The organism is Kitasatospora sp. NPDC059146, assembly GCF_042786665.1.
GTDB lineage: Bacteria > Actinomycetota > Actinomycetes > Streptomycetales > Streptomycetaceae > Kitasatospora.
Genome location: NZ_JBHZCY010000014.1, coordinates 73,857 through 117,784 on the forward strand (window position 1 = coordinate 73,857; position 43,928 = coordinate 117,784).

A 43,928-nucleotide genomic window follows, 5' to 3' on the forward strand; every position below is an offset into this window, starting at 1 on the left:
CACGGGTGGACCTGAACGGTGAACCCGTCCTCGTTCGGTGGTTGGCGGGTCATGGTTCCGGGCTCCTTCCGTTGTGGGTGGTGTCCGGAGGGCGGATTCACCCGCTGCGGTACTCGGCGGCTCGGGCGCCGGTGGCCCGCCTCGTCGGCCGGACGGGATGTCGTGCGTCGAGCTGCGGCTCCCGGTCTTCGACTCCCGTGTCGGGCACGTTCCTTGTCAACCGTGTGGCCGCGGTCTCCTCGGCCTGTTCCTCGTCCACCTGTGGTCGAGCAGGCTCTCCTTGGTGTGCTCGCAATGGCGCCCCCGCTCGGGGCTGGACCCTCGCCCCTGCGGATGGCCACCGGGCCCGCTACCCGGCCCAGCGCGTCTGCGCCTGGCCCGGTCCGACGGGGTAACCGGGTTACGGGGCAGAGCCGGACCTGATACGGCGTCCGGATCGGTCCGTCACACCGGCGCGGTTCGTCCGGGACGGCGCGGGCCCCGCCCGGCATCAGGCGTGCATGGTCACGGTCCGGAGGACTCCGGCGTGGTCGGCGCCTGGCCCCGATGGCCGTCCGTTTCCTGCTGGCCGTCGGCAGGTCGGTGCAGCAGGGCGGCGAGGAGTTCGGCGACAGTCGGGCCGGCGTCGGCGGGGTGCCGCAGCTGTTTGGCGGCGATCACGCGGTAGTGGTTGGCGCGGCCGCGGCGTTCGTGGCTGAGGTATCCGGCCTGTTCGAGGTCGCTGATGATGCGTTGGACGGCTCGTTCGGTGAGCAGGCAGCAGGTGGCGATGTCGCGCACCCGGATGCCCGGGTCGCGGGCGATCTGCACGAGGACGCGGGCGTGGTTGGTCAGGAACGTCCACTGCCGGTCGGTCGTCCTGCCGCTGTCCATGCCTCCACGATAGGACCCGTCTTTCACCATTGCCGACGCACGAGAAAGGATTCGTGCATCGTTCGACGTGTCCGGCCCGGGGTGAGCGCACCGCTGTGGCGGCCGACCTGGGGTGCCGGCCGCCACAGCGGGTGACGATGGCCGTCCCGGTGGTCACTCCGGAGCCGGGACGTACCGTGCGCCTGCCCGGGAAGGGCCGCGGTAAACCGCGCGGTCCGTGCGGATCCACCTGTGGTGGCTCCGCCGACGGCCCGCGTTTGGTGCCGCCCTGCCAGGGGACACGCCCGGTTCACACAGGGGGCCGAGGACGAAGGAGCCCTGCGATGTCGAACGATGCGATCGTCCTGCTGCGGGAGGACCACAAGGAGGTCCGCAGTCTGTTCCGCGAATACCGGGGGCTGGCCCAGGACGGCGAAGACCGGGCACGGACCGATGCGGTCCGGCGGATCATCGAGGCGCTGACCGTGCACACCTATCTGGAGGACGAACTGGTCTACCCCCGGATCCGCCAGGAGGTACCCGGGCTCGCCGAGGACATGGACCGGGCCAAGGAGGAACACCACGTCGCCGACGTGCTCTGCGAGGAGCTGAGCCGGATGTCGCCCGGCGACGAGGGCTACGACGCCAAGACCGCCGTCCTGATCGACGCCGTCGAACGGCACATCGAGCAGGAAGAGGCATCGTGGTTCCCGATGGTCCGGGCCGCCCTCGGCCGCAAGGAGCTCCAGGAGATCGGCGAGCGGATGCAGGCCGTACGCGAGACCGCGCCGCGCCGCCCGTCCGCCGGCGGCGTGCTGCACCGCATAGCCGACGCCCTGGAGGGCTGAGCCGCGCACTCCGACGAAGACCTGCTGGACCAGCTCACCGCCGACCACCGGGCCGTCCAGATGGGCGACGACGAAATAGCTGTCGGTCACGTGGAAGTCGATGGGCGGCGGGGCCAGCAGCACCCCGGTCAGGCCGCCGAGTAGGAAGGTCGCCAGGAAGCCCAGGGAGAACAGCATCGGGGTCTCGAAGGACAGCGAGCCGTTCCACATGGTGCCGACCCAGTTCAAGAACTTCACCCCGGTCGGCACGGCGATCAGCAGCGAGGCCAGGGAGATGAACGGCAGCGCCACGATGTAGACCTCGGGATGGCCGAAGAACCCCGCCGAGCATCTCGAACAGCAGCCGGGCCCGTCCGCGGGTGGAGTGCTCCTCCTCCAGGGTCGCGCGGTACGAGGGGCACATCACCCCGCCCCGGTGGGTGCGGCAGTTGCCGATGCCGACGCACCGCAGGACGGCCTGCCCGAAGTCGCCGTCGTCGTCGGGGTACGCGAACTGCGTCGCGCGGTGCGGTTCAGGGCGCCAGCGGGTGCCGAGGCGCAGGTTGTCGTCGACGCGGTACGGGCGGACGACCTTGCCCGGGTTCATCCGGTCGCCCGGGTCGAAGAGGGACTTGAGCTCGCCCATCGCCTCGACCAGCGGCGCGCCGAACATCCGGGGCAGCAGTTCGCCGCGGGCCTGGCCGTCACCGTGTTCCCCGGACAGCGAACCGCCGTAGGAGGCGACCAGGTCGGCCGCGTCGAACAGGAAGGCCCGGAACGCCTCGACCCCGCGGCCCTCGCGCAGTTCGAACGGGATCCGGGTGTGGACGCAGCCCTGCCCGAAGTGTCCGTACAGGGAGGCCTGCTGGTAGCCGTAGCGGTCGAAGAGCCGTTCCAGGTCGCGCAGGTAGTCGCCCAGTTTCTCGGGCGCGACGGCGGAGTCCTCCCAACCCTCCCAGGTCTCGGCGCCGTCCGGGGGCCGGGCGGTCACGCCCAGCCCGGCCTCCCGGGCCCTGAGCATCTCCTGCTCGCGCGGCGGGTCGTCCGAGAGTGCCACGGACGGGTCGTCCTCGGAGCGGCCGAGGGCGCGCAGCAGGTCCCGGGCCTTGCCGTCGGCCTCCGCCTCGGTGTCGCCGGTGAACTGGAGCAGCAGCCAGCTGTCGCCCTCGGGCAGCCGCTCCAGGGAGTCGAGGTAGGCGCGCTCCTCGCGCATGAGCTGGGCCATCCGCCCGTCGACGGCCTCCAGCTGGCTGGGCCGGCTGTGGGCGAGCAGTTCGGGGACGGCGTCGGCCGTCCGGTAGATGTCGTCGAACCCGAGCACCAGCAGGGCTTCGGCGGCCGGCACCGGGACCAGTTCGAGTTCGGCCCGCAGGACGGCCACCAGGGTGCCCTCGCTGCCGACCAGGGCCCTGGCCACGTCGAAGCCGTTCTCCGGCAGCAGTGAGTCCAGGTCGTAGCCGGAGACCCGGCGGGGGATCTTGGGGTAGCCGCGCCGGATGGCGGCCAGGTTGCGGTCGACGAGGTCCTTCATGCCTCGGTAGAGCCGGGCCCGCGGACCGCCGGCGCCCACGATCCGCCGGTACTCCTGGTCGTCGGTGGGGCCGGCCCAGAAGCGGACGCCGTCGTAGGTGAGCACTTCCAGGCGCCGGACGTTGTCGACGGTCTTGCCGTAGGCCTGGGCGGAGGCGCCGCAGCTGTTGTTGCCGATCATCCCGCCCAGCGCGCAGTGCGCGTGGGTGGACGGCTTGGGACCGAACATGAGCCCGTGCGGGGCGAGTTGCCGGTTCAGTTCGTCCAGCACGATGCCGGGCTCCACGACGCAGGTCCGTGCGGGCGGATCCACCGACAGCAGGCGGTTGCAGTACTTCGTCCAGTCGATGACGACGGCGGTGTTGGTGCACTGTCCGCCCAGGCTGGTGCCGCTGCCGCGGGACAGCACCGGCGCGGCGAAGCGCGAGCACACCGCGAGCGCCGTCGCGCCCGCCTCGACCGTCCGGGGCACCACCACGGCGAGCGGCACCTGCCGGTAGTTGGAGCCGTCGGTCGCGTACGCGCCGCGGCTGCCCGGGTCGAAGCGGACCTCGCCGTCCACCTCCTCCCGCAGCGCCCGTTCCAGGGCCGCCAGGTCCACGTCCACCTTCCGCGCGTCGGCCATGGTCAGCTCCGGCCGCCGGGCAGGAACTCCTGGACCTTGGCCTTGACCCCCTGGCGGACGACGGCGGCCCGGTCGCTGTCGCCGTGCAGCACGGCGGAGGCGGCGGCCTTGACCTGGTCCCAGGTCGCGTGCGGCGGGATCGGCGGCACCGCCGGGTCGGTGCGGAAGTCGATGACGAACGGTCGGTCCGCCGCCAGCGCCCGGCTCCAGGCGGGCCCCACGTCCTCGGGCCGCTCGACCCGTACGCCGTCGAGGCCGAACGACCGGGCGACGTCGGCGTAGCGGACGTCGGGCAGATGCTGGGAGGGCTCGAACTGCGGGGCGCCCTGCATGGCGCGCATCTCCCAGGTGACCTGGTTCAGGTCCTGGTTGTTCAGCACCGCCACGACCAGACGCGGATCCGTCCACTCGTGGTAGTACTTGGCGGCGGTGATCAGCTCGGCCAGGCCGTTCATCTGCATGGCGCCGTCGCCGACGACGGCGATGGCCGGCCGATCGGGGTGGGCGAACTTGGCGCCGATCGCGTACGGCACGCCGGGGCCCATCGTGGCCAGCGTGCCGGAGAGCGAGCCGCGCATGCTGCCGCGCATCCGCAGGTGGCGGGCGTACCAGTTGGCGGCCGACCCGGAGTCGGAGGACAGCATGACGTCCTCGGGCAGCAACGCGTCCAGGGTGTGCAGCACGTACTCCGGGTTGACCGGGTCCGCGGTCACCTCGGCTCGGCGCTGCATGACCTCCCACCAGCGCTCGGTGTTCTCCTCGACCGTCTTGCGCCAGGTGCGGTCCTCCTTGCGCTCCAGCAGCGGGAGCAGCCGGCGCAGCGTCTCGGCGGCGTCGCCGACGACGTTCACCTCGAACGGGTAGCGCAGGCCGACCATGGACGGGTCCAGGTCGATCTGCACCGCCCTGGCCTGGTCGAAGGCGGGCAGGAACTGGCTGTAGGGGAAGCTCGATCCGACCACGAGCAGGGTGTCGCAGTCGCGCATCATCTCGTAGGAGGGCCGGGTGCCGAGCAGGCCGATCGAGCCGGTGACGTACGGCAGCGTGTCGGGGAGGACGTCCTTGCCGAGCAGGGCCTTGGCGACGCCGGCACCGAGGAGTTCCGCGACCTGCTCGACCTCGGCGCGGGCCCGGCGCGCGCCCTGGCCTACGAGCACGGCGACCTTCTCGCCCGCGTTCAGGACCTCTGCGGCCCGGGCCAGGTCGTCGTCCCCCGGCACCGGCGCGTAGTGGGGGACCCCGAGACTGGAGGGGACCTGCTTGAAGACGTGGGCGGGCGGCTCGTAGTCGAGTTCCTGCACGTCGGCGGGGACGATCAGCGCGGTCACGGTGCGGCGGGTGGTGGCGATGCGGATCGCCCGGTCCAGGACGTTGGGCAGCTGTGCGGGGACGGTGACCATCTCGCAGAACTCCGAGGCCACGTCCTTGTAGAGCGACAGCAGGTCCACCTCCTGCTGGTAGGAGCCGCCCATGGCGCTGCGGTCGGTCTGCCCCACGATCGCCACCACCGGGACGTGGTCGAGCTTCGCGTCGTACAGCCCGTTGAGCAGGTGGATCGCGCCGGGACCGGAGGTGGCCGCGCACACCCCGGTACGGCCGGAGAACTTGGTGTACCCCACGGCCTGGAAGGCGGCCATCTCCTCGTGACGGGCCTGGATGAACCGCGGCCGGTCCTCGGCCCGGCCCCACGCGGCGAGCAGTCCGTTGATGCCGTCGCCGGGGTAGGCGAAGACGTGCTCGGCCTCCCACTCGCGCAGCCGTCGCAACAGGTAGTCGGCAACCTTCATGATCTTTCCTCCGTGGTCCCCGCAGCTGGTCCCGGCGGCGGTCGTCGGGCGTGGCGGGAGCACCCACCAAGTGCGGGTAACCGTCAGAAGAGGGACAAAACGTGGCGGCCCGGAGACGTCGGCACAGCTGCCTGCCCCGCGTCCGGGCACACGCTGTTGCGAAACGCGGTTCGGCCCCGGCCGTCCGAACCGGGCGCTGCCCCGGGTCGTCCGGAGCCCGGGGCAGCGGCTGGGGGGCCGGCTACGCACTACCGGCCGGTTTCGTCCTGCTCGCGATCCGGGCCCGCCCCGGACCCCGCTGGGCGGGCCGCGCGGCGGTCGTCGAGCTGTCGAGCGGGTGTGTCAGTGTCCGAGTGCGTCGGCGAGTTCCTCCTTGTTCATCTTCGAGCGGCCGTGGATGTTGCGCTGCTTGGCCTCGTTGTAGAGCTGCTCCTTGGTCGGTCCTTGGGAACCCGAGTGGGACCGCAGGCCGCCGCGCCGGGCGGACGAGATGTCGTGGATCGAGGAGCGGCCGGCCGTCCTGGACTCGCCGTGCCGCGCCCGTTCCTTGTTCACCGTGCGGGCGGCGATCTCCTTGGCCCGCTTCTCGCTCTCCCCCCGGTCCAGGGCGCTCTCCTTGATGTGCTCGTACTGGCGCTCACGCTTCCTGCTCGAACCGGCCGGCATGGTCTCCTCCTTCGTCGGCAAGGACGCCTCGGCGACGGTGTCAGGGCTGGAACAGCACCTTGACCATGCCGTCGTCCTTGTGTTGGAACATCTCGTAGGCGCTGGGGGCCTCACTCAGCGGCAGGTGGTGGGTGGCGAAGTCCTCGACGCCGAGCGGATCGCCGTCGTTGACGAGCGGCAGCAGGTCGTCCATCCAGCGCAGGACGTTCGCCTGGCCCATCCGCAGCTGCAACTGCTTGTCGAACATGGTCAGCAGCGGCAGCGGATCGGTCATGCCGCCGTAGACGCCGGAGAGCGAGACCGTGCCGCCGCGCCGGACCAGGTCCACCGCGAGGTGGAGCGCGTGGAGCCGGTCGAGGCCGACCCGGGCCATCAGCCGGGAGGCCAGGGCGCCCGGCAGCAGGGACGTCATGCGCTGCGCGGCCGTCGCGGCGGGCGAGCCGTGGGCCTCCATGCCCACCGCGTCGATCACGGCGTGCGGGCCCCGGCCGCCGGTGCGCTCCCGGACGGCGTCGACGACCCGGGCGCCGAGCCGGGCCAGGTCGAGCACGTCGACGCCGCGCTCCCGGGCGCGCTCCAGCCGTTCGGGCACCAGGTCCACCCCGATCACGGTGCCTGCGCCGCGGTGGCGCGCGATGCGCGTGCACATGTCCCCGATCGGGCCGAGGCCGAGCACCGCGACGCTGCCGCCGGGCGGGATCGCCGCGTACTCCACGGCCTGCCAGGCGGTGGGCAGCACGTCGGACAGCAGCACGTAGCGGTCGTCCGGCGGCCCGTGCGGGACGACGACGGGCAGCGTGTTGCCGAACGGCACGCGCAGGTACTGCGCCTGGCCGCCGGGCACCTGTCCGTAGAGCTTGGTGTAGCCGAACAGCGCCGCTCCGGTGCCGTACTCGTGCACCTGGGTGGTCTCGCACTGCGAGTGCAGGCCCTGGACGCACATGTAGCAGGTGCCGCAGGAGATGTTGAACGGCACCACCACGCGGTCTCCCGCCGACACCGCGTGGACGGCGGGTCCCACGTCGAGGACGACGCCCATCGCCTCGTGGCCGAGGATGTCGCCCACGTCGAGGAAGGCGCCCAGGACCTCGTAGAGGTGCAGGTCCGATCCGCACAGCCCGGTGGTGGTGACCTCGACCAGGACGTCCGTCGGCTTCTCGATCACCGGGTCGGGGACGGATTCGACGCGGACGTCACGGCGTCCGTGCCATGTCACGGCCTTCATGGCGACTCCCTCAGGACGTGGTCGGCTGGTTGTCGGCCCGTCCGGCCCGGCGTCCGAGCACGGTGAGCCGGTGCACCGGGCCGCCCGGTCGGTGCCGGGCGGCGGCGCGCACGCCCGGCACCCCGTGCTCGGGGGCGCCGCCGGCCGGCGGCAGCAGCCGGGACGCCAGTGCGAGCAGGCGGCCGGTGGTGGCCGGCGCGACGCCGTGGGCGAGCACGCCGGCCTTGGCGAGGGGGGTCAGGACCAGCTCGCGCCGGCCGCCCTCGACGGCGCGGACGATCCGCCGGGCGGCCCGCTCGGCGTCCATCGACACCAGGGGCAGCGACGCGGCGGCGGCGAACCAGGCGTACTCCTGCCCGGCCTGCCCGGCGAACTCGGCGGCGGTGTGCGAACCCGTGCGCATCAGGCCCGGGAGGACCGTGGTGACCCGGATCCCGTGCGGCGAGAGCTCCGCCGCGAGCCCCTCGGACAGGCCGGTGAGCGCGAACTTGGCCGCCACGTACGGCAGCAGGTGCGGCGCCGGGACACGCCCGGCGAGCGAGGAGACCATGACGATCGAGCCCGTGCCACGGGCCCGCATCGACGGGAGCACCGCCTGGACCAGCCGCAGCGGTGCCATCGTCATCAGCTCGTGGGCCCGCCGGAAGTCCTGCTCCTGCATCGCGGAGACCGGGCCGACCTGGATCAGGCCGGCGTTGTTGACCAGCAGGTCCACGTCGGCGCCGAAGCGTTCGCGGACCGCGCGGACCAGTCGGAGCGGCGCCTGCGCGTCCACGAGGTCGCAAGCGGTGGCGGCGACCTCGCCGGGGCGGCCGTTCAGCCGTCGTACGGCCCGCTCCAGCGCGAACTCGTCGCGGCCGCACAGCATCACCCGGCACCCGCGGTCCGCGAGTTCACCCGCGATCAGCAGGCCGAGGCCCCGGGAGGAGCCGGTCACCAGGGCGGTTCGCCCGGTCATGGTGCCGTTGCCACGGTGCATCGGCCGTACCTCCTCGGTCGGTGACGGTTCGATGCTCCGGCGTCTGTCCGACTACCGGCGGCGCAAACCCGTGCGATCCGCGCCCGCCCGGATCCGGGTGCTTCTGGTGAGCCGGGTAGGCACAGCAGGCGGTCAGGCGGGGCGCAGTTCGAGTACGCAGCACTTCGGGCCGCCGCCGCCTTTGAGGAGTTCGGGCATGCGGACCGGGACGGGGACGTACCCCTCGGCATGCAGGCGGCCCGCCAGTCCGCGGGCGGCGGCGGGCAGGACGACGTGGCGGCCGTCGCTGACGGCGTTGAGCCCGAACGCCACCGCGTCCGCCTCGGAGGCGAGGATCGCCCGCGGGTAGAGCACGTGCAGCAGGCGCCTGCTGGCCGGGGCGAACGCGGGCGGGTAGTACATGATCCGGTCGTCGTCGAGGACGGCGAGCGCGGTGTCGAGGTGGTAGAACCGCGGGTCGACCAGGGTCAGCGTGACCACCGGACGGTCCAGCAGCCGGCGGGCCTCGCGGTGTGCCGCCCGACTCGTGCGGAAGCCGGTGGCAGCCAGGATCCGCGGCCCCGCGAGCAGGAAGTCGCCCTCGCCCTCGTTGACCGGCCCCGCCGTGTGGACCGGCCGGTAGCCCGCCGCGACGAACCAGCGTCGGTGCGCGTCGGCCTCCGCTGCGCGCTGGTGGTGCCGAAAGCGGGCGACCAGGACCCGGCCGTCGACCACCGTGGCGCCGTTCGCGGTGAACACCATGTCCGGCAACCCTCGTACGGGGGTGAGGAGTTCGACCCGGTGTCCGAGGTCGAGCAGGACGGCGCGCAGCCCGTTCCACTGCTGGAGCGCGGCAGCCGGCTCGACCGGCCGGGCCGGGTCCATCCACGGGTTGATGGCGTACTCGACGGCGAAGTGGCGTGGTGGGCAGAGCAGGTAGCGGCGGCGCCTGGCCGCCCGAGCAGAGCTGGACGTCTTCATGCGGCGCGCGTGCCCGGTGCGGTGGGCGGGAAACCGGAGGGTGGCGGGAGCCGAGGGCGTCGTTGCTTGCGGCGGGGGACGACGGGCAGCGCGCAGGCGGGCCGTCCGCGTCTGCTCCGGCGGGTCGTCAGGTGATCGGATCGGGCGGGGGAACCGGCGCGGGCTGTGGGTCGGGCTCCGGCCGGGGCGGCGCGGGCGGGACCGGGTCCGGGCCGCCTGGCCCGGGGACCGGCCCGGGCAACGGACCCGGCTGCGGGCCTGGCCCGGGGAGCGGGGTGGGGCTGGGCGGCACCGGATCGTTCGGCGGGGTTCCCATGATCGCTACTCCAGTTCTGCGTCGCCGGTTCGTGCCGACGGCACGCGAGCGGTCCGGGCGGCTGGTCGGACCGCTCGGACCGGTTTCCTTGTCGGGCCTCGTCCGGGGACGGGCTCGACCCGCGTCTGCCCCCGGGGGAGGAGGTCAAACGGCACTGGAGCAGTCGGGACCCGTGCGGAGTGAACGGGGGCCGGCTGGGTACCCGCCGGAGCGTTCCGGCCGGAGCACTCCGGCCGGAGGCACCGACGACAGCCCGGGAGGCGTGGTGGACCAGCGCACCGAACACCCCGAACCGACCCTGGTCCTGAGCCGGGAGGCGGACGACGGGCCTTCGCGGTCCACCGCTTGCACGGCGCGGAACACCGACCGAACCGCGCCGGGCGGGTGAGGGGACCATGACGCTCGACCACCCGGCCGAGCGCGGCCGGGGGCGGTTCGCGCGGCTGGCGGAGCGCGCGTCCAACCTGACCAGTTCCCCGCTGTTCTACGCGCTGTGCGTCCTGCTCGTGGCGGGCTTCGTCGCGGTGCACGCCGCGGGACTCTCGACCTCGTGGCAGCTCCTCGTCGGCGACATGATGTCGGCCGTCACCCTGCTGCTGCTCGCGTTGCTCAAGAACGCCGAACGCCGGGCCGAGCACGCGATCCAGCGCAAGCTCGATGCCATCGCCGCAGCCCTGCTCGCGGAGGAGGGTGGTGATCGGAGCGAGGCCGTGCAGGATCTCAGAGACGCGATCCGCATGGAGGATGAGATCTGACTGGTGCGGGAGGAGGCGGGAAGTGATGGACGGAGATGAGCGGGGCACGGCGTACGGGGTTCGGGGGCCGTTGTCGGCGGCGGTGCTGGGGTTGGTGACGGCGGGGCCGCCGGGGGCGGGGCGGTTGCTGGTGTCGCCGGGGTCGTACGGCGAACCTTGGGGCGAGGACCACCAGTTCGCGCTGCACCTGTGCTACGAGCTCCATGACCGGGGGCTGGACGGGGTCCTGCCGGGCTGGGAGTGGGAGCCGGAACTGCTGCACCTGCGGAGGGAGTTGGAGCGATCGTTCCTCGCCGCGGTGCGCGCCGAGGCGGAGCCCGTCCGGCCGGTGCGGGAAGCCCTCGACCAGCTGTTGGCGGAATCCCCGGACGACACCGGGCCGTCGCACTTCCTGCGTGACGAGGGCAGGCTTCGGCACGTCCGTGAGTACCTGGTGCACCGTTCGGTCTACCACCTCAAGGAGGCCGATCCGCAGCTGTGGATGCTGCCGAGGATCCACGGGCCGGCGCAGGCCGTCCTGATGGCGATCGTCTACGACGAGTACGGTGCCGGCCGTCCCGAACGTGCCCACGCGGGCCTGTACGCCCGGATGATGGCGGCGTTCGGCCTCGAACCGGGCTACGCGCACTACCTGGACCTCGTACCGGCTCCCGCCCTCGCAGTGGTCAACCTGATGACGCTCTTCGGCCTGCACCGGGCGCTGCGCGGCGCCGCCGTCGGGCAGTTCGCCGCCCTGGAGATCACCTCCTCGCCCGGGTCCGCGCGGCTGGCGGCCGCACTGGAGCGGCTGGGCGGCGGGCCGGACGGGACACTGTTCTACCGGGAGCACGTGGAGGCCGACGCCGTCCACGAGCAGCTGGTCCGGCACGGGGTCGTGGAGCAACTGATTCTGAGTGAGCCCGAGTTGGCAGCGGGTATCGCCTTCGGGCTGGCGGCCGCACAGGTCGTCGAGGGCCGGTTCGCCGACCACGTGCTCGGCTGCTGGCGAGCCGGCCGTACGTCGCTGCGCTCAGCCCTTCCCGCCGCGCTTCCCGCTGGTGTCCCCGCTGCTTGAGGTGTCCCTGTTGTTCGAGCGCGGCCTGCGGGGGCGTCGGTGACTGGTGTCGCAGAACGGGTAGCACCGGCTCCGGTGGCACGCGCACAGTGCCACGACCGGTCGCTCGGACACCCGGACCTCTCCGTCCGGCAGGACCACTTCCACCGGTCCCTCGACGAGCAGCGGACCGCCCGGCACCACGACCACCCGGGTTGTCGACCGGTCAGCGTTCCCGGACACCGCGCACCACCACCAGGACTTCGTGCCGCTGGCCCGGGGCGATCAGCCCGAGCCGCTCGAAGCGTGCGGCCCGCGCTGCCATCACCGGCCCGAAGGCCTGTCGGCGACGAGCCGCCACCGTCGTCCGCAGTCCGGCCGTGCCCAGGGACGCCAGGGTGGCCGGCACGTTCGCGAGGGAGGACTGGACGAGGAGCAGGACGCCCCCGCGGGCCAGCCGCCGGGGTGCCTCCCGGCAGATCCGGTCCAGCACGAGCCGTCCGTCCGGTCCCGCGTCCCACGCGAGCCCGGGCCCGGTTCCGGCACCCGTGGGGGCCGCGGTAGCCGCGGCCGGGACGTAGGGCGGATTGGCGGTGATCAGGTCGAAGCTGAGCTCCGCGACCGGGGCCAGCAGGTCGCCCCGGTGCAGCCGGATGCCGCTGCGGTGCAGCTTGGCGTTGAGCCAGGCCGTTGCCACGGCACGGCCGGAGAGGTCCACCGCCGTCACCCGGGCGCCGTCCTCGGCGGCCGCGAGGGCGACCGCTCCCGTCCCGGTGCAGAGGTCGAGCACCCGGCTGCCGCTGCGGAGGCGCTCGCGGTGCAGGCAGGAGACCAGCAACTCGGTGTCGCCCTGGGGTCGGTAGACGCCCGGCGGTCTGATCAGCAGCATGCCGCTCGGCCCCCTTTCGGGGACGTTGGCGCGGGGGATACGGGGATGACCTTCATGACAGGCGGCTTTCCGGGTCCGGGGCGGCGAAACCGTTCTGCCCCGTTCCATGGGGTCGGAGCGATCCGTCGGGCGTGTGCGCGGGGCCGCGCCGGGTAGAAGCGCGTGGCCGGACGCGCGGCGGAGGCGCTCGGGCTGCCTGTACTGCGGTGATCAACTCCAGCCCGCGAAGCCGCCGTGGCGGTGGAGAACCGGGTGTGGCGGTCCCGCCCCGGCTGCGGTGCCGGTCGGCCGACGTCCGTCGGCCGGAGTCCGGAGCCGTACGTACATCCGGAGGTGCCCATGTCCCTGGTGGACGTGGCCGCGCTCGCCCATCTGGTCGCGGAGTACGACGCCCTGTCGGCGCTGCGGTCCGCGGAGGCCGAGCAGAGGCTGCACGACGTCTGCTACACCATCGCGGTGTACACCGGCGAGACGGAACCCGCCCGAGCCGTCGCCCGCGCGAGGGTCCTGATCGGCCTGGACCGTGGGAAACCCGGCCCGGAGGCGGTGACCGACGAGACGACGGCCGCCGGCGAGTCCGGCCCGCTGCTGACCGAACTCGGCGAGCTGGCGGCCCGCGAGAACGGACGGTCCCGGCCGTTCTCCACCCTGCCCGACGTCCTCCAGCTGGCCAGGACCACCGTCCCGGACTGCGTGGGCGCCGCCGTGAGCGCCTGGCACGACGACGGTTCCGTCGACGTCCTGGCAGCGAGCTCCCCACAGCTCCTGGCCCTCGAACGGGCCCAGAGCGAGGCGGGCACCGGGCCGCTGGCGCGGATCCGCCACCAGGGCAGCGGACAGGTGGTCCTCGGACTGGACCCGGGCCGCCCCGGCCGGTTCGCGGACCGGGCCCGGCGCTGCGGGGCGCGGACGGTGGTCGCCGCACACCTGCGCACCCACCCGCACGGGTGCACCGCCCTCAGCGTCTACCTCGGTTCGCCCGCGGAACCCGCGGGCCCCACACCGGGGCTGGTGGCGGTCCTCGCGCTCCACGCCTCAATCGCGCTCGACCGCTCCGCCCTGGCCCGCGCGGTCGCCGACCTGCTCGACCGCCGGCACGCCACCGGCGTGGCGATCGGCGTCACCACGGAGCGGTTCGAGGTGACCCCGCACATCGCCCTGACGCTGCTCGCGAGGGCGGCCCAGCGCCTCGGGACGGACCTCGACACGGTGGTCAGCCGGGTCGCCGTCGAGGGGCGGCCGGTCCCGGTCGGCCGCGAGAACGGCGGTTCGCCGCGCCGGTGACCCTCGATGACTCCGGTGAGAGCCCTTCGGGGCGGCCGGGGGGCCGGTTCGCCCGCCAGTCGCCCCGGCACCTGCCAGGGTGGCCGTGCCACGGGAAGTCGACGCCGGACGGGCCCGCGAGCCGTCCCGGTCACAGCTGGGCGACCAGTGCGACCAGGAGGGCGGCCAGGCCGACGGTCAGCCAGGCGATGTAGTCGCCGAGCAGGCCGGAGTGCAGACGGCGCAGCGGCAGGACGGTGGCCCGGTACAGGACTCCGGAGCCGCGTCGGGGGTCGCGGTTCAGGGCGGCGGTGGCGAAGGCGGCGGCCAGGGCGGCGGAGAGCAGGCCGAGCAGGACCCCGGCGGGAGTCCAGCCCGCCTCGGGGGTGGGCAGGGCGGCGGGTGCGGGGTGGCCGAGAGTGTCGGCCAGGTAGCCGGCGCGGTCGGTGAAGGCCGCGGCCGCCGTCGCGAGGGCCCGGCCGACTCCGGGGACGACGCCGACGGCCAGGCAGGCCGCCAGCAGGCCGGCGGGGACGGCGACCATCGGCACCGGCACCCGTCGGCTCGGGTCGCCGATCTCCGGCTCCTCACCCTCCCCGGTGGTCGCGGCGACCTCGGGGTGCTCCTTCGGCGGGGAGCCGATCCCGCCGAAGACCCGCAGGCCTGCGCGCAGCACCGCGCCGCCGGTGAGGGCCGACACCAGGACGAACACGGCGGGCAGCCAACCACCCCAGCGTCCGGCGGCCTCCTCGGTGACGGCCTTGCCCAGCGCGGTGCCGAACGGCGGGAGCCCGGCGAGGGCCAGTGCGCCGAGGACGAACAGCGCGCCGGGCAGCCGCAGTTCGCGGGCCCGGCCGTGCAGGCCGTGCTCGTCCACCGAGCCGTACCGGTCGAGGAGGACGCCGGTGAGGCCGAACAGGGCGGCCTTGGCACCGGCGTGCCCGGCCACGTAGACGGCCGTCCCGGCGAGGCCGGCCGGGGTGAGCAGCGCCGCGCCGACCAGGAAGAGGCCGACGTGCCCGACCGTGGAGAAGGCGAGCATCCGTTTCAGGTGGCGCTGCTGCCAGCACATCACGCCGCCGACCAGCGCGGTCAGCACCCCGGCGGCGAGCAGGGTGTCCCGGACGGCGGCGTCCGGCAGTCCTCCCGCCCCGGCGAAGACCACCCGGTGGATCCGGGCCACCCCGTAGACGCCGAGTTCGACCATGACGCCGGAGAGCAGCATGCACACCGGGCTGGGCGCCACCGCGTGGGCGTCCGGCAGCCAGAAGTGGAACGGCGCGGTCGCGGCCTTGACCAGCGGGCCGGCGAGGACCAGGACGAAGGCCACGACGACCAGTGCGTCCCGGCCGTGTCCGGCGGCCGCGCGCTCGTCCAGCACGGCGCCGATCCGGGCCATGCCCAGTTCCCCGGTCCGGGCGTAGAGCAGGCCGATGCCGAGCAGCGAGACGTACGCCGCCGCCGAGTTGACGAGCCCGAAGGCGAGGGCGCCCTGCAACGGGCGCGGGTCCTCGATCCGGTAGCCGGTGAGCGCGTAGGCGACGGCGCCCATCAGCTCGAAGAAGACGAAGGCGTCGAAGAGGTCGCCGGTGAGCGCGAAGCCGCACATCCCGGCCTGGAACAGCAGGAGGAGAGCGGGGAACATCCCGCCGTGCTCGCCCGACGGCTCGTCGAAGTACCGCCAGGCGTAGCAGAACACGGCGAGCACGAGCACGGCGGCGAGCAGCGCGAGGCCGCTGCCGAGCCGGTCGGCGACCAGCACGATGCCGACGCCGTGGCCCTGGCTCGGAGTCCAGCCGCCGAGCCAGGAGACGGCGCGGCCGTCCGGGGCGGTACGGCACCACAGCAGGGCCAGGCAGCCGACGTCGACGGCCGAGCAGGCGGTGGCGAGCGCGTCGCGGCCGGGGCGGGGCAGCCACCGTCCGGCGACGGCCAGCAGCGCCGCGCCCAGCAGGGGGACGGCGACGGCCAGCGGTAGGAGGTCGGCGGTGCTCACCGGCGCGTCACCCTCGCAGTCCGGTGAGGTCCTCCGGGTCCACCGTGCCGTGCCGCTTGCGCAGTTGGATCACGAGGGAGAGGAGGAGCGCGGTGACGGTCGCGCCGACGACGACGTCGGTGAGCGCGAGCGCCTGGACCACCGGGTCGACGACCGGCGCGTCGGTCGGCAGGTCGGAGTAGACGGGCGCGGTGGCGCCCCGGCGGTAGCCGACGGCGAGCAGCAGCACGTAGGTCGAGCACTGCGCGACGGCCAGGCAGCCGACCGCCTGCACCAGGTTGCGGCTGGTGACCAGGCCGTACAGGCCGGCGAGCAGGATCCAGGCGGCCACCAAGTAGGGGAAGACGGTCATCGGGGGCTCCTTCGGGGGGTGACCTCCACGGCCTGGTCGAGGAAGTGCGCCAGCAGCACCACGACGGCGGAGCCAACCTCTACGCCGACGGCGGCATTGATGACGGCCACCAGTCCGCTGGAGGAGAGTTCGTTGAAGGTGCCGAGCGGCAGGGTGTTGGCCAGGTAGCCGGCGCCCTGGATTAGGCCGATCAGGCCCAGCGCGGCGTAGGAGCCGGCGGCGATCGCGTCCGTGACGTCGAGGGCGGCCAGCGGGCGGATCCGTTTCAGCACCCGGTAGTCGGCGGCGACGTAGGCCAGGTGCAGGGCGGTGGTGAGCACGACGCCGCCCTGGAAGCCTCCGCCGGGGCTCAACTGGCCGTGGGCGACGAGATATCCGCCGGTCAGCACCGCGACCGGGAGGAGGGTGGCGCCGAACAGCCGGGTGGCGGGCAGCACCCGCTCGGCGGCGGCCCGGCGCTTGTGCTCGTCCCGGGCCAGGCGCAGCAGTATCCCCGCGCCGAGCACCGAGCCGAACAGGATCGACTCCTCGCCGAGGGTGTCGAAGGCGCGCTGGTCGAAGTTGACGGCGGAGACGATGTTGGCGGTCCGGCGGGCCAGACCGGCTGCCACCGCCCTTTCGCCGTAAGGGTGTTGGGTGCCTCCGAAGCCCGGGAGCTGCTCGGCGGCGACGACCAGGGCGGCGGCGAGGACGGCGGCCGCGGTCAGGAAGAGCCGCAGGCGCGTGGTGCGGCTCACTCGGTGCGGTCCGGACGGTCGTCGTCGGTGTGTTCCTTGCGGCTCACCTTGCGGACGGTCAGCAGGATGAGCAGCGGGGTGATCGCACTGCCGACGCCCAGCTGGGACAGTGCGACGTCGGGTGCCTGGAGCACGGTGAACAGCAGGGCGAGGCTCAACCCGAGCAGAGCGAGGACGGCGGCCTGCCGGACGGGGTCGCGGGTGAGCGCGGCGGCGGTCGCGGTGACGGCCGTGAGCAGCAGGGCGATCACGATGAGGGCGTCGGTCACCGTCCGGCCCCCCGGTCCGAGTGCTGCTCGGCACGGAGGGTGGTGCGGCCGATGGCCATGGTGGTCACCGTGCCCCCCGCGGCCAGCAGCGCGCCGATGACCAGGAGTTTCACCGCCGCCCGCCCCGGCCCGGTGTCGATCGCCAGCGCGAGCGCGACGAGTGGGGCGCCGAGGGTGGCGGCGGGGGAGAGCGCGTGCAGCCGCAGGTGCGGGCCGGGCAGCACGACCAGCGCGAGGGCGGACAGCAGAAGGACGGCGGTGCCCGCGCAGAGCAGGACCACGGCGAGGACGTGGCGGCTCATCGGCGCTCCTCCCCGCTGTGCTTCCCGGCGTCCGATCCGGCGAGGAGACGGGTGAACACGAGTGTCCCGGCCGGCGCGAGCACCGCCAGGTCGAGGGCGAGGTCGGTGTAAGAAGGGCGGCCGTAGCCCTGGGCGAGCAGCAGCAGGACGGTGGAGCACACCGCGGCGGCGAGGTTGAGTCCGGCCAGGCGCTCGTGGGGCTCGCCGCGCAGCCCGACCAGCAGGCACGGGCCGAATCCGGCGGCGGCGAGCAGGGCCGCCGCCAGCAGCCAGGCGTTCACCGGCCGCTGCCCGTCAGGGCGGCTTCCAGCGCCGAGGTCCGCCCGCCGAGGCTGTGTACGGTCAGCGCGACGCCGCCGCCCGAGTCGCCGTCATCCCAGCCGCCCTCGTGGGAGACGACGTACGCGCCGGGGGTCGAGGACAGCAGGGCTGCGGCCCAGGCCGGTCCGGTACCGGTGGAGAGGCGGACGGTGCGGAAGCCGGCCTCCTGTCGGCGGGCGGGCGACGTCAGGAGGAGCACCAGTCGGCCGGTGTCGGCCAGCAGGGTCCAGGGGAATGCCAGGGCGGAGCGGGCGAGTCGGGCCGGGCCGCCGGGCGTGGCGCCGGAGGCGCGCCGGACGGCGAGGGCGCCGACCGCACCGAGCAGCGCGACGCCGCCGCCGACCGCGATCTCCAGCGGTGTCACCGAGCTGATGAACACGGTGTTGAGGAGCAGCAACATCCCCCACCAGAGCATGAGTTCGAACATCGATCGCATCGCACCACCCCCATGTGTCGTTGCCGGGCACGCCACGATGGCGAGCGGCCCCAGGTGTACCGTTCGGCCGACGGGAGGATCCCGCGCGCAACGCCGTCGCGTGCGGGATCACCCTGTCGGACCACCCGGTTGCCGCAGTGCGGCAGCGGATCCTGTGATCATCGGCCGGCCCGTCGCCCCCGCTCGGGTGGCGCGGACTCGTGGGCCGGCTCGGTGACTTCGTACTCGGGGCCGTCCTGCGGTCCCTTCTCCTCCTCGTGCTCGGGCGGCGGTCCGCCCTCGCCGGTCATCCGTGACTCGGGCGTCTCGACCGGGGGTACCGACTCGACCGGCACGCGGTCCTTCCCGTCGTTCATCCTGTTCACCTCCTCGAACGTCCCGGCGGCCGTTCTGGCGCGGGCCGTCTCGGCCATGTCGCCTGGCTTTCGGGAGAAGCCCATGGCGTTCGTCGTTTCGCCGGTGGGGGCAAGTCCGTCCCTTGCGGCGCCTGCCCGGGGAACGCGGTTCCATGCGCGGCTACGGGGGGCGTTCGGTCAACGCGGTTTCCGGGGCCATGAGTTCATCTGCCCGGTCACCGCTCGTCACCGCCCCCGGGCCGGGGCACCGACCGCCGCGGCGCCGAGCAGGGCCGCCCCGCCGGCGGCGAGCAGCCCGTGGTGCTGGGAGGCCCACAGCTGGGCACTGCGTTCGCGGGCCTCGGCGTCGAAGCGCCCGTGCGCGCCGTGGTCGGCGGCGTACCGGACGGCGCGGGCGGCGAGCTCGGGCTGGTGAACCGGGGGGACGGGCCGGGCCCGGCCGCGCAGCCGGTTGAGCACCCAGTCGAACTGTGGGGTGTTGACGGCGGGCAGTTGCACCATGGTCACCCGCACCCCCGAGCCGGTGGCGAGCAGTTCGCAGCGCAGCGCCTCGTGCCAGCCCTGGATGGCGTGCTTGGCGCCGCTGTAGGCGGTCTGCAGCGGGATGCCCCGGTAGGCGATGGCCGAGCCGACCTGCACGATCGTGCCGTGGTCGCGCGGCAGCATCCGGCGCAGTGCGGCGCGGGTGGCGTTGACGTACCCGAGGTAGGTGACCTCGGTGACCCGGCTGAACTCCTCGGGGGTGATCTCGGTGAACGGCGCGAACACCGACACGAAGGCGTCGTTGACCCAGACGTCGATCGGGCCGAACTCGGCTTCCGCGTGGGCGGCCGCCCCCTCGCAGGCTTCCGGGTCGGAGACGTCGGCCAGGACGGTGCGTACCGGTGAGCCGGCGGCCAGGGCCTCGGCGGCCGCGGCGTGCAGCCCGGCCGAGCCGCGGGCGACCAGGACGAGGCGGTCGCCGCCGGTGGCGAAGGCGCGGACGCAGGCCCGGCCGACGCCTGCGGTCGCGCCGGTGATGACGACGGTACGGGGTTCGGAGCGCGTACGGATCCTCATGGCGGGCGTCTTGCCGGAGGTGGGGAGCCGAAAGCTCGCGGCCGGGACACCCGGGTTGCGGCGCCAGGGCCGTAGCGGTCACGGCTCATGCCCGGGCGGGTCCTCCGCGCCGGGATCGGCGGGCGGTGGCGCGCAGTGCCCGTCGGTGCGGCGCAGGTGCCGGACCGGCAGCAGGAACCAGCAGAAGGCGAACCAGAGCAGCACGGCTCCGACGATGCCGGCCGCTACCGCGGATCCGGCCGCCACCCGTAGCAGGAGCAGCAGCGCGGAGCCGATGGTGAGCGACAGCAGGATCAGGCCGGTCGCGACCAACCGTGCGGCCGCGTCGACCAGTTGGGGCTTGAGGCGGTGCCCGGCGAAGATCCGGTGGTAGGCGACCGGTGCGGTGAGCGCGCCGGTGGCGAGAGCGCCGAGCACGACGGTGACCACGTACAGCCCCCGCCCGAACCCGTCGAGCTGGGGGAAACGGGCCATGAAGACCACGCTCAGCAGGAAGCCGAACAGCACCTGGGAGCCGGTCTGGGCGACCCGCACCTCCTGGAGCAGGTCGGTCCAGCGCCGGTCGGCCCGTTCGTCGGGGGACTCCCGCCGCCCGGTCCGCGGCGCGTGGGCGCGCCCGGTCCGTCCTGTGTTCGTCGTCGCCATGAGGGGTCGCCTCCGGGAGGGACACGGGGGCGCGCCCTGCGTCGGACCGCAGCCCCGGGTCTCCGTCTCCTGCCGGTCTCCTTTCCGCCCCCGCCCGTCCGTGCGTGTAGCCGCGCCGGGCACGGGCAAACGCGCGCCGTGGGCGAGCAGCAGGCGGTGCCCCCGACCGCACCGTGACCTCCCTGTACACGGAATCGAACCGTCTGCTGGCACGGAGAATCGGACGAATCAGAAAAAGTCAGCTGAAACGTGAATTCCATGTCATATGTGGGGGTAGAACACCTGTTGCAGCGGTCGTAGCCGAATCCGGTGGCCGCGCCGGCACCCACCGGGTGCCACCGGGACCTTCGCTTGAAGAAGCCGGGCACAGGTCCTGGGGGAAGAAGTCCACAGCACGCGAGCGGTCCCGTTCGCGGAGCTGGGCGTTCACCCCGATGCCCAGGAGAAGCAAGTGTCCACCCTTCCGGAGACCGTTCACCGTGCCGTGCGGACGACCGCCGGCCTCCCGTCCGAGCCCTCCCCGTCCGAGCTGCCGCCCCGGTTCACCGAGGCCGAGCTGCGCGCGATGGGCAAGACCGAAGCGCGCGAGCTGAGCGACGCGCTGTTCCAGCGGCTGATCGGCCTGGCCCGCGAGAGCGCTGCGTACAGCTACGTCCGCGGCACGATCATCGAACTGAACATGCCGCTGGTGCGCTTCATCGCGGCCCGCTTCCGGCACCGCGCCGAGGACATGGAGGACATCCTCCAGGTCGGCACGATCGGCCTGATCAAGGCCGTCGACGGCTACGACCCGCAGCGCGGCGTCGAGTTCGTCACCTACGCCATCCCCACCATCGCCGGCGAGATCAAGCGCTTCTTCCGCGACACCTCCTGGCCCGTCCGGGTGCCGCGCAGCATGCAGGAGCTCTATCTGAGCGTCGCCCGCGGCTCCGACCGGCTGGAGCAGGAGCTCGGGCGCCTCCCGAACCCGGTGGAGATCGCCGAGGACCTCCACCTCACCGTGGCGCAGGCCACCGAAGGACTCGTGGCCGGCCGGGTCTACCGCCCCAACTCCCTGGACGCGCTGCGCGAGCAGGACACCGACGACAGCGGCAGCGCGCTGCTCGACCGCCTCGGCGACTGCGACCCCGGCATCGACCTCGCCGACTTCCGCACCGCCGTCCGCCCCCTGCTCGCCCACCTCCCCGAACGCGAGCAGACCGTGCTGAAACTGCGCTTCTGGGACGGCCTGACCCAGTCCGAGATCGCGGCCCGCATCGGCGTCTCCCAGATGCACGTCTCCCGACTGCTCAGCACCACGCTGAACGGGCTGCGCGAACGGCTGGAGGACCATGACGCGCCCGGCTGGTCGGACGAGCCGTTCGAGGACCCGCCGGACGGGAGCGGCCCCGGCTCCGCGGACCGAACCGCGGGCCGGGCATGACCGAGATCGAGCGGACCGGCGTGAGCGTCTACACCGTTCCCACCGACGCCCCCGAGGCCGACGGCACCCTCGCCTGGGCCAGGACGACGCTCGTCCTGGCCGAGGCCGTCAGCGGCCCGTGCACCGGTCTCGGCTGGACCTACGGCGCGCCCGCCACCGCCGCCGTGATCCGCGAGGAACTGGCCCCGTTGCTCACCGGGCGTGACCCGCACGACACCGACGGGGCCCAGGAGGCCATGAGCCGGGCGGTCCGGAACGCGGGCCGCCCGGGGCTGGTCTCCGGGGCGGTATCCGCCCTCGACCTGGCCCTGTGGGACCTGCGCGGCCATCTGCTCGGACTGCCGCTGGCCCGGCTGCTCGGCGGCGCCGCCCGCCCCGTACCGGTGTACGGCAGCGGCGGCTTCACCACCTACTCGGCCGCCCGGCAGGAGCGGCAGCTGCGCGGCTGGAGCGAGGAGCAGGGCATCCCCCGGGTCAAGATCAAGATCGGTGAGTCCTGGGGCACCCAGGAGCGCCGCGACCTGGAGCGGGTGCGTGCTGCCCGCGCCGCCGTCGGCGACCGCACCGAGCTCTATGCCGACGCCAACGGGGGCTACCGGCGCAAGCAGGCCGTGCGGATCGGTCACGCCCTCGCCGACGAAGGCGTCACCTGGTTCGAGGAGCCCGTCTCCTCCGACGACCTCACCGGTCTGGGCCGCGTCCGCGACGCCGTCACCCCCGACGTCACCGCCGGCGAGTACGGCTACGACCTCCCGTACTTCGCCCGCATGGTCCCCGCCGTCGACTGCCTCCAGGCCCGGGTGGGCCAGGGCTTCGCGGCACTCGACGATCCCGCCGGTGGTGGTCCAACGGCTGCGCCAGACCAGGCCGCCGGGCTCGTAGTAGCCGCCCCACACGAAGGGTTCGGCGGGGGTGACGCCGTACCAACCGGGCCCGCCGATGAGGGCGGCGAAGACGGCGTCGTCGTCCCAGGCGGGGGCGCACATCCACACGAGGTCGCCGCGCGGCCTGAGGAGGGCGCCTCGGTGGCTGTCGGCGAGCAGGGCGTAGTCCCGCAGGGCGTGCGGCGCGGGGGTGTCGGGGGCGGATGTGCTCAACGGCTCGCCTCCTGGAGCGAGTTGGCGGGAGTGCCCGGTCAGGGGAGCCGCGGCAGCACCTGCTCGCGGTAGAAGTCGAAGAACCCCTCCTGTTCCTGGCCGATCTGGCCGACGTACACCTCGTCGAAGCCGGCCTCGACGTGGCCTCGCAGCCGGTCGGTGTGCTCCTGCGGGTTGTCGCCGCAGGTCACGGCTTCGGCGACCATCTCCTCGGTGACCAGCTCGGTGGCCTGCTCGAAGTGGCGCGGCGTGGGCAGGACCTGGGCCAGCTCGCCGGGGAGCAACTCGCTGGGCCAGAGCCGGTGGACGGTCTCGACCGCACGCTCGCGGTCCTGCGACCAGCACACCTTGACGCCGCCGAGGACGGGGCCGTCGCCACCTGCCGCCCGGTAGCGGCCGATCAGTTCGGCGTCCGGGGCCATGGTGACCAGCCCGTCCGCGAACCCGGCTGCCGTCTCGGCCGCCTTGGGGCCGAACGCGGAGGCGTACACGGGCAGTTCGCCGTTCTCCGGCGCGGTGTAGAGCTTGGCGTTCTCGACGGTGTAGTGGGTGCCGCGGTGATTGACGACCTCGCCGGTGAAGAGCTCTCGCATCACGGCGACGGCCTCCTCCAGCATCTCCGCGCGCACGCCGAACGGCGGCCAGCGGTCGCCCAGGACGTGTTCGTTGAGCGCCTCGCCAGTGCCGACACCCAGCCGCAGGCCGCCCGCCAGCTGCACGTCCGCCGTCGCCGCCGCCTGCGCGACGACGGCCGGGTGGAGCCGGACGGTGGGGCAGGTGACCAGCGTCGTCACCGGCAGCCGGGTCACCTGCGAGAGCGCGCCGATCACGCCCCAGACGAACGGGCTGCTGCCCTGGGCGTCGTTCCACGGGTGGTAGTGGTCGGAGACGGCGAGCCGGGTGAAACCGGCTTCCTCGGCCATCCGGGCCTGTTCGACCAGTTGGGCGGGGGTGAACTCCTCGCAGGACAGGAAGTAGCCGAACGCGGTCATGGCAGCCTCCGTTCGTGGCGGGCTCGGGCTCCTCGTCGGAGCGGCTAACCCGGTCCGGCACGCCGAAACCTCCGGGGCGTCGGGCGGCCCGGGCAGCGGGTCGCCGGACGGGCCCGGCGGGCCGAGCCTGGAGGTGGCCCCGGAGCGGGTGCGGACCGGCTGCCAGTGGGTAGGCGCGACCGTGATCGGAGGTGCGACATGCCGACGTGTGACGAGGAGACGTTGGGCCGGGTCCTGGCGCGGGCGCTGGCCCGGTCCCGGGCGAGCGGGCCGGGGGAGCTGCCGGGTGTGGTGGAGGAGGCGGTCCGCGGGCTGGGCGGCACCGGGGCGCGGGTGTTCCTGGCCGACGTCCAGCAACGGCAGCTCGCACCGCTGCCCGAACCGTCGGGCCCGGACCCGGGCGAGCGCCTCGACATCGAGTCCACGCTCGCGGGGCGCGCCTACCGGCTGCGCTGCACCCAGTTCTCCGCCGGTCCGTCGCCCGTCGCCTGGTTCCCGCTGGTCGACGGGATCGAGCGGATCGGCGTCCTGCGGGTCGCGCTCCCACAGCCGGAACCGGACGTGCTCGTCCGCTGGGAGTCGCTGGCGGCCCTGGTGGCGCTGCTCGTGGTCTCCAAGGGCGCGTTCAGCGACATGATCGTCCGAACGACGCGCGACCGCCCGATGAGCCTCCAGGCCGAACTCCTCTGGGCCTTCCTGCCGCCGCGCACCATCGGCACCCGCGACGTCACCTCCAGCGCGGTCCTCGAACCCGCCTACGAGGTCGGCGGGGACGCCTTCGACCACTCGGTCGCGGCCGGGCGGCTCCACCTGTCCGTGTTCGACGCGATGGGGCACGACCTCGCCTCCGGCGGCGCCAGTTCGGTGGCCCTGGCCGCCTGCCGCAGCACCCGCCGGGCCGGCGGAGGCCTCGCGGAGATCGCGCAGGCCATCGACCGCACGCTCTGCCGCTGGATCCCGGACCGGCTGCTGACCGCCGTCGTCGCCGACCTGGACGCGGCCACCGGTGAGCTCACCTGGGTCAACTGCGGTCACCCGACGCCGCTGCTGATCCGCGGCCGGCACGTGGTCGCCGACGCCCTGCGGCGGCGCGCCGAACTCCCGCTCGGACTCGGCTTCCAGGAGCGCGAACAGCCGGCCGTCCACCACCTCAGGCTCCAGCCCGGCGACCGGCTCCTGGTCCACACCGACGGAGTGACCGACGCCCGCTCGGTTACCGGTGAGACCTTCGGTGAGGAGCGCCTGACCGACACCGTCGTCCGGCACATGGCCAGCGGCGAACCGGCCCCCGAGGCGTTGCGCCACCTGATCCACGCGCTGCTCGCCCACCAGGACCACCGGCTGCGCGACGACGCCACGATCGCCCTCGTCGAGTGGCACCCCGACGGGCGGGGCGAGTGAGACCCTTCCGGATCATCCGGAGGGCTCACCTCGTCCGGCGGGCTCACCGCCACGACCTTCCGCACCGGGGGCGTCGTTCTGTTCCGAGGCGTGGTCGGTGAACTCCACGTCGACCCGTTGTTCGGGGCGCCGCTCCTCCTGCCGGGCGATCGCGCCGAGCACCTGTTCGTCGGCGTCGGTGAGCGGCGGCTGGAGCAGGCTGCGCGGCCACAGTCGGCGGGCCAGGACGACATTCGTCTCGGCGGCGTACACGGTGATCTGCGCGGCCAGGTAGAGCCAGGACAGCAGGCCGATCACGGTGGCGAAGAAGCCGTACACCTGGCCGGCGTGGCGCAGCTCGTGCACGACGAGCAGGGAGCCGAAGGCCTGGAGGACGGTGAACAGCGGGCCCGCGATCGCGCAGCCGGGCCGGAGCGCGCGGGTCGGGATCCCGCGCGGGGTGAGCACCCGGAAGCAGACCAGGCACAGGGCGGCGTTCAGCAGCGCGGAGACGAGCAGTCCGCCCACCCGGGCGGCGGGCCCGCCGAGCGAGGAGGCGACGACCGAGGCGGCCCCCGTGCCGAGTACCAGGCCGGCGCCGAGCACCACCAGGAGCAGCAGGCTGCGGGCCAGCCGCGGCCAGTAGCCGGGGCGGCGCACCCCCGGGACGTTCCAGATCTCGGCCATCGCGTGCTGGAGCACCTGGGCGACGCCCAGCGCGCCGTAGAGCAGGAACAGCATGCCGACGGCGAGGGCGAAGCCGCTGCCCCGCAGCGAGTGGACGTTCTGGCGGAGCTGGTCCCCGATGATCGGGAAGTCGGCGAGCGCGGAGTCGAGGACGGACCTCTGCGCGCCGGGGTTGCCGTGCAGGACGAAGCCCAGGACGGTGCTCAGCAGGAGCAGCAGCGGGATCAGGGCGAGGAAGCCGTAGTAGCTGATCAGCGCGGCGAGCAGCCCGCCGCGGTCGTCGCCGTACTTCCTGACCACGCCGACGACCAGGGCGGTGGGCCGGTGGCGCTGCTGGAAGCCGTCCACCGAGCGCAGCCCGCGTTCGACCGGGTTCATGCCGTCCTCCTCCGCGCGGCGGTGCGCGGACCCGCCACGGATCGGGCCCGCGAGGGTGCGTCTGCCCGCCCGGGCCGGCTCCAAGCGGCTCCTCAGGTCCTAGCCTGGAGGGGGGCCCACGTGGTGAGGGTGATCCGGATGAAGGACTTTCCCGAGGTCAACGGCTGGACGGTCGTTCCGCTCAGCGGTGATCTCGACGACTTCGCGGCCCCCGAGCTGCGGAGGCTCTTCGACGTGCTGGTCGACGGCGGTGCGCCCCGGCTGGTCGTGGACCTGGCCGCGGTCGGCTTCGTCGACTCCAGCGGCCTCAACGCCCTGCTCGGCGCCGCCCGGCGGGTGCGGGAGGGCGGGGGAGGGCTCCGGCTGGCGGGCGCCGCGCCGCGGGTGCGGGACGTCGTGGAACTGAGCGGGGTGTCGGCGGTGCTGCCGCTCTACCCGGACGTGGCGGCGGCCTGTGGCTGACCGGCGCGCCTCCGTGACCGCCCGGGCCGACGAGACCACTGTGCTGCGCGAGGCGGTGGACCGGCTGCGCGCGGAGGCCGAGGGGCTGCGCCGCGCGATGCGCACCCGGGGCGTGATCGAGCAGGCCAAGGGCATGCTCACCGAGCGACTGGGCTGCACGCCGGACGAGGCCTTCGGCCACCTGGTACGGCTCTCCCAGGACACCAACCGGCGGGTCGCGGACATCGCCGCCGGGCTGGTCGGCCTCGCGGCACCCATCACGGACCTCGCCGCGGACACGGCGCTCCAGGAGGCCGTCGAGGAGTTCGTCCGCCCGGTGCGGCATCCGCCCGCACCCGTCGAGCCCGCCGCCGGGCCCGTCCCGGCGGCGCCCGGCGCCCTCCGCCCGGCCCCGGTACCCGGCCTGGCCGCCCGCTACCACCTGGCCGTCTCGGCACTGGCCGCGGCGGAGACCCCGGAGGAACTGGCCCGGCTGCTGCACGAGGTGGCGCTGGCACCGCTCGGCGTCGTCGCCGTCGTCCTCGGCCTGCTGGAGCCGGACGGCGCCCTGACGCTGCTCGGCAGCCACGGAGTGGAGCCGCGCCGGGTCAGCCAGTGGCGGCGGATCCCGCCGGAGACCGGCGTGCCGCTGGCCACCGCCGCCCACGGCGGCGGCCTGGTCTGGGAGTTCGACGCGCAGGACACCGGAGGACGAGCCCCCGAGACCGGCCGGATCGTCCCCGGGCGGACGGCCTGCGCGGTGCCGCTGCGCAGCGGGGACCGGATCGTCGGGGCGATGAGCCTCGGCTGGGACGGCCCGCCCGAGCGGGCCCGGGCGGCCACCCGCTACCTCGACGCGCTGGCCGGCCTGGCGGCGGGGCACCTGCTGCGGGTCGCCGCGGCCGGGGGCGGCGAGCCGGGCTTGGTGGTGCCGGGCGGGGAGTACTGGTTCCGCGGCGTGCTGGACGCGATGTTCGAGCCGGTCCTGGTGCTGTCGGTGGTCCGGGAGGGCGGCAGCGAGGGGGCCGTCACCGACCTGCGCATCAGGTACGCGAACGCCGCGGCCGGCTCCGCCCCGATGATCGGCCGGCGCCTGACCGAGGTGTTCCCCGGGCTGGTCGCGGCCGGGCCCTTCGCGCGGATCCTGGACGCGGCCGGCACCGGCGCCCGGTACGAGGGCCGGACCGAGGACTTCACGAGGACGTACGACCGCGCGGGCGCCGACGACCCGGCCAGGGCGGACGGCCCCACCGGTCCGGGGGAGCCGCTCACCCTGCGGGCGGTGCCGTTCCTCGACGGGCTGCTGCTCACCTGGCGCGCCGCGGACGGCGCCGCCGAGCCTGCGGCGGGAGCCGGCGACGCCCAGCGGTTGGCCGGCGTCGGCAGCTTCGCGTGGTCGCCCGGGGAGCCGGGCCCGTCGCTCTCGCCGGAGGCCCGGTTGCTGCTGGGCCTCGACCCCGGGCGGCCGGGCCCGGTCGGCGCGGCCGGGGTGCTGGCCCGGGTCCGGCCGTCCGACCGGGCCGTCGTCGGGGCGTTGGTGCGGCTGCTGCTGGGCGGGCAGCGGCCGCCCGCCGTGGACGTCGCGGTCGGGCCGCCCGGGCCGGGGGCGCGGACGGTCCGGATCGCTGCGGAGGCGGTCGTCGACCCGGCCACCGGGCGGGTGTGCGCCGTGCGGGGCGTCCTCCAGGACGTGACCGAGCGGCACCGTACCGAGCAGGTCCTGCTCGGAGTGCGGACGAGGCTCGCGGAGCAGCAGCGCCGGGCCGCGGCCGAGCACCGCACCACCCAGGCCCTGCAGAACGCCCTGATGGGAGCGCCGGACGAGCCGGACCCGCCGCTCGCGGGCCTGGACTACGCCGCCCGCTACCTGCCGGCCGGCGACCACCGCCGGGTGGGCGGCGACTGGTACGACCTCACCGCCCTACCCGGCGGTCCGGTGCTGCTCGCGGTCGGCGACGTCAGCGGCCACGGCCTGGCCGCCGCCGTCGGCATGTCCGAGCTGCGGTACGCGCTGCGCGGGCTCTGCATCGTCGGCGCCGGCCCAGCCCGGTCGCTCGACCGCCTCAACGTGCTGCTCTGCCACCGGGGCGGCCGCCGGATCGCCAGCGTGCTGTGCGCCCTGCTCGACCCGGCCGCCCGCACGCTCACCTGGAGCGCCGCCGGGCACGCGCCGCCCGCCCTGCTCCGGGGCGGGGCCGCCGCGCCGGCCGCCGGGCCCACCGGCACGGTCCTCGGAGCGCTGCCCGAGAGCCGCTACCGCGACACCGTCCAGCCGCTGGACCCCGGCGACACCGTCCTGCTCTGGACGGACGGCCTGCTGAACCGCCGGGACGCCGACACCGGCCGCCCCGACCGCCTGCTGCGCGCCGCCGAGGAGTACCCCGCCGCCGACCTCGTCGGGCTGCTCGACCACCTCGCGGACCGGCTGGGCGGCCCCAACCCCGCGGACGACAGTTGCCTCCTCGCCGTCCGCCTCCGAGCGCGACACGAGGTCGTGCGTTAGTCCGCGCCCCGACGGGGAACCCGGACCGGCGGACCGGGGGACGGGCGTGCGAGGAGGCAGGACGTCATGGACGGACGGCAGCGGCGGGCAGCGGCTTGGCGTGGGCGGCGGCGCGGTGCCCTGGGGCGTCGAATCGTGTTCGGGCTGCGCAGCCGGGCCCTGGAGGCCACCCGGGGTGCACGGACCCGGACGGTCCTGGCGCTCGGGCTGCTCTCCCTGGGCCTGCTCGCGGCCGGCCTCCGGACCACGGCCGCGCCTCTCGCGCTGACGGTGACCGGCTGCTGGGCCCTCGCCCTCGCCCTCGCCTGCGCGGTGCTGCGCGCCTGCGCCGTGCAGGGGCCCGGTGAGCGGCCGGCCCCTTGCCGGCAGAGCCGGGCGGGCGGTTCCCGGTAGTCGCTCCGGTGGCGCATCGCGAGCCACTGTCGCTCGGCCGTGCGCCGGAACCGTCGGCACGGTGCACCGGCCGGGCGGCGTGTGCCGCGAGGTGAGGAGACGACGTCGGCCATGGATCCTCCGACCTCTCGATCCGACTGCTCGATCGCCCGGCGACAGCCCCTGATCGGGGTGCGGAACGGTGACGGCCGGTCAGCCGTCAGCTCCATCAACGGGTCAGCCGGCTCCCGGCAGCCGCACCTCCAGGTGCCCGGACAGCACCCGGGTCTCGAACACCGGTTGCGGCGCGGTGGCCGGGCCGGCGGCGACCTGGCCGTCCCGGAGGCGGAACTCGCTGCCGTGCCACGGGCAGCGCAGGCAGCCGTCGGTCACCGTGCCTTCGGCGAGCGGGCCGGAGAGGTGGGAGCAGCGCTCCGCGAGCACGTGGCAGCGCTCGCCCACCCGGACCACGACCACGGGCACCCCGCCCGCCGTCCTGCGGACGGGCTCGCCCGGCGGGAAGTCGTTCAATGGCCCGAGTCCGACCCAGTCCGCGGGCGCCAGCCGGGGCACGGCGGCGGTCCGGTCGGGTCCGGCGGCCTGCGCGTACGCCAGGTGACCGCCGAGCGTGCCGCCGGCCGTGACGGCACAGAGGCCTGCCAGCCCGAGCAGCCGCCCGCGGGCGCGGCGGCCCCGGCAGCGGGCCGACAGCGAGCCCGCGTACAGCAGCACGCCGACGGTGTTGGCGAGCGCGTGCACCAGACCGGTGCGGCGGCGTGGCGCGTCCAGCCGGGCCCAGTCCACCCAGCCGGCCAGCGCGGCCGGGGCGGCGCCCAGCAGCCCGACGGTGACCATGGCGTCGGCCGGGCGCCGGGCACCCGGGAGGAAGTCCAGCAGCGCGGCGGACGTCCAGCAGCCGATCGGCACCTGGACCAGCACCGGGTGCAGCGGGTGCCCGAGCCAGACGCCGTGCAGCGCGTCGCGGTACGGGCCGAGCGGGAGGGCCTCCACAGCATCGGCGATCGGCCCGGCCGGGCGGTCGAGGACCTCCCAGTGCGACGGCGCGTCGAGCGCCCGCCGCAGCCGGCGGGCCCACCGGTCCGCGCGCAGGGATGAGGAGTTCAGCAGGGCTGAGGGATTCAGGGGAGCGTTCATACCGGGCGGCTTGCCGGGGCGGGGCAGCCGAAACCCGTTCCCGGGTGTGCGCCGGACCGATCCGGGTAGACGCGCAACGGATGGTGGTCCCGTGGTGACGGCCCGGACACCTGTACTTCGGTGATCATGCCGCGGCGCGAGCCGCCGTGGTGCGGGAGAACCCGACGACCAGGACGACCATGACGACCGGGACGGCAGCCGGAGGGCCCGGGTCGGCCGCAGGCGAGGAGAACGAGGCGCGGAAATGGCCGATCTGACGCGGATCGCGCAGATCATGGCCGAGGCCGTCAACGGCCCGGGCCGCCCCTCTCTGCCCGAACGCCTCTGCGCGGCATGTGTCGACGCCCTGTCCGTGGAGGCCGCCTCGATCACCCTCATGGCCGACACCGGCCATCGGGCCGGCGTCTGGGCCAGCGACGGCCGGGCCCGCCACCTGGAGGAGCGGCAGTTCAGCCTTGGCGAGGGCCCCGGCGTGGACGCCTTCCGCAGCCGTCGGCCGGTGGCCGTCGCCGACCTGCTCGCACGGGCGGAGGTGCGCTGGCCGGTCCTGGTGACGGACCTCGCCTCGACCGCCGTCGTCGACCACCGGGGCCTTCGCAGCGTCTACGCCTCGCCGCTCCACCTCGGGTCCTCCGGCATCGGCGTGCTCAGCCTGTACCGCGCCACCCCCGGGCTCCCGGCGGCCGGTGAGGTCGCCGACATCCAGGTCGCCGCCACCAGCGTGACCCTCGCCATCGTCGGCTCCTTCATGACGCCCTCGGGCGAGGTGCCCGTCCAGCCGTGGCTCGACGACCCGCCGCTGAACGGCGTCGAGGTGGACCAGGCGGTCGGCATGATCATGGTGCAGCTGGGGGCACCTGCCGAGGAGGTCCTCGACCGGCTACGCGCCCACGCCTTCGCCCACGACCGCGAGATCGACGAGGTTGCGCACGACGTCGTGGAGCGACGGCTGCGGTTCACCGAGGAGGACCGATGACGGATGACCGACGGCCCGGCGCGGGCGTAGCCTGGCCCCGAAGGGAAGTGGAGGCGGTCATGACGCGCGAGGCCCGCGTGAACGAGGCGTTCGCCGGGCTCACCGAATCGCTGATCGGTCCCGGCTACGACACCGTCGAGTTCCTGCACCGGCTCACCGAAGTGTGCACGGCGCTCAGCGGGACGGCGGGCACCGGTCTCGTCGTCGCGGACCGCCGTGGCGAGCTGCGCGACATCGCCTACTCCAACGACCGGGTCCGCCGCCTGGAGGCCCTGCAGATCGCCATCGGCGAGGGGCCCTGCCTGGACTGCCACCGCACCGGCGAACAGGTCGTCGTCCGGGACCTCGACCGGGCCGGGGCCCGCTGGCCCCGCTTCGTGCCGCGCGCCCTCGACCTCGGGTTCCGCTCGGTTCGCGCGGTGCCGCTGCGCCTGGACGGCAGGGTCGTCGGCGCGCTCAACGTCTTCGACGTCCACCCCGGGATCGAGCCCGGCGAGGACGGCCCGGACGTTCTGAAGCCGCTGGCCGACCTGGCCGTGATCGCGCTGCTCCAGCGCCGCTACGGGCGGGAGCAGACCGCCGCCGAGGAGATCAGCGCCTCGCCGGCGGACCGCGCTGCCATCGAGCGGGCCAAGGGCGTCCTCGCGGAGGCCGGCGGCCTCGACATGGACGGCGCCTTCGACGCGCTCCGGGACCACGCCCGCCGCAGCGGCACCGGCGTCGCCGACGCGGCCCGCGCCCTCGTGGAGGGGCGGATCAACCCTGCCGCCGTGCTCACCGACTGACCGCTGCGACCGTTCTGCGGCGTCACCGGGTGCGACGTCCCCCGCTGCTCGGGCAGGTGGTTGGTCTGTGACCCGGCGGGTAGGCGCGCCGCATGGAGGACATCGGCCCCCCAGCGGACGACCAGTCCGACGGCATCCCCGGAACACTCGACCTCTGCGACCTCTGCGGCCGGGCCGTCGACGAGGGCGACCTGCTCGGCGTGCTCGTGCCGGATTCCTCCGCGCTGCACGTCAGCGACCAGAGCCTGGACGGCAAACGGGCGCTGACCGCCTGCACCGTCAACCACCTGGCTGATCTGATCGCGCAGTACCGCAAGCGCCCGTTCGTGCCGGAGGAGCTGTGGGCCGGCAAGGTCTGCCGCGCGCTCGCAGAGTGCGACGGCGAGCCCGTCCCGCTCAGCACGGTCGCCGAGCTCAGCGGTCTTTCGATCCAGCAGGCCGCCCAGGGCGTCGAGTGGCACAACGCCAGGGCGCGCGAGTGGCGGGCCCGCTACGGAGACCCCGGCGAGGACTGACGGCACGACAGGGAGACGCGGCGGCACGGCGGAGCCCCCGGGGCTCCGGTGGTGGGCGGGGTCGGCCTCACGGTGCGACGGCGTCGGCGGCCGGCGGCTCCGGTTCCGGGGCCGGCCCCTGCGGAACGTCCGGGTTCCGGCGGTCGATCGCCGGTGCGTCCGCGACTGTGGCGGACCGCCTGGAGTGCGGACGGACGACGGAGGGCGGGAACGGCCTCGCTCCGTCGGGATCCGTGCGTTCGTGTCCGTGCCGGCCGCGCATCGCTATGGCCCACGAGCTTCGTCTCACACTCACCGCTTCCTCCTGGTCCTCGGGGCGGACGCCGGGGTTCGCCGCTGCCGCGCGGCTACCCGAACCTGGCCCGGCGAATCCCGGGTGGGGGCCCGGAGACCGGGTACCCGCAGCGGTCCGGGGGCCCGGGCGACGACGGCCCGGGCCCGGAAGAGGCCACAGGAGGCAGCCGTGAACAACCACACCAAGGTCCTCGCGATCGTGACCAACCACGGTGTCGAACAGGACGAACTCCTCGTCCCGGTACGGCACCTGCGTGACGACGGCGTCCACGTCGACATCGCCGCCCCGAGCCGGGACGACATCCGCACCCTCGTCGGGGACGAGAAGCGCGGCGAGACGGTGGAACCGACGCACACCCTCGACGACGTGGACGCGGACGCCTACGACCTGCTCCTCGTCCCGGGCGGCACCCTCAACGCTGACGCCCTCCGGACGCACCGGAAAGCCGTCGACCTCGTCCTCGCCTTCACCACCTCCGGCCGCCCGGTCGCCGCGATCTGCCACGGTCCGTGGGTGCTGGTCGAGGCCGGCGTGGTGTACGGAAAGGAGCTCACCTCCTACCCGTCGCTGCGCACCGACCTCGCCAACGCCGGCGCCGACTGGACGGACGCCGCGCTCGTCACGGACGACACGAACGGCTGGCGTCTCATCACCTCCCGCACGCCGGACGACCTCGACCAGTTCGTGCGGGGGATCGACGCGGCGCTCAAGGTGCGGGCCGCGGCCGCCGATCGGGGCTGACGCTCCCGGTCGGCGCCGGGTGGGGCCACCGGGCCTGCGGGGCTCATGGGCTCAGCGGCAGGGCAACCGGTGCACGGACTTCTCGACGTCGGTGGGGTGTCGCTCCGAGGCCGGGGGACCTGGGTTCCGGGGCTCGGAGCCTCCGGGGGTGATGCTCATCGCGCGTTCCCCACGCTCCGGCGGTGGGGTGTTCAGCGGTGCAGCAGGAGGTCGGCGGCCTGGACCGGGCCGGCGGCGGCCCGGCAGACGGTCAGCGTGCAGGGCGGGCAGGGCACCGTGATCCGTGCCGCGGCCTCGGGGACGCGGATCGCGCGGGCGCCGGCATCCAGGGCAGCGGCGATCACGGCGTCGCCGGAGCCGATCACCGTCACCCGGGCGGGCGGCAGACCGAGGGCCCGGCAGCTGGCGGAGACCAGAGCGGGCGAGGGCATGTGGCACGAGCAGCCGTCGTGCCTGCCGTGGGGGCAGACCGCCCACACGTCGAAGGGGCCGAGAAGTAGCTCGGCACGAGCCTGGACGGCCTCGACCTCCGCGCGTCCGATCAGGCCACGGGCGACGCCCGGCTGGTTGGTCAGCACGCCGATGGCGAGGCCCGCCCCGCGTAGGGCCGTCAGGGTGCCTCGTACGCCCGCCATGGGGAGGACGAGGGCGGGATCGCCGTTGCAGGACACATCCTGGAGGAGGGTGCCGTCCCGGCCGAACAGCACGGCACCAGTCGGTCCGTCAGCCCCGGAGGGGCCGCTGCGGCTGTACAACCACGGGCCGGTGCCGTCCGCGCCGTCCGGCCGGTCGCCGGCCGAACGGGGCTGCGGGACGGTCGGTACGGTTTCTCCTAGGTACGTCATACTCCTGCGGGTTGCCGCCGTGCCCGGCGTCAAACGGCCCACGGGCGGCGTGCCGGCCATGCTCGCCGGTCAGGGAATGCCCGTGCCGGGCGGAGGTCCCCGGACCGGCCCGGTTGGAGCCGCCGAGGCGGCTTGGCGCACGCGCCGCGAGCAGCGGCGCAGCTCCGGGGCCGGAGCACGGAGCCCAGGGTGGGGAAGAGCCGGTTTTCCCGCCGCCGAGAGCTGTTCGGGGAGTCGTCACCAGCCCGCCCCGTCCCACCTCACCCCAGGCGGTCTGCCCGGTTACGCCGGGTGTCCGGCGTTGATGTCCTTCACGTCGTGCAAGGTCAGCGGCCCACCGCTGGAGTGCGACGTGGTCGTGGTGTCGAACGGGGCGAGGAGGAATCCCACGTGGTCGCCCCAGTCGGCCCGGTCGAGGACGTGGCCGGCGAACCAGGCCATGGCGCCGGTCAGGACCGGGACTCCGCCCGGACCGGGCTCCCACGCGGTGGCCGCGAACTTGTCGATCCGGTCACCGGTGCGAGCACCGAAGAGCTCGGCGAGGTCGTGGCGGTGTGCGGGGAGCAAGTGGACCACCAGCACCCGTGACCGTGACGCGACGGCGTAGGTACGGTTCGCCTTGGAGATCCACACGGTGAAACGCGGTGGGTGCAGCGAGTTCTGGCCGGCGAAGCCGACCAGGCACCCCGCGCGATCCTCACCGACCGCCGCGGTGACGACATAGACCGAATAGTCCAACAGGGCGCTGAACGCCTCGAATTGACCCACGCCTCTGCTCCTTCCTGCGGATTCCCGGGCCATGGCCGCGTTTGGTGAAGCCGGTCCGCCGTCCGTGGGACGCAGCGCCACGTGCCTGCGTGCGCGTCGCCGCAGGGACCCTGCCGGGTCACGGATGGTCGTCGTGGTGGCCGCAGAGCCAGGCCAGTGCCTGGTAGGCGCCGAGGGCGTAGCCGGCGTCGGCACCGTCGTTCAGGGCGGCGCGCAGTCTCACGGCGGTGCTGCGGCATTCGGCGAAGAGCTGCTCACGGCAAGGCCCCCCGGTCCCGGGCGACGCGAATTCGGTCGCGGGGGCTTCGGTCTGGACACCGGTGGCCCACTGGTAGGACGCCAGCACTCCGTGCTCGAAATCGGTGCGGGGCGAGGGGTGCCGGTTGGCCGCCTTGGTCACTTCGAATACCTCGTCCAGGCCACGCGCCCCCACCGCGGGGATCGTCGCCTCGTCTGTTGTCATGCGAGCAACCTATGTGCGTCGGCCCTCAGCTGCCTCCCGGGCGGCTCGAGCGCTCCCGCTCGCCGGTGGCCAGAGCTGCCGGTGTCCTTCACGCCGTCGGACCCCAGGCCCACCGGAGGAGCAGGTCGGGAACGAGGGCTCCTCCACCGGAGTGGTCTGTTCGAGCTGGGTACGATGTCGGCACCTTTCCGAAAGCGAAGCGGCAGCGGTCAGGGACGGTCGTCGTGGTGGCCGCACAGCCACGCCAGCGCCTGGTAGGCGCCGAGGACGCCCGCGCCGTCCGTGCCCGCAGCCAGGGCTTCGCGCAGACGGACCGAGGCGGCCTGGCACTCCGCCAGCGCCGGGTCTGCCGACGCTCCGACCACGGTCGGCCGGTGGCGGAGCAACACCGCCTGCCGGGCCGGGTGAACAGATCTCGGCGGCCGACGCCTCTCGGCGCCGACCGCTCCGCCGGTTCCTGAGGACCGGTCAGCGGCCCAGGGCGCTGGCCAGTTCCTTCTTGTTCATCGTCGAACGGCCGTGGATGTTGCGCTGCCTGGCCTCGTTGTACAGCTGCTCCTTCGTCGGCCCCTGGGAGCCGGAGTGCGAACGCAGTCCACCGCGCCGGGAGGACGAGATGTCGTGGAGGGAGGAGCGGCTGGCCGTCTTCGACTCGCCGTGCCGGGCCCGTTCCTTGTTCACGGTCCGGGCCGCGATCTCCTCGGCCCGCTTCCGGCTCTCCCCGCGCTCCAGCGCGCTGTCCTTGATGTGCTCGTACTGGCGTTCACGCTTCTTGTTCGAACCCGCAGGCATGGTTCCTCCTCCGGTGTGCGGTGCCCCGGCGTGTACCCCTGGCCTGCGATCCCACGCGTGCGGTGAGTGCCGCGGTCGCCGCGTCGGCCCCCTCGGGGCCGACGGCCGCAGTTTGCCGCTGCGGGGGGTGGGCAGCCGCTCCGATACGCGTTCGCACCGGCGGACGGGAAGCGAGGAAAGATCATGGTGAAGGTTCTGCTCGTGCTCCTGTGCCTGGTGCTGCCGTGGCTGGCGGTGCTCATCAAGGACGGCCCGAGCATGAAGGTGCTGTGGGCGTTCCTGCTCCAGCTCTGCGGCCATGTGCCCGGTGTCGTCTACGGCATCTACCAGGTCGTTCAGGACTGACCGCGGCACCGGGCCGGCGGCCGCGCGGGGCGGCCGCCGGGTGCCGGGTGTCGGGGTCAGTGCTTCCCGGCGTCCTTGACCTTCTCGACGGCCTGCTTGAGGTCGCTCTTGATCTGCTTGCCGCGGCCCTCGGCCTCGACGGTGCGGTCGCCCGTGGCCTTGCCGACGGCTTCCTTGGCCTTGCCGTGGGCCTTCTCCGCCGCGTTGCGCAGCTTGTTCTCGGTACCCATCGTGTGCGCTCCTCTCGTACGGGGGCGGGGTGCGCCCCGCGCTGCGTCTGCCCGGGCGGACCGGTTTCACACCCGGAGCACCCCGGCGTGCCGTGCTGAGCGCCTCGGCCTCCTGCCCGTCGGTGCGTGTAGCCGTGAGGGGGTCGGGCAGACGCGGGGCATGGACGACGAGCGGGCGGTACTCCAGGTCACACCGGGGGCGACCCCGTGGGCCCCGGTCGTTCGCGCGGCCGACCGTGGTGCGCGGCATGATGGGCGGGACGGCACATCGCCGTCCCGACCGGTCAGGGAGCGTGCCATGCCACGGCCAGCCGAGGATTCCACCACGGCCGAGGGGGACGGGGGTGAGCTGCGGGTGACGGTGGACCGCCGGGGGGCGGTCCTCGTCGTCGGCGTGGCGGGGGAACTGGACCACGACACCGCGGGCGAACTGCGTGCCGTGCTCGCCCGTCCGGTGGGCGACGGCATCGACCGGGTCGTGGTCGACCTGGCGGACCTGCGGTTCTGTGATTCGACCGGGCTCAACCTCCTGTTGCGTGCCCGCATCGAGCGGGAGGAGGCCGGGCTGCGCCTGGAACTCGCGGGATTGCGCCCGATGGTGGCGCGGCTGTTCGCGATCACGGGAGCCGACAGCGTGCTGCGGATCCACCCGGACGTCCGGTCGGCGCTCGGATCGGCGGACCTGCCGGACCCGCCGGACCTGCCGGACCCGCCGGACCTGCCGGAGGCGCCCGGCACCGCTCCGCCGACCGGTCCGGTGTGAGGGGACGTGATGGTCCTCCCCGGGCAGGGTCCGTCACCGGGCCGCGAGCGCACCAGACGGATGGCGTTCAGCGGGGTCGACGGCGCGGTGCGGCGCAGCCGTGAGTTCAGCCGGGACGCGTTGCGGTCCTGGCGCTGGCTGCCCGCCGCCGACGACGACGAGCAGTCGGCCGTCACCGAGGACGTCCTGCTGATGGTCTCGGAGCTGGTGACCAACGCCTGCCTGCACGCGCCGGGAGGCCCGCGCGAACTGCGGCTGCACTGGGACGGGGCCCGGCTGCGGGTGGAGGTCACGGACGCCAGTCCGGTGCCCCCGCGGCTGCGGCCCGCCGCCGAGCCGGGGCGGCCGGGCGGTCACGGGCTGCGGGTCGTCGACCGGCTGGCCGGGGCCTGGGGATGTGTGCCCGAGGACGGTGGGAAGCAGGTCTGGCTGGAGGTGCGCTCCCCGCTCGACCGCCACGTCCGCCGCCCCTTCTGACGACCCCGGTCTCCGATGACGACCCCGGTCCTCCGACGCCGTCGGCCCGTGCTACCGGCCGGGGTGCGGTACCGGCGGCGGTGCCGGATCGGGGTCCGGGTACGGCTCGGGCCGCGGGAACGGCGGGATCGGCGGTGACGGCGGGTCGGGGTCCTCGCCCGGTCGGGGCACCGGAGCGGGATGCGGGATCGGTTCGGTGTCCGGATCCGGCGGCGTCGGAATCGTCATGGCTTCGCCCTCGTCGGAAGGAGTGGACACGCTCGGTGAGCGAGCGCGTGTGCCGGCCCGCGCCCGTTCGTCGTCGAATGGGCGGCCGGTGCACCGCCCAGGCGTCTACCCGCGCAAAAGGTAGTAAACCGGGCTAAACATGACTGGAAAGTCGTATGTCGGGTGGGGCAGTCATGCGATGGCCGAGCACGACCGGCCGTTCGCCGACACCGACCCGGGTGTCTCCGGGGCCTCGCTGGACGCAGCCGGGCACAGGTCCTGGGGGAAGAAGCCCCGCCGGGCGAGCCGCAGACCCGTCGGCGTTACCTGGCACTCACCCGATGCCCAGGAGAACCGGGCACCGCTGCCGAGGCCCGCGCCTTCACCGGTGACTTCCTCGCCGACACCGCCGATCCGAGGGCGGTGGCCGATGCCGTCCTGCTGGTCTCGGAGCTCGTCGGCAACGCCCTACGGCACACCGGCGGATCGCGGGCGCTGCTCCTGATCCGCGCCGGTGGGCGGCTGCGGATCGAGGTCAGTGACGCCAGCCCGTGGCCGCCATCGCCCCGGTCAACGCACCGGGCGGGCGAGCAGGGCGGCCTCGGGCTGTTCCTGCTGGACCGGCTCTCACTCCGCTGGGGGTGGCGCCCGACGGGGCCGGGCAAGACGGTCTGGTGCGAGCTGCGGCTGCCCGCCGGGTGACGCCGAGGTGCGCGTGTCGGCGAGGAGGACAGTGCCTTTCGGACGCCTGCGCGCCCGGTGTGTGTCCCGGCCGCCCGGGGAGACGCCGGGTCGAGGGGGGAACCGTGCAGAGGAGGAGATGAACCATGTCGAACGACGAGCAGACGCGGGAGCGGTCCGCGGAACAGCGGAACATCACGGCGCCGACGCCGGCGGACGTCCGGGCGAAAGCGGAGGAGGCCAAGGAGCAGGAGGAGGCCAAGGAGGCCAGGGAGCACGAGGAGCGCAACGAGGCCGAGCGCGGTCGGGCGAGCGCACCGCCGGCGGCCGGCACCCGGGCACCCTGACCGCCCGCGACAGCCAGGACCAGCTGCCCGGCGGCAGGAGCGCAGGGCAAGGCCTCAGGTCCGTCAGGGCCGGGGTGACTCCAGCGCGGTGGGCGCCGGGTCCCGGTGTCCGTCGGCGGTCGAGCGCAGGAGCGTGGCGAGGAGTTCGGAGACCGTCGGGCCCGCATCGGCGGGGTGACGCAGCTGCTTGCTCGCGGTGACGCGGTAGTGGTTGGCGCGGCCCTGGCGTTCGTGGCTGAGGTACCCGGCCTGTTCCAGGTCGGTGATGATGCGCTGGACGGCGCGTTCGGTGAGCAGGCGGCAGGAGGCGATGTCGCGCACGCGGATGCCGGGGTCGCGGGCGGTCTGGACCAGGACGCGGGCGTGGTTTCCCGGCTGCCGAGACACAACGGCGCATGCGTGCAGCGGTTGACGCGTCAGCAGGCAGGTTCGAGGACGATGTTCAAATGTCTGATGTTTGTATATGGTGCTTCCATGAAACCCATCAGCGCACCACGGCGAACGGCCAGCCTCTCCGCCCAGCTCGTGGCGAGCCTCCGCTCGCACATCGAGGCAGGGGGCTGGCCGGTCGGGACGCGGATCCCGCCGGAGCAGGTCCTCATGGAGGAGCTCGGGGTCGGACGCAGCACACTGCGGGAGGCGATCGGTGCCCTGGTACACCTCGGCCTGCTGGAACCCAGGGCAGGTGACGGCACCTACGTCCGCTCCTCCAGCGAGCTCCAGTCGGTCCTGGTGCGGCGGGCAGGCTCCGCGAAGCGGGACGACGTGCTGGAGTTGCGGACCGTCCTGGAGGAGTACGCCTCGGGCGCCGCGGCCCTGCGCCGCAGTGAGGAGCAGGTGCGGCAGCTGCGGGAGCTGCTGGCCGACGCCGAAGCGGCCGTCGCCGGCGAGGACGCGGCCGCGGCCACCGACGTCGACGCGCTCTTCCACCGGTCCGTCGTCCGGGCGAGCGGGAACGACCTGCTGATCGAGGTGTACGACCACCTCGGCACGGCGCTCACCTCGCACCTAGGGGGCCTGTCCTGGGACACGGCCCACGCCGAGGAGCACGCCGGCCTGCACCGGCGGCTCGTCGACGCGATCGAGGCCCGGGACGCGGGCGGCGCTCGTGGCGCCGCGGCCGCGATCGTCCGGCTCGCCCACGACCACGGGGCCGCCGACGCACGCGCGGCCGAGGGCCGGTGAGCCCGCGGCCGACCCCGGTGCCCCGGCACTCCGCACCGCACGCCTGAACAGGCTCTCCCGGCTGCCAAGGAGATCATCCGTGTCCCGTTCCCACCTCCCCGCCGACGAACTCGACGCCCGTACCGACCGACGAAGCACCCACCTGTACGCGACCGACGCCCAGTTCCGCGACGCCGCGCCCCTGGACGCCGTCACCGAGGCGATCCGGCGCCCCGACCTGCCGCTCGCCGACCTGGTGGCCACCGTGATGGAGGCGTACGCCGACCGCCCCGCCCTGGGCGAACGTGCCACCGAGCAGGTCACCGACCCGGAGACGGGCCGCACGACACTGCGCCTTCTGCCGCGGTTCGACACGCTCACCTACCGCGAACTCTGGGAGCGGGTCGGCGCGGTGGCCGCCGAGTGGCGCCACCACCCCGAACAGGCGCTGGGCCCCGGCGACTTCGTCGCCCTCCTCGGGCCCGCGAGCGCCGAGTACGCCGTGGCGGACCTGGCCTGCGTCCGCTCCGGCGCGGTGTCCGTCCCCCTGCCGTCGGGTGCCCCGGCGGCGCAGCTGGCCCCCATCGTCGAAAAGGCCGGACCGCGCCTGCTCGTGGTGGACGTCGGCCAGCTGGACGTCGCGCTCGACGTCGCGGCGAACGCCCCCTCGCTTGGCAGGATCGTCGTCATCGGCCACCGGCCCGGGGCCACCGCCCACCAGGAGAAGCTGGAGTCCGCGTCCGCCCGGCTCGCGGCGCTGGGCCGCGCAGTGGCCCTGGACCCGCTGGCGTCGGTCGTCCGGCGGGGAAGGGCGCTGCCGTCGCTCCGGCGGGTTCCCGACGGGTCGGCGGCCGACGCGCTGGGTGCGCTGATCTACACCTCGGGAAGTACCGGCACCCCGAAGGGCGCCATGTACACCGAGCGTCTGGTCCGGCAGTTCTGGGTCGACTTCCTGCCCGACCGGGCGGCGCGGCCCGCCATCACGCTCAACTACCTGCCGTTGAGCCACATGATCGGCAGGGGAGTGCTGTTCGGGACGCTCGCCAAGGGGGGCCTGGCCTGTTTCGCGGCGTCCAACGACCTGTCGACCCTCCTGGAGGACCTCTCCCTGGTCCGTCCCACCGAGATCGTCATGGTGCCCCGCATCTGCGACCTGCTGCTCCAGCACTACCGGGCGCAGTCGTCCCGCCGGGCCGGGACCGGTGGTGATGCGGCCGAGCAGGTGAAGGAGGAGCTGCGGGAGAAGGTCATGGGCGGCCGCCTCCTGCGGGCCGTCAGTGGCTCGGCCCCGCCGAGCGAGGGGACGACGGCCTTCATCGAGGACTGCTTCCACGTCAGGCTGCTCGACGGCTACGGGTCGACGGAAGGCGGGATCATCTCGCTCGACGGCCGGGTGCAGCGCCCGCCGGTGACCGACCACAAGCTGGTCGACGTACCCGAACTGGGGTACTTCGGCACCGACTCGCCGTACCCCAGGGGCGAGCTGCTGATCAGGTCCGACCGGCTCGTCCCCGGGTACTTCCGGCGTCCGGACGCCACCGCCGAGGTCTTCGACGAGGACGGCTTCTACCGCACGGGCGACATCATGGCCCGCGTCGGCCCCGACGAACTGCGGTACGTCGACCGCCGCTCGAACGTCGTCAAGCTCTCCCAGGGCGAATTCGTCGCCCTCTCCCGTCTGGAGACGCTCTACGACGGCAGCCCGCTCGTCCGGCAGATCTTCCTGTACGGCAGCGGCGCCCGCGCCTACCTGCTCGCGGTGGTCGTGCCGACGCAGGACGCCCTCGACCGCGTCGACGGGGACGTCCGGCGACTGAGGCCGGTCCTGCGGGCGTCCCTGCAGCAGCTCGCCGCCGAGGCGGGGCTGAACTCCTACCAGATCCCACGGGACCTGCTCGTCGAGACCGAGCCGTTCACCCAGCAGAACGGGCTGCTCTCCGGGGTGCGCAAGCCGTTGCGGCCGGCCCTGACGCAACGGTACGGCGAGCGTCTCGAAGCGCTGTACACCCGGCTGTCCGACCGGGAGGCCGAGGAACTCCGGACGCTGCGCCGGACCGCCACCGACCAGCCGGTGCCGGCGACCGTGCTCCGGGCCGCGCAGGCGCTCCTGGGGGTGGCGGACGGGGTCGTGGGGCCCGGCACCCGCTTCCTCGAACTCGGCGGTGACAGCCTCACGGCGCTGTCGTTCTCCCAGCTGATGAAGGAGACCTTCCACGTCGACGTCCCTGTCGACGTGATCATCAACCCGGTCAACTCGCTGCAACGGGTGGCCGACCACATCGAGCGGGCACTCGCGGCGGAGCACCGCCGTCCCACCGTCGACAGCGTCCACGGCCCGGACGCGACGCGGCTCGACGCGGCCCGGCTGCGGCTGGACGCGTTCCTCGACGCGCGGACCGTCGAGCAGGCCGGACGGCTGAGGCCGGCCGGCCCGCTGCCCGCGGCCCGGACCGTCCTGCTGACCGGCGCCGGCGGCTACCTGGGCCGATTCCTGTGCCTGGAGTGGCTGGAGCGGGTGGCGGAGCGCGGCGGCACGCTGGTGTGCGTGGTCCGCGGCTCCTCCGCCGAGGCGGCCCGGGCACGGCTCGACGCGGCCTTCGACAGCGGCGACCCGGACCTCGTGGAGCGCTACCGGAAGTCCGCCGCCCGGCACCTCCAGGTGGTCGCCGGCGACATCGGGGAACCGGGCCTCGGGCTCGACGAGGAGACCTGGCAGCGGCTGGCCGACACCGTGGACCTGATCGTCCACCCGGCGGCACTGGTCAACCACGTCCTGTCCTACGGCCAGCTGTTCGGCCCCAACGTGCTGGGAACGGCCGAACTGATCAGGCTCGCGGTCACCTCCCGGATCAAGCAGTTCACCTACCTGTCGACGGTCGCCGTCGTCTTCGGGAACGCGGCGGGCGGCGGCACGCTGGGCACGCTG

General features: G+C 74.1%; 49 protein-coding genes and 4 pseudogenes (1 of these 53 only partly in view). 21 read left to right on the top strand and 32 right to left on the bottom strand.

The window, feature by feature from the left end:
* A protein-coding gene (locus ACFXPX_RS09015) for an STAS domain-containing protein (protein ID WP_380640312.1) crosses the window boundary here: on the bottom strand, positions 1-53 show its 5' end (the start). The gene continues 295 nt to the left of window position 1, outside the view; 53 of the gene's 348 nt are visible here — the first part of the coding sequence; it begins with the start codon at positions 51-53; its stop codon lies beyond the left edge, outside the window.
* Between the two features lie 451 nt (positions 54-504).
* Complete coding sequence (locus ACFXPX_RS09020; RefSeq protein ID WP_380522167.1) at positions 505-873, bottom strand: helix-turn-helix transcriptional regulator; 369 nt, start codon at positions 871-873, stop codon at positions 505-507.
* A gap of 323 nt (positions 874-1,196) precedes the next feature.
* Here ACFXPX_RS09020 and ACFXPX_RS09025 point away from each other — a divergent pair, with 323 nt between their 5' ends.
* A complete protein-coding gene (locus ACFXPX_RS09025) occupies positions 1,197-1,700 on the top strand; it encodes a hemerythrin domain-containing protein (RefSeq protein WP_380640314.1) in 504 nt (167 codons plus the stop codon).
* Positions 1,701-1,709: 9 nt separating this feature from the next.
* On the opposite strand, the pseudogene ACFXPX_RS09030 reads toward ACFXPX_RS09025, so the two are convergent.
* The 7 genes and pseudogenes from ACFXPX_RS09030 to ddaH form a co-directional block, all read right to left on the bottom strand.
* Positions 1,710-1,991: pseudogene (locus ACFXPX_RS09030) on the bottom strand (cbb3-type cytochrome c oxidase subunit I); the annotation flags it as partial.
* A gap of 28 nt (positions 1,992-2,019) precedes the next feature.
* A pseudogene (locus ACFXPX_RS09035) lies at positions 2,020-3,834 on the bottom strand (FAD-linked oxidase C-terminal domain-containing protein); the annotation flags it as partial.
* A 2-nt stretch (positions 3,835-3,836) separates the two neighbouring features.
* Entirely contained in the window at positions 3,837-5,621 is a 1,785-nt protein-coding gene (locus ACFXPX_RS09040) for a thiamine pyrophosphate-requiring protein (RefSeq protein ID WP_380640316.1), read from the bottom strand.
* A gap of 342 nt (positions 5,622-5,963) precedes the next feature.
* Positions 5,964-6,287, bottom strand: coding sequence for a plasmid stabilization protein (locus tag ACFXPX_RS09045; RefSeq protein WP_380640319.1), 324 nt, complete (start codon positions 6,285-6,287; stop codon positions 5,964-5,966).
* A 40-nt stretch (positions 6,288-6,327) separates the two neighbouring features.
* On the bottom strand, positions 6,328-7,512 hold the full coding sequence (locus tag ACFXPX_RS09050; protein ID WP_380522157.1) for an alcohol dehydrogenase catalytic domain-containing protein: 1,185 nt from the start codon (positions 7,510-7,512) through the stop codon (positions 6,328-6,330).
* Between the two features lie 10 nt (positions 7,513-7,522).
* Positions 7,523-8,491 carry an SDR family NAD(P)-dependent oxidoreductase gene (locus ACFXPX_RS09055; protein ID WP_380588834.1) on the bottom strand — a complete coding sequence of 323 codons (969 nt, stop codon included), beginning with the start codon at positions 8,489-8,491 and terminating at the stop codon, positions 7,523-7,525.
* A 132-nt stretch (positions 8,492-8,623) separates the two neighbouring features.
* Positions 8,624-9,451 carry a dimethylargininase gene (gene ddaH / locus ACFXPX_RS09060; RefSeq protein ID WP_380522151.1) on the bottom strand — a complete coding sequence of 276 codons (828 nt, stop codon included), beginning with the start codon at positions 9,449-9,451 and terminating at the stop codon, positions 8,624-8,626.
* Between the two features lie 711 nt (positions 9,452-10,162).
* On the opposite strand from ddaH, the gene ACFXPX_RS09065 reads away from it, so the two are divergent.
* Both ACFXPX_RS09065 and ACFXPX_RS09070 read left to right on the top strand, forming a co-directional pair.
* Positions 10,163-10,522, top strand: a complete 360-nt coding sequence (locus ACFXPX_RS09065; RefSeq protein ID WP_380522148.1) for a low affinity iron permease family protein — start codon at positions 10,163-10,165, stop codon at positions 10,520-10,522.
* 25 nt (positions 10,523-10,547) lie between these two features.
* A complete protein-coding gene (locus tag ACFXPX_RS09070) occupies positions 10,548-11,576 on the top strand; it encodes an iron-containing redox enzyme family protein (protein WP_380522146.1) in 1,029 nt (342 codons plus the stop codon).
* Here ACFXPX_RS09070 and ACFXPX_RS09075 read toward each other — a convergent pair.
* Complete coding sequence (locus tag ACFXPX_RS09075; protein ID WP_380640322.1) at positions 11,532-11,798, bottom strand: CDGSH iron-sulfur domain-containing protein; 267 nt, start codon at positions 11,796-11,798, stop codon at positions 11,532-11,534. The genes ACFXPX_RS09070 and ACFXPX_RS09075 overlap by 45 nt on opposite strands.
* Positions 11,782-12,444, bottom strand: coding sequence for a HemK2/MTQ2 family protein methyltransferase (locus ACFXPX_RS09080; protein WP_380588826.1), 663 nt, complete (start codon positions 12,442-12,444; stop codon positions 11,782-11,784). The genes ACFXPX_RS09075 and ACFXPX_RS09080 overlap by 17 nt, the downstream gene beginning before the upstream one ends.
* Positions 12,445-12,783: 339 nt before the next feature.
* Here ACFXPX_RS09080 and ACFXPX_RS09085 point away from each other — a divergent pair, with 339 nt between their 5' ends.
* Positions 12,784-13,728: a DUF5133 domain-containing protein gene (locus ACFXPX_RS09085; protein ID WP_380640324.1), complete on the top strand. Its 945-nt coding sequence runs from the start codon at positions 12,784-12,786 to the stop codon at positions 13,726-13,728.
* A 130-nt stretch (positions 13,729-13,858) separates the two neighbouring features.
* Here ACFXPX_RS09085 and ACFXPX_RS09090 read toward each other — a convergent pair whose 3' ends face one another.
* The 10 genes from ACFXPX_RS09090 to ACFXPX_RS09135 form a co-directional block, all read right to left on the bottom strand.
* Entirely contained in the window at positions 13,859-15,703 is a 1,845-nt protein-coding gene (locus ACFXPX_RS09090; RefSeq protein WP_380588817.1) for a complex I subunit 5 family protein, read from the bottom strand.
* A gap of 7 nt (positions 15,704-15,710) precedes the next feature.
* Positions 15,711-16,055: a sodium:proton antiporter gene (locus ACFXPX_RS09095; RefSeq protein WP_380522139.1), complete on the bottom strand. Its 345-nt coding sequence runs from the start codon at positions 16,053-16,055 to the stop codon at positions 15,711-15,713.
* On the bottom strand, positions 16,052-16,792 hold the full coding sequence (locus ACFXPX_RS09100; RefSeq protein WP_380522138.1) for an MnhB domain-containing protein: 741 nt from the start codon (positions 16,790-16,792) through the stop codon (positions 16,052-16,054). The genes ACFXPX_RS09095 and ACFXPX_RS09100 overlap by 4 nt, the downstream gene beginning before the upstream one ends.
* Positions 16,789-17,061 carry a Na(+)/H(+) antiporter subunit B gene (locus ACFXPX_RS09105; RefSeq protein ID WP_380522136.1) on the bottom strand — a complete coding sequence of 91 codons (273 nt, stop codon included), beginning with the start codon at positions 17,059-17,061 and terminating at the stop codon, positions 16,789-16,791. The genes ACFXPX_RS09100 and ACFXPX_RS09105 overlap by 4 nt, the downstream gene beginning before the upstream one ends.
* Positions 17,058-17,363, bottom strand: coding sequence for a monovalent cation/H(+) antiporter subunit G (locus ACFXPX_RS09110; protein WP_380522134.1), 306 nt, complete (start codon positions 17,361-17,363; stop codon positions 17,058-17,060). Before ACFXPX_RS09110 ends, ACFXPX_RS09105 begins: the two co-directional genes overlap by 4 nt.
* Entirely contained in the window at positions 17,360-17,644 is a 285-nt protein-coding gene (locus ACFXPX_RS09115) for a monovalent cation/H+ antiporter complex subunit F (protein ID WP_380640326.1), read from the bottom strand. Before ACFXPX_RS09115 ends, ACFXPX_RS09110 begins: the two co-directional genes overlap by 4 nt.
* Positions 17,641-18,111, bottom strand: a complete 471-nt coding sequence (locus tag ACFXPX_RS09120; protein WP_380640328.1) for a hypothetical protein — start codon at positions 18,109-18,111, stop codon at positions 17,641-17,643. Before ACFXPX_RS09120 ends, ACFXPX_RS09115 begins: the two co-directional genes overlap by 4 nt.
* 167 nt (positions 18,112-18,278) lie before the next feature.
* Positions 18,279-18,476: a hypothetical protein gene (locus tag ACFXPX_RS09125; RefSeq protein WP_380522129.1), complete on the bottom strand. Its 198-nt coding sequence runs from the start codon at positions 18,474-18,476 to the stop codon at positions 18,279-18,281.
* A 225-nt stretch (positions 18,477-18,701) separates the two neighbouring features.
* Positions 18,702-19,535 carry an SDR family oxidoreductase gene (locus ACFXPX_RS09130; protein ID WP_380640331.1) on the bottom strand — a complete coding sequence of 278 codons (834 nt, stop codon included), beginning with the start codon at positions 19,533-19,535 and terminating at the stop codon, positions 18,702-18,704.
* Positions 19,536-19,613: 78 nt separating this feature from the next.
* Complete coding sequence (locus ACFXPX_RS09135) at positions 19,614-20,180, bottom strand: DUF6328 family protein (RefSeq protein WP_380640333.1); 567 nt, start codon at positions 20,178-20,180, stop codon at positions 19,614-19,616.
* 451 nt (positions 20,181-20,631) lie between these two features.
* Here ACFXPX_RS09135 and ACFXPX_RS09140 point away from each other — a divergent pair, with 451 nt between their 5' ends.
* On the top strand, positions 20,632-21,603 hold the full coding sequence (locus tag ACFXPX_RS09140) for a SigB/SigF/SigG family RNA polymerase sigma factor (RefSeq protein WP_380522123.1): 972 nt from the start codon (positions 20,632-20,634) through the stop codon (positions 21,601-21,603).
* Positions 21,600-22,346, top strand: a pseudogene (locus ACFXPX_RS09145) (enolase C-terminal domain-like protein); the annotation flags it as partial. The gene ACFXPX_RS09140 and the pseudogene ACFXPX_RS09145, both read left to right, overlap by 4 nt.
* A 156-nt stretch (positions 22,347-22,502) precedes the next feature.
* On the opposite strand, the pseudogene ACFXPX_RS09150 reads toward ACFXPX_RS09145, so the two are convergent.
* Both ACFXPX_RS09150 and ACFXPX_RS09155 read right to left on the bottom strand, forming a co-directional pair.
* A pseudogene (locus tag ACFXPX_RS09150) lies at positions 22,503-22,595 on the bottom strand (hypothetical protein); the annotation flags it as partial.
* 143 nt (positions 22,596-22,738) lie between these two features.
* Entirely contained in the window at positions 22,739-23,692 is a 954-nt protein-coding gene (locus tag ACFXPX_RS09155) for a TIGR03557 family F420-dependent LLM class oxidoreductase (protein WP_380522121.1), read from the bottom strand.
* Between the two features lie 198 nt (positions 23,693-23,890).
* Between ACFXPX_RS09155 and ACFXPX_RS09160 the strand changes: the two genes are divergently transcribed.
* Positions 23,891-25,093: a PP2C family protein-serine/threonine phosphatase gene (locus ACFXPX_RS09160; RefSeq protein ID WP_380522119.1), complete on the top strand. Its 1,203-nt coding sequence runs from the start codon at positions 23,891-23,893 to the stop codon at positions 25,091-25,093.
* A gap of 12 nt (positions 25,094-25,105) precedes the next feature.
* Here the strand turns inward: ACFXPX_RS09160 and ACFXPX_RS09165 are convergent, their stop codons facing one another.
* The gene (locus tag ACFXPX_RS09165; protein WP_380640335.1) at positions 25,106-26,137 is read right to left on the bottom strand and encodes a YihY/virulence factor BrkB family protein; all 1,032 of its coding nucleotides are present in this window, start codon (positions 26,135-26,137) and stop codon (positions 25,106-25,108) included.
* Between the two features lie 138 nt (positions 26,138-26,275).
* Here ACFXPX_RS09165 and ACFXPX_RS09170 point away from each other — a divergent pair, with 138 nt between their 5' ends.
* From ACFXPX_RS09170 to ACFXPX_RS09180, 3 genes are all read left to right on the top strand, one after another.
* Complete coding sequence (locus ACFXPX_RS09170) at positions 26,276-26,599, top strand: STAS domain-containing protein (RefSeq protein WP_380640337.1); 324 nt, start codon at positions 26,276-26,278, stop codon at positions 26,597-26,599.
* Complete coding sequence (locus ACFXPX_RS09175; protein ID WP_380640339.1) at positions 26,592-29,081, top strand: SpoIIE family protein phosphatase; 2,490 nt, start codon at positions 26,592-26,594, stop codon at positions 29,079-29,081. The genes ACFXPX_RS09170 and ACFXPX_RS09175 overlap by 8 nt, the downstream gene beginning before the upstream one ends.
* Positions 29,082-29,216: 135 nt before the next feature.
* Positions 29,217-29,474: a hypothetical protein gene (locus ACFXPX_RS09180; protein WP_380522108.1), complete on the top strand. Its 258-nt coding sequence runs from the start codon at positions 29,217-29,219 to the stop codon at positions 29,472-29,474.
* 216 nt (positions 29,475-29,690) lie between these two features.
* Here the strand turns inward: ACFXPX_RS09180 and ACFXPX_RS09185 are convergent, their stop codons facing one another.
* Entirely contained in the window at positions 29,691-30,608 is a 918-nt protein-coding gene (locus ACFXPX_RS09185) for a Rieske 2Fe-2S domain-containing protein (RefSeq protein WP_380588800.1), read from the bottom strand.
* Between the two features lie 244 nt (positions 30,609-30,852).
* On the opposite strand from ACFXPX_RS09185, the gene ACFXPX_RS09190 reads away from it, so the two are divergent.
* The 4 genes from ACFXPX_RS09190 to ACFXPX_RS09205 all read left to right on the top strand — a co-directional run bounded on the left by ACFXPX_RS09190 (position 30,853) and on the right by ACFXPX_RS09205 (position 33,920).
* Positions 30,853-31,584, top strand: a complete 732-nt coding sequence (locus tag ACFXPX_RS09190; RefSeq protein ID WP_380522104.1) for a GAF domain-containing protein — start codon at positions 30,853-30,855, stop codon at positions 31,582-31,584.
* Between the two features lie 59 nt (positions 31,585-31,643).
* Positions 31,644-32,369: a GAF and ANTAR domain-containing protein gene (locus ACFXPX_RS09195; RefSeq protein WP_380640342.1), complete on the top strand. Its 726-nt coding sequence runs from the start codon at positions 31,644-31,646 to the stop codon at positions 32,367-32,369.
* 92 nt (positions 32,370-32,461) lie between these two features.
* Complete coding sequence (locus tag ACFXPX_RS09200; protein WP_380522100.1) at positions 32,462-32,884, top strand: hypothetical protein; 423 nt, start codon at positions 32,462-32,464, stop codon at positions 32,882-32,884.
* Positions 32,885-33,347: 463 nt separating this feature from the next.
* Positions 33,348-33,920, top strand: a complete 573-nt coding sequence (locus ACFXPX_RS09205) for a type 1 glutamine amidotransferase domain-containing protein (RefSeq protein ID WP_380522098.1) — start codon at positions 33,348-33,350, stop codon at positions 33,918-33,920.
* A gap of 191 nt (positions 33,921-34,111) precedes the next feature.
* Here the strand turns inward: ACFXPX_RS09205 and ACFXPX_RS09210 are convergent, their stop codons facing one another.
* The 5 genes from ACFXPX_RS09210 to ACFXPX_RS09230 form a co-directional block, all read right to left on the bottom strand.
* Positions 34,112-34,765 carry an HAD-IIIA family hydrolase gene (locus tag ACFXPX_RS09210; protein ID WP_380522096.1) on the bottom strand — a complete coding sequence of 218 codons (654 nt, stop codon included), beginning with the start codon at positions 34,763-34,765 and terminating at the stop codon, positions 34,112-34,114.
* 282 nt (positions 34,766-35,047) lie between these two features.
* A complete protein-coding gene (locus tag ACFXPX_RS09215) occupies positions 35,048-35,533 on the bottom strand; it encodes a flavin reductase family protein (RefSeq protein WP_380522094.1) in 486 nt (161 codons plus the stop codon).
* Between the two features lie 118 nt (positions 35,534-35,651).
* Entirely contained in the window at positions 35,652-35,996 is a 345-nt protein-coding gene (locus tag ACFXPX_RS09220; RefSeq protein WP_380640344.1) for a hypothetical protein, read from the bottom strand.
* A gap of 209 nt (positions 35,997-36,205) precedes the next feature.
* On the bottom strand, positions 36,206-36,361 hold the full coding sequence (locus ACFXPX_RS09225) for a hypothetical protein (RefSeq protein ID WP_380595078.1): 156 nt from the start codon (positions 36,359-36,361) through the stop codon (positions 36,206-36,208).
* Between the two features lie 103 nt (positions 36,362-36,464).
* Positions 36,465-36,788: a plasmid stabilization protein gene (locus ACFXPX_RS09230; protein WP_380595080.1), complete on the bottom strand. Its 324-nt coding sequence runs from the start codon at positions 36,786-36,788 to the stop codon at positions 36,465-36,467.
* Positions 36,789-36,971: 183 nt separating this feature from the next.
* Here ACFXPX_RS09230 and ACFXPX_RS09235 point away from each other — a divergent pair, with 183 nt between their 5' ends.
* Positions 36,972-37,133: a YqaE/Pmp3 family membrane protein gene (locus ACFXPX_RS09235; RefSeq protein WP_380453000.1), complete on the top strand. Its 162-nt coding sequence runs from the start codon at positions 36,972-36,974 to the stop codon at positions 37,131-37,133.
* Between the two features lie 56 nt (positions 37,134-37,189).
* On the opposite strand, the gene ACFXPX_RS09240 is transcribed toward ACFXPX_RS09235, so the two are convergent.
* Complete coding sequence (locus tag ACFXPX_RS09240) at positions 37,190-37,363, bottom strand: CsbD family protein (protein WP_380522086.1); 174 nt, start codon at positions 37,361-37,363, stop codon at positions 37,190-37,192.
* A gap of 298 nt (positions 37,364-37,661) precedes the next feature.
* On the opposite strand from ACFXPX_RS09240, the gene ACFXPX_RS09245 reads away from it, so the two are divergent.
* The 4 genes from ACFXPX_RS09245 to ACFXPX_RS09260 all read left to right on the top strand — a co-directional run bounded on the left by ACFXPX_RS09245 (position 37,662) and on the right by ACFXPX_RS09260 (position 39,838).
* The gene (locus ACFXPX_RS09245) at positions 37,662-38,126 is read left to right on the top strand and encodes an STAS domain-containing protein (RefSeq protein WP_380640346.1); all 465 of its coding nucleotides are present in this window, start codon (positions 37,662-37,664) and stop codon (positions 38,124-38,126) included.
* A 60-nt stretch (positions 38,127-38,186) separates the two neighbouring features.
* Positions 38,187-38,603, top strand: coding sequence for an ATP-binding protein (locus tag ACFXPX_RS09250; RefSeq protein ID WP_380640348.1), 417 nt, complete (start codon positions 38,187-38,189; stop codon positions 38,601-38,603).
* Positions 38,604-38,993: 390 nt separating this feature from the next.
* Entirely contained in the window at positions 38,994-39,512 is a 519-nt protein-coding gene (locus ACFXPX_RS09255; protein WP_380640350.1) for an ATP-binding protein, read from the top strand.
* Between the two features lie 125 nt (positions 39,513-39,637).
* Positions 39,638-39,838 (top strand): hypothetical protein, encoded by a 201-nt coding sequence (locus ACFXPX_RS09260; protein WP_380522078.1) that lies wholly within the window; start codon positions 39,638-39,640, stop codon positions 39,836-39,838.
* Positions 39,839-39,901: 63 nt separating this feature from the next.
* Here ACFXPX_RS09260 and ACFXPX_RS09265 read toward each other — a convergent pair whose 3' ends face one another.
* Positions 39,902-40,225, bottom strand: coding sequence for a MarR family transcriptional regulator (locus ACFXPX_RS09265; RefSeq protein ID WP_380522076.1), 324 nt, complete (start codon positions 40,223-40,225; stop codon positions 39,902-39,904).
* Positions 40,226-40,312: 87 nt separating this feature from the next.
* On the opposite strand from ACFXPX_RS09265, the gene ACFXPX_RS09270 reads away from it, so the two are divergent.
* Positions 40,313-41,023 (top strand): FadR/GntR family transcriptional regulator, encoded by a 711-nt coding sequence (locus ACFXPX_RS09270; RefSeq protein ID WP_380522074.1) that lies wholly within the window; start codon positions 40,313-40,315, stop codon positions 41,021-41,023.
* A gap of 79 nt (positions 41,024-41,102) precedes the next feature.
* The coding region (gene car / locus ACFXPX_RS09275) for a carboxylic acid reductase (protein WP_380640352.1) at positions 41,103-43,928 on the top strand (2,826 nt) is incomplete at its 3' end.

What these genes read in the sequence shown, in the direction of transcription:
- ACFXPX_RS09050 (WP_380522157.1), bottom strand. Translation starts at nt 7,512, where the DNA reads ATGAAGGCCGTGACATGGCACGGACGCCGTGACGTCCGCGTCGAATCC.
- ACFXPX_RS09245 (WP_380640346.1), top strand. Translation starts at nt 37,662, where the DNA reads ATGCCACGGCCAGCCGAGGATTCCACCACGGCCGAGGGGGACGGGGGT.
- ACFXPX_RS09040 (WP_380640316.1), bottom strand. Translation starts at nt 5,621, where the DNA reads ATGAAGGTTGCCGACTACCTGTTGCGACGGCTGCGCGAGTGGGAGGCC.
- ACFXPX_RS09020 (WP_380522167.1), bottom strand. Translation starts at nt 873, where the DNA reads ATGGACAGCGGCAGGACGACCGACCGGCAGTGGACGTTCCTGACCAAC.
- ACFXPX_RS09165 (WP_380640335.1), bottom strand. Translation starts at nt 26,137, where the DNA reads ATGAACCCGGTCGAACGCGGGCTGCGCTCGGTGGACGGCTTCCAGCAG.
- ACFXPX_RS09065 (WP_380522148.1), top strand. Translation starts at nt 10,163, where the DNA reads ATGACGCTCGACCACCCGGCCGAGCGCGGCCGGGGGCGGTTCGCGCGG.
- ACFXPX_RS09130 (WP_380640331.1), bottom strand. Translation starts at nt 19,535, where the DNA reads ATGAGGATCCGTACGCGCTCCGAACCCCGTACCGTCGTCATCACCGGC.
- ACFXPX_RS09235 (WP_380453000.1), top strand. Translation starts at nt 36,972, where the DNA reads ATGGTGAAGGTTCTGCTCGTGCTCCTGTGCCTGGTGCTGCCGTGGCTG.
- ddaH (WP_380522151.1), bottom strand. Translation starts at nt 9,451, where the DNA reads ATGAAGACGTCCAGCTCTGCTCGGGCGGCCAGGCGCCGCCGCTACCTG.
- ACFXPX_RS09095 (WP_380522139.1), bottom strand. Translation starts at nt 16,055, where the DNA reads ATGACCGTCTTCCCCTACTTGGTGGCCGCCTGGATCCTGCTCGCCGGC.
- ACFXPX_RS09210 (WP_380522096.1), bottom strand. Translation starts at nt 34,765, where the DNA reads ATGACGTACCTAGGAGAAACCGTACCGACCGTCCCGCAGCCCCGTTCG.
- ACFXPX_RS09250 (WP_380640348.1), top strand. Translation starts at nt 38,187, where the DNA reads ATGGCGTTCAGCGGGGTCGACGGCGCGGTGCGGCGCAGCCGTGAGTTC.
- ACFXPX_RS09160 (WP_380522119.1), top strand. Translation starts at nt 23,891, where the DNA reads ATGCCGACGTGTGACGAGGAGACGTTGGGCCGGGTCCTGGCGCGGGCG.
- ACFXPX_RS09135 (WP_380640333.1), bottom strand. Translation starts at nt 20,180, where the DNA reads ATGGCGACGACGAACACAGGACGGACCGGGCGCGCCCACGCGCCGCGG.
- ACFXPX_RS09085 (WP_380640324.1), top strand. Translation starts at nt 12,784, where the DNA reads ATGTCCCTGGTGGACGTGGCCGCGCTCGCCCATCTGGTCGCGGAGTAC.
- ACFXPX_RS09270 (WP_380522074.1), top strand. Translation starts at nt 40,313, where the DNA reads ATGAAACCCATCAGCGCACCACGGCGAACGGCCAGCCTCTCCGCCCAG.
- ACFXPX_RS09195 (WP_380640342.1), top strand. Translation starts at nt 31,644, where the DNA reads ATGACGCGCGAGGCCCGCGTGAACGAGGCGTTCGCCGGGCTCACCGAA.
- ACFXPX_RS09110 (WP_380522134.1), bottom strand. Translation starts at nt 17,363, where the DNA reads ATGAGCCGCCACGTCCTCGCCGTGGTCCTGCTCTGCGCGGGCACCGCC.
- ACFXPX_RS09055 (WP_380588834.1), bottom strand. Translation starts at nt 8,491, where the DNA reads ATGCACCGTGGCAACGGCACCATGACCGGGCGAACCGCCCTGGTGACC.
- ACFXPX_RS09070 (WP_380522146.1), top strand. Translation starts at nt 10,548, where the DNA reads ATGGACGGAGATGAGCGGGGCACGGCGTACGGGGTTCGGGGGCCGTTG.
- ACFXPX_RS09185 (WP_380588800.1), bottom strand. Translation starts at nt 30,608, where the DNA reads ATGAACGCTCCCCTGAATCCCTCAGCCCTGCTGAACTCCTCATCCCTG.
- ACFXPX_RS09025 (WP_380640314.1), top strand. Translation starts at nt 1,197, where the DNA reads ATGTCGAACGATGCGATCGTCCTGCTGCGGGAGGACCACAAGGAGGTC.
- ACFXPX_RS09170 (WP_380640337.1), top strand. Translation starts at nt 26,276, where the DNA reads ATGAAGGACTTTCCCGAGGTCAACGGCTGGACGGTCGTTCCGCTCAGC.
- ACFXPX_RS09120 (WP_380640328.1), bottom strand. Translation starts at nt 18,111, where the DNA reads ATGTTCGAACTCATGCTCTGGTGGGGGATGTTGCTGCTCCTCAACACC.
- ACFXPX_RS09200 (WP_380522100.1), top strand. Translation starts at nt 32,462, where the DNA reads ATGGAGGACATCGGCCCCCCAGCGGACGACCAGTCCGACGGCATCCCC.
- ACFXPX_RS09125 (WP_380522129.1), bottom strand. Translation starts at nt 18,476, where the DNA reads ATGAACGACGGGAAGGACCGCGTGCCGGTCGAGTCGGTACCCCCGGTC.
- ACFXPX_RS09260 (WP_380522078.1), top strand. Translation starts at nt 39,638, where the DNA reads ATGTCGAACGACGAGCAGACGCGGGAGCGGTCCGCGGAACAGCGGAAC.
- ACFXPX_RS09155 (WP_380522121.1), bottom strand. Translation starts at nt 23,692, where the DNA reads ATGACCGCGTTCGGCTACTTCCTGTCCTGCGAGGAGTTCACCCCCGCC.
- ACFXPX_RS09045 (WP_380640319.1), bottom strand. Translation starts at nt 6,287, where the DNA reads ATGCCGGCCGGTTCGAGCAGGAAGCGTGAGCGCCAGTACGAGCACATC.
- ACFXPX_RS09240 (WP_380522086.1), bottom strand. Translation starts at nt 37,363, where the DNA reads ATGGGTACCGAGAACAAGCTGCGCAACGCGGCGGAGAAGGCCCACGGC.
- ACFXPX_RS09230 (WP_380595080.1), bottom strand. Translation starts at nt 36,788, where the DNA reads ATGCCTGCGGGTTCGAACAAGAAGCGTGAACGCCAGTACGAGCACATC.
- ACFXPX_RS09220 (WP_380640344.1), bottom strand. Translation starts at nt 35,996, where the DNA reads ATGACAACAGACGAGGCGACGATCCCCGCGGTGGGGGCGCGTGGCCTG.
- ACFXPX_RS09190 (WP_380522104.1), top strand. Translation starts at nt 30,853, where the DNA reads ATGGCCGATCTGACGCGGATCGCGCAGATCATGGCCGAGGCCGTCAAC.
- ACFXPX_RS09080 (WP_380588826.1), bottom strand. Translation starts at nt 12,444, where the DNA reads ATGCTGCTGATCAGACCGCCGGGCGTCTACCGACCCCAGGGCGACACC.